Below are 44,998 nucleotides of genomic sequence, written 5' to 3'. Positions count from 1 at the left end.
GTCGCTAGCGAAGTTCAACATCGTCCTGGGTAACAGTTCACTCATTCAACTGGAGGAATTGCACAACAAAATCACCATTCAACTCTAGGAAGTTGGGGAGCCGTTGATCACTTCTTTAGAGAACTGTTCAGGCGGCTCCCTTATTGTAGTTTGGCGATCGAGCCTCGATCGACCAAAATCTGTTGCGTCAGCAAATCGCGAATTGTTGCAGTGAGCACTCGCCGATCGGTGACCTCAAACTGAACTGAAATACGATCGACACCTACTTGCCCCGGCGGATTGAGGTGAGCGACACACACTTGCTCATGCTGACGTTCTAGCGATCGGTAAGTCTCTTGTTGACGCATCGGTAGACTCGTCATTCTGCCCTGCTCGTCATAGTTCACCTCTGATTGAGCAACCACTGCAACCTCTCCAATGTCGAGGCGAAGATCAGTTTGTCCCTCGATCGCGGCTTGCAAAATCAGCGGTTCAGCCCGTTGACAGGGATAGCGATCGCCCTGCTCAAAGAGCGAAAAATAGGAATACGATCGGGCGTAAGGTTCCCAGAGGCGAATCGCGTAACTGTGGCGTAGAGAATCCTCGATCGTCAGTTGACCAAGCGCCAATGCGCCATGACAAACCGCCTCAAACGGTTTATCGAGTTTGACTCGCTGCCGCCCAAAATAAGATCCGATAAGTTGCTGCACAGATGGAATTAAACAACTGCCGCCGACGAGCAACACTTGCTCAATATCCGACTTGGAAATGCCTTTTGAAAGCGCGATCGTCAGCACTTCATCGAGCGATTGTCGGACTTGTTCTAATAGCTGTCGCGTTTCGAGAATGTCTTCTAACTGCGATCGGGTTAAACGCAACTCGTAAGCCATAAAGGTAGATTCGTCGAGCCAGCTTTCTTTTGCCTCCTCAGCGATCGATAACCTGACTTTGAGACGCTCGGCAACCTCTAGTAAGGTTTGATATCCGATCGCGCCCACCGCAGCCCGCGAGGAGCCAATTTGATACAAATAATCTTCGACAATCCACAGATCAATATCTTCACCGCCAAGATATGCGTCGGCTTTTGCCAGCACTTCTGCTCGCTGCGCGTCAGAGGTTTTGCCAACTGTCCGTACTAAACTCAGATCGAGGGTGCCGCCGCCAAAATCAACGACAAGAACGAGAGCACCGGGACGCTGCACCGCATAACCCAACGCTGCCGCCGTAGACTCATCAACGAGCCGCACATCAGAGATATCAAGCCGCGCCGCCACCTCACGAAACCATCCCAAATAACGCTCAAACGCTCCGATCGGAACGGTAAAAACGACTTGAGAAGGATAAATTTGCTGTTGCTGGAGTTGTTGCCAGATTGCTTGAATAAATTGTTCAGATACCCATTCAACACTATAGGATTGTCCATCAATTTGGCGATCGGGCGGTTGAAAGTCAGCCGCTAAATCTCGCTTAAATGCTTTGAACAAGCGATCGGGCTGAGATATTCCTAAGCGCTGCGATCGCACCTGTTCACCCAGGACAATTTGCTCCGCACTTTTTACAAATATCAGCGTCGGAGTCACCGGAATCTCGTCGTATAATAACCGTGAAATGGCAGGAAAGCGAATCGTTTTAGGCGTTTGAGTATCGGGTTCGAGAATGCTAACAACCGTGTTGGTAGTGCCAAAGTCGATCGCAACAGAAGTCATAGACAGATCACTCAGGATTTATAGCGGGAAGAGTGCGACTCACTTTTGCGGGGCAGAGAATCTGATGCGAAACCGTTTCTCCAATGTGTCGATAGCCGACAAACCGGATGTAAACGCTCTCTCCAATCGCAATATCATCTACATCGGGTTGATGGAGTTGCGGATCGTAGGAGACAGACTGCCAGGGAGATCCGATCGCTTCAATACTCCAACTTTGCAGCAAATTTTCCAAAGGCGTAAAGAGAGCAACCAAATTTCGGGCAGGAAGAGTGGGCATTGTCTGTGCCATTTTACAAGCACTAGGATAGGTTACAAATAGCGTTTGTAATTGCTCGAAGGTAGCGTTGCTGAAATCTGAGGTGAGTTGTAATTTTTGTGATGTTAATTCCTCTCGCAGTCGTTGACATTGTTGCTGTAGCTCAGTTACTTTTTCTTCAGATGGATTACTGCGATCGGAGTCTTCACCCATCCAGCCTAAGATAACAGCGATGCACCCAACCGCAAGAACAATCCCGAATCCAATCAGGTTAGAGTCGGTCATCAGATTCCACCCTGTTGAAGCGTTTGAGTGTCTTCTACTGTTATAAATTCATCACCTTCGTAATACTCTGGTAACAATGTTTGTGATTCGATAGTTCCGATCGAGTGTTCGATTTCTGAAGTCAAATCAGTGCAGGTTGCGCCCAGTCCGTTAAGCACCGTTTCGACGATTTTGCCGTCTTTGCCGATGCGATACTCAATCTTTTGATAGTCTGTCATGCGATTCTCCCAGTAATCTACTCTCATCCTACTCGTAGGGCGATGACTAGACCTCCTGCACGAATACTGTGCCCTCACCCTAGCCCTCTCCCTGTCGATGCTGAGATCCGAGGAAGATCAGTAGTCTATTCAAACTGTTTCATAGCAAGCGTTTGAGTAAGTTAAGTTAGAAGCTAGAACCTGTTTGCCAGCCAGGAATCCAGTTTGTTCCGGCAAGAGGGAGACGCGCCATTGCAGCCGCCTCGATCGTCAGCGCAACCAGATCTTCGCGCTCTAAATGATGGACGTTTTGCTTTCCACAGGCACGGGCGATCGTCGTTAATTCCATATTTAGGGTCTGTAAATAATTTTTGACTCGACGTGCTCCGACGTGTGGTTCTAGGCGTTTTTCTAGCATTGCATCTTGAGTTGTCACTCCGACTGGGCATTGACCCGTATGACAATGATGACAGTATCCCGGCGCGGTTCCTAATGCGTTGTAGTCTGCGATCGCTGAGTGATGCGTCCCGTTTTGAATATAGGTTTCACTATTGCAGCCTAGAGCCATTAGGATAGCTTGTCCGATCGAGACCGCATCTGCCCCCATCGCCAGTGCTTTAGCCACATCTGCGCCTGTGCGAATGCCGCCCGACACAATCAACTGCACTTTCCCTTTCATGTCTAATTCTTCGAGTGCCTCCACTGCTAAGCGCACGGCTGCCAACGTTGGAATGCCAACATGCTCGATAAAGACGCTCTGAGTCGCGGCGGTACCGCCCTGCATTCCATCGACGACGATCACATCTGCCCCCGCGTGAACAGCGAGTTTGACATCATTAAACGTTCGAGATGCGCCGATTTTAACGTAGATGGGTTTTTCCCAATCGGTGAGTTCTCGCAGTTCTTGGATTTTGATGGTCAGATCATCGGGTCCTGTCCAATCGGGATGGCGACACGCCGATCGTTGATCAATTCCTTCCGGCAACGTTCGCATTTCTGCAACTCTGGGATTTACTTTTTGTCCCAATAGCATTCCACCACCACCCGGTTTTGCACCCTGACCAATCACTATCTCGATCGCGTCTGCCTTCCTGACATCATCGGGATTGAACCCATAGCGAGACGGTAAACATTGATAAATGAGTGTTTTAGACGAGAGCCGTTCTTCCGAAGTCATGCCCCCATCGCCTGTTGTCGTCGATGTTCCCGCTTCGGTGGCGGCAAGTCCAATCGCTTCTTTAACGTTGGCAGAAAGTGACCCAAAACTCATGCCTGCGATCGTGATTGGCATCTCTAGCTCGATCGGTTTTTTGGCATAGCGCGTGCCCAAAATTGTCTTTGTAGTGCATTTTTCGCGATAGCCTTCGAGGGGATAGCGACTCAACGATGAGCCGAGGAAGACCAAATCATCAAAGTGAGGTAATCGACGTTTTGCACCCAGTCCGCGAATTTCATAGAGTCCATGAGCGGCAGCATTTTGAATGTAGTTGAGAATGCGACGATCGTAGCCTGCCGATTCTTCGAGAGAGAGTGATTGACTTGATTCGGAGTGATTCATGGTTAATAGTCCTGATTAGCGTCGGCGTTCCAGTGATAAAGTCGCTTGGCAGAAGCGATGCGCTTGAAGTCTTTGGAGTCATGAGAAAATCCGGCTTTTGCAAGTAGCTCACCCACTGTTTGATAATCCGAGTCTGACATCGGCTCAAATTGGGCATCTGCTCCCAGCGATTTTGCGGTGCCACGAATGTAGATCACAGCTTCATAGAGAGAATCTCCGATCGCGTCGCCCGCATCTCCACAAATCACGATTCGTCCCGCTTGCGCCATAAACGCCGAGAAGCTGCCTACACTGCCTCCCACCACAATATCGCCCCCCTTGAGCGAAATGCCACAGCGCAGACTCGCGTTGCCGTCAATCACAAGCAATCCTCCTTGAGCAGAGGCACCTGCTGAAACGGATGCAAAGCCTTTGACGTGAACCCGTCCAGACATCATATTCTCAGCAACGCCCGTGCCTGCATTGCCATCGATCGTCACGTTTGCTAACTGATTCATTCCCGCAGCATAATAGCCAACGTGACCTGCAATCTCAACGGTGATGGGCGAGTGAAGCCCTACGGCGATATTGTGGGCACCATCTGGATTAATGATTTTGATCGGGTTCCCATTCGCACCGTGATGGAGAAACTGATTCACTTCGCGCAGTGAAGTTTGCGACAAATCAAAGATTACACTGTCCATACATACAGTTCCTCTGGGGCGGGTTCGTAGAGTTGAGCGTGATTGATATCGGGCAAATGAGCTAGAGAGCGAAACTCAGAGGCGATCGCAACATAGTCATCGGTTTCGGCGACGATCGCGGGTTTGCAGGCAAACGAATCTCGCACCAGGGCAAGTTTATCGACGGTTCCCATTAGAAACGTGTAGAAGCCGTCTAACTCCTCAAAGCCTCTCTGAAGCGCGTTCTCAAGGTCGTCACCTTCCCGCATTCGCCACTCTAAAAAGCGACAGGCGGCTTCGGTGTCGTTATCGGTTTCAAACTGAATGCCGCGCGGCTCAAGTTTGCGGCGAATCTCATGGGGGTTGGAAAGAGAGCCGTTGTGGACGAGACAGAAATCTTCCCCCGCCGTAAAAGGATGGGCGTGGGCGGCGGTAACTGCCGATTCGGTCGCCATGCGGGTGTGACCGACTAAGTGAGAGCCTTTGAGCGATTTAAAGTGATAGCGATCGCTGACTTGTTGAGGCGTTCCGGTGTCTTTATAAAGGTCGATCGCTCGTCCGGTAGACAACAGATAAAGGTGTGGATAGTGATGTTTGAGCCACTGTTTTACTGAGTTTGGATCGGCATTAGAAATCACGATCGCGTGATTGCCTTGACTATCAATTTCGGTGTCTCCTTCAAAGTGGGATTGAAATTCATAGAGCAATTCCGACCAATTAAACTCTTTGTCGCCAGAGTAGAGACTATATTTGCGATGGCTTTCATCCAATAGGCCTGTAAAGATGGCAAGTCCGGCTGAGTCAGAGCCTCGATCGCTCATCCCAATCAACATTGGCACCATCAGTTCGCCGAGTGATTTTCGTAGTTCAGGTTTTTTGACCAGCAGTCCAACGATTCCGCACATAATATATTTTTTGAGTTGTTAAAAGAATTCTAGATAGCGTTGGACTTCCCATTCAGAGACGTGACGCATATATTCGACCCACTCCATTTGTTTGAGATCGATAAATTCATCGGCTAAAACTCCTAATGCGTTTTTGATCACATCATCAGCAGCCAGCGCGTCGATCGCTTCCTTTAAGCTCTGCGGCAAGGTGTGAATTCCTTTTTCATTCAATTCTGCATTCGAGAAGTCATATAGATTCACATTCCACGGTTCACCCGGATCGAGTTGTTTTTCAACCCCATCTAACCCAGCCGCGATCGCGGCGGCTGTTGCCAAATAAGGGTTACAAGAACCATCCGCGAGACGCAACTCTAACCGACCTCCAGGGACGCGCACCATACTCGATCGATTGTTATCGCCATAAGTAATGTAGGCGGGTGCCCAGGTTGCGCCACTCAGCGATCGACCCACCACCAACCGTTTATAAGAATTCACCGTCGGCGCACAAATGGCAGTTAACGCGGGAGCGTGGGCAAGTAACCCTGCCATGAAATGATATGCCAGTTTTGACAGTCCTAAGTTCCGCGTGTCGGTGTCGTCTGCAAAGATATTTTTGTCACCTTCCCACATGGACATGTGCATGTGCATTCCGGTGCCCGTGCGGTTGGCAAACGGCTTGGGCATAAAGGAGCAAATTAGCCCCAGTTCTTTGGCGATTTCTGACGCTGCCATTTTGAAAAAGATAAAGCGATCGGCAGTCGTTAAACAATCGGTGTAGGTGTAATTGATTTCAAATTGACCGTTTGCATCTTCGTGATCAATCTGATAGACATCAAAATCAGCCGCTTGCAGACTCGTCACGAGCTTCTCAATGAACGTCAAGCTGCGAGACAGTCCTTTGTAGTCGTAGCAAGGCTTGTCGAGCGTATCGGTCGGGTCACACGGCTGAATTTTGCCCTGATTATCTTTGCGGAGCAGCACGAATTCTGGCTCAACTCCGGTGTTGAGCAGCCAACCTTTTTGGGTCAAGCGTTCGATTTGCTGTTGCAAAATAAATCGGGCATCGTAGGCGTAGGGCTTGCCGAGAACATGTCCGACGCAAACAATACGAGCAAATCCGGGCATCCAGGGCACGATCGACAGCGTTGACAAATCGCCTACAGCCATAAAATCGGGACTATTAGGCTGCATTCCCAAACCCCACACGGCAAACCCCGCAAACCCAGCCCCCGGACACAAAATATCTTCAAAATGCGAGGCGGGAACGGCTTTTGTTTTAGCAGTTCCGTGCATATCGACAAACTGCGCCAGAACAAACTTAATCTGATGAGTTTCTAGAAACTGCTTGGCTTCTGCTAGTGTCATGATCCTGTCCTCCTTTAAAGATTAGCCCGACTTAGATTAACCGATCGGCACCGACGACTCCTCCACCTAACTCTTGCACAATCGTCGCCAACGTCTCCCATAAATAAGCTCCAAAGGTGCCATCACACCAGATTCGATATCGATCAGGCGCGATCGGAATAATAGTAACGCTAACGCCAACTATTAACGTCAAAATTACAGGATGATCATTCAACGAGAATGATTGAAAGTGAACGCTACAAGTTTGCTGTAATAGATCGGGAATCGCTGTACCGCACAACACGATCGCGGCATCTTGTCGCAACACCGGATACACACGATCGGGAACGTGCTGACACGCCTCAGCTAATCGCAGCGCAAAACTGCTGTGAAGACTATCTTCGATCAAAAATTCAGTCAAGCCGAGACGGGCAATAATGCCACCATCGGGGAGAGAACGCCAGGTATTGGGACGATCGGGCACTTCCAAATCTCGGCTCTCAAGCCAAGCAGCGGCTCCGGCTCCTTTAACCCCAAAGCGGGTGAGAAATGACAAATCAGCAATGCCCAAATGCGCCGCAGTCTGCTCATCTCCAGGAATTGACATGAGGGACGGCATTCCGTTAATGTCTCGCCAGGTGCCGCTGAGAGACTGAAGCCGATCGTGATTGGGGCTAATGCGACGCATCATACCGTCACCTCCTCTCGCTGGGTCACGTCTTCTCGCTGACGTAACTGATCGGGGTCGTAGAATGGAGTTGAGGTGATGATTGCAGATACGATCGTGCCGTCGGATAATCGGATTGAGATAGGGTCTCCGATCTCCGCCAGTTCTGGTCGCATGTAGGCAAGTCCAATATGACGGCTGAGACTGGGGCTAAACGCAACACTCGTGACGCGCCCTACAATCTGATCGCGAGCGATCATTAAGTGACATTCCTGCGGCGGAGTTCCTTGGAAATTCGGGTCAAGCATGAATCCGATCAGGGTTTGTTTGATGGGTCGTTTTGCCAAAACTTGTAAACTGCGCTGACCGATGAAAAAAGGCTTGTCCATCTTCACTGCCCATTTAAGCCCCGCCTCTAATGGAGTCGTTAGCCCGTCAGTGTCTTGACCGATAATCAAGTGCCCTTTTTCGAGTCGCAAAAGACGCTGCGCCTCAACCCCAAAGGGACGAATATCATACTCAAGTCCTGCTTTCAACAACAGATCCCACAACGCTGAAGCGTATTCTGCTGCAACGTGAATCTCATAGCCCCACTCACCCACAAATCCGACTCGCATTAACACGACAGAAATCCCTTGAATTCGGGCTTCACGCACGGCGAGATAAGGAAATGCAACGCTAGAGAGATCTAAATCAGTCAGCTTAGACAAGACATCACGGGCATATCGTCCTGCAAGATTGATCGCCGATCGTGCCCCTGTTAAATTCACAATTCCACAGTCTAGCTGCCACATTGTATTCAACCGAGACAACTCACGATAGATAGGAGTCGCGCCTGATGTTGTCGTTGTGAAATAGAACTGCTCTGCTCCAAGTCGGGCAATGATGCCATCGTCGATCGTGACTCCTGTTTCATCGAGCATTAGGGCATATCGTGTGGTGCCGACCTTCATGTTGCGATAGCGTCCGGCATAGACTCGCTCTAAAAACTCAGCCGCATCGGCTCCACGAATCTCAAATTTGCCCAACGTCCCGACATCAATGATCCCCACCTGATGCCTAACTGCCTGAGCTTCTAGAGCGATACACTCGTCGCGAGTTTTGCCGAGTTGAGCGTAATATTCGGGTCGTTTCCAAATTCCTGCCAGCATAAATTTAGCATTCAGCGCAGCGTGACGGCTGTGTAGTGGAGTTCGTCGCTCAGGCGTGAAGCCTCGCCCTGCTAAATGTGAAAGCGGGACTGGATGGAAGAATGGTCGCGAGGTCGTTGTGCCCACTTCACCAGGAGTCTTTCCAGTGATTCGCGCCAGAATTCTCAACGCATTCATATTCGAGTGTTTGCCCTGACTCGCTCCCATTCCCACGGTTGTATATCGTTTTAGCAATTCAATGTTGTCAAATCCTTCTTGGACAGCGTTAGGAAAATCTTTGTACTGCAAGTCTTCATCGAAGTCTACAAAATTCTTGCCCTTGGGATGTTCGACGATCGCCCACGGGTGCGAAGGAGATTCTCGTTCGGGCGAGATTGTCACTTGGATGCGTTCTCCCAATCCCAAATAGGCTGCTGCTTCTAGACCCGATCGACGACCATCAATCAGCTTTTGTTCAAACTCAAACACGCCATTCACGCGACCACAGGCAAACACGCCAGACGGCAATTGATCGGGGACAAACTGCTGCAACCCTTTATCAAACCGCATTTTAGTGCCTGCCTGATAGAGCAAGTTTGCCGCAGGTGCCCAGCCAACGCTCATCACAATGCCATCACACGCGATCGTTTGTTTAAATCCGGTTTGTGGGTTGCCGTTTGCGTCGATCGGGCAAATTACCGCCGCCGATATGCCATCGCGACCCGGATTCGCTCTCGCTTCATAAACGCAGTATCCCAGGAAGATGGGGATATTTTGTTGGTCTAGCGATCGTGCCACATCACTGTTGAGAGAATCGCGCAGATCGACTACGGCAGCGATCGTGACTCCATTGCTAATCAGATCAAGCACGGTTCGATATCCATCGGCATTCGCAACCAGAACAACCGCTCGATTCATTGGTTTGACTGCGTAGCGATAGATTAACCGTTGCACGGCGCTCGATAGAATGACACCCGGCAAATCATTATTGCGAAACACCGCAGGTTGCTCATAGGCTCCATTGGCGGCAATCACTGCTTTCGCGCGCATTTTAGTTAAGCGATCGTGATCCAATAATGGAATCCAGCCATCAGCGTAGTATCCTGACGCTTGCGTTTGTGTGTAGAGACGGATTTTCGGATGATTCTCGATCGCGTTTAATAATTCGTTTGTTTTCTCGACTCGAAAGGGTTCATTTCCTAATTGATAGTGACCCGATCCGCCCGCTTTAGCATTCTCATCGACAATCACTACGTCTGCACCCAAATCTGCTACCGAGAGCGCTGCTGAGAGTCCTGATACGCCTGCCCCAACCACTAAAAGGTCACAAAAATCATAGCGTTTGGCAGTCCGAATATGAGGAGTCGAGAAGTCTACTTGTCCCAATCCAGTCAAGTTGCGAATCAGGCGTTCCCACATGGGAAACAGACGCTTGCTGTTAAACGCTTTGTAGTAGAAACCAACCGGGAGAAACGGTGAGAAAAGCTCGATCGCGCTGGCACGATCGCCCATCACTCCCCCAAAAGTGTTAATTGCTGAAAGCGTCATTCCATCGTCTAGTGGCGTGACATCTGCTCGGACATTCAATCTCTGCCCAGACTGCATGAGAGAGTTTACGTCATGATTGGCAAGACTCAAGATCCCGCGTGGACGGTGATATTTGAAGCTGCGTCCCAAAATTTGTTGACCCGATGCCCAGAGCGCACTGGCGATCGTATCCCCCGCATATCCAGTAAAGCGAGTTCCTTCAAAGGTGAACTGAATCGGGCGGCTGCGGTCGATCCATTCTCCTGAGATGGGAGGGAGTCTGCGTTGATTCATGCGACTTCACCCCATAGATAGGTGCGTAAAATTTCGTCGGTTTGCGTGTTGCGTTCTGCGATAAACCAGGTGTCGCTCGGCGTGTGACACCACCATTCCTGTTTGATTCCTGCGGCACCGTTGCAATGAAACACAAAGGCTCCCCAAGCCAGATCATTTGTAGTGTTTGGGTCAGGTATTGGTCGCACTTCTCCCGCACACACAAACTCTGAAATCGATCGCGCCCCATTCACCGGACAAGTCATAAGTTTCATGGTTAATGCCCCACGGACGCTGCGCCTTTTTCACCAACCAATTCGTAATTCTCAAATCGGGACAGCGAGAAGTCTTCAATGAGATCATGATTGCGATCGTGCGCCACCGTATACGCCATCGTTTTGCCGCACACGGGCGTTGCTTTAAACCCCCAAGTGCCCCAACCCGAATCGAGATAAAACCCCTCGATCGAAGTCTTGCCCATAATCGGTGCAAAATCGGGGGTCATGTCTGCCATACCTGCCCATTGGCGCACCACTTTGACGTGAGACAAAAACGGAAATAGCTCTAGCATATGGGCGGCAAGTCCTTCGGCAAAATCGAGCGTCGATCGCGTGGAATGTAGTTCGTAAGGATCAAGCGAGGCACCCATGACTAATTCTCCTCGCGCTGTTTGGCTGACATAAACGTGCAGACTGCCAGAGACAATAATCGGGTCAAGCCACGGCTTCATCGGTTCGCTGACCATCGCCTGTAGAGGATGAATATAGATCGGCGATCGTAACCCGACTAGATCCAGAATTCGCGGCGTAGATCCGGCGACCGCACACAAGACGCGAGGCGTTGAAATCGTGCCGTGGGAAGTCTCGATTCCGGTGACGCGATCGGACTCGATTTGAATCCCTAATACTTCGGTTTGTTGATGAATCTCGACTCCGCGCAAATCGGCTCCGCGACCGTAGCCCCACGCCACTGCATCGTGACGGGCAATGCTGCCGGGAGCGTGATAGAGCGCCCCCAAAATTGGGGCGTGACCTCCGCAGGTCATATCCATCATCGGGCAAGCTTTTTGCACTTCAGCGGGATCGACGAGTTCACTATCAATACCAAAATGTTTGTTGACTTCTGCTCGCCAGCGCATGGTTCTAAGTGATGCGTCTGTGTGTGCCAGCGTGAAGTGTCCGCGATTGGAGTAGAACAGGTTTAGATCGAAGTCTTGGGATAAGTCTTGCCAGAGTCGCACTGATTCATCGTAGAATTTTACGCCTTCTGGGGTGAGATAGTTCGATCGGATAATCGTTGTGTTGCGTCCAGTGTTGCCGCCGCCGATGTAGCCTTTCTCTAGCACAGCGATATTTTTCATATCATGGTCGCGTGCTAAATAATAGGCGGCTGCCAATCCGTGTCCGCCACCACCAATGATCACTGCGTCATAGCTTGACTTTAAGCGATCGGGCTGGCGAAACATTCGCGGTTCGGGATGGTCTTTCGACAGAGCGAATTTTAAGAGACGAAACGGCATGACAACTCCTGTAAGTTCTCACTAGAAAACTTAAGTAAACATCATGGCTCGAAGTTTCATGAGTGTCAACAAAGTTTCTTGCTATGATTCAGATTCAGCGAGACGATCGAGAGCTATCACCATGACAGAAGCCGCAGCAAAAAGCACAGAAGTCTCTTCTAGCAGCTCTTTAGAGCGATATTTAGGCAATGCCATTCGAGAGTTGCGGCAAAAACATGGGCTGACGATCGCGGAGGTCGCGGAACAGGTGAGCATCTCTCGCGGGATGTTGTCAAAAATTGAAAACGCTCAAACGGCGACGAGCTTGGAGACGATCGGGAAGTTGGCGAGTGCGTTAGGGGTGTCGCTCTCGACGCTATTTCGCAATTACAATATGCCAGCAGGCGGCGCACAGCTTGTCAAACAAGGCGACGGGATGGAAGTTGTGAGGCGCGGCACGAAGCGCGGACACACTTACCATTTGTTGGCATACGATCAGGGTCCGACGAAGGTGTTTGAGCCGTTTTTGATCACGATGGATGATGCGTCTGAGGTCTTCCCCACGTTTGAGCATCCCGGCATCGAGTTTATCTATATGCTGCAAGGCAAGCTGGAATATCGCCACGGAATCCACACGTATTTATTGGAGCCGGGAGATTCGTTGAGCTTTCGGGGTGAGGTTCCTCACGGTCCTGAGAGGCTGATTGAGTTGCCGATTCAGTTTCTCGCGATCATTTATTATGCGGTGCCGACTGCCTGATGACGGGAGACGATCGAATTGAATCAACCCCCGATCGGGCTTCGGCTTCGCTCAACCCTCAATATTCTGCCATTAACCCGGCAACGATCGATCAGTCGTTGCAGAACTCTTTCGCCCCCTAAATCCCCCAAAATTGGGGGACTTTGAATGGGAGAAATGGCTTGAACTCTGCAATTCTGCCTCGCTCAAAGTCCCCCAGAATGGGGGATTTAGGGGGCAGAAGCTGACTGAATCGACGTGACAAAGCTGGGTGCAATCTTAATGATTGCCAAGTTAATAATAGGTTGATTAGACTCGTTCGTGAGTTGATTAGACTCGTCTATGAGTTGGTTAGACTCGTTCATGAGTTGACTAGACTCATTCATGAGTTGATTAGACTCGTTCGTGAGTTGATTAGACTCGTCCGTGAGTTGAGCGAAGTCGTTCATGGGTTCCCAAACGTTGTTCGCGAGTTCCCAAGAGTCGATCGCGAGTTCCCAAGAGTCGATCGCGAGTTCCCAAGTGTCGTTCATGAGTTTCCAAGTGTCGTTCACGAGTTGAGCACAGTCGAAGCCCAGACACCGAAGCGAGGGATTCTAGTTTTGCGCAAGTTCCTTAAGCACCTAGACCTCGCTAGAATCGGTATCACCATCAAACACGACGATAAAGGTGCCGTCGGGGATGAGTCGTCGCAAGATGTGTAAATATCCATCAGCATCGGAGCGGTTGCGACAACGAGCGACGATGATGCGCTGCATATTGGGAAGCGATCGCACGACTAACCACCTATTGAGGCGGTCTCGATAGGGCATAATGATGAGTGTCTCCATTGAGTTTGGAGCTTTAGCCAGTGCTGAACTTTCCACGGGACGCACTAGCTTTTCGCTTGCTTGAATATTATCGCGATGTGCACATCTGTGTCAATCGAAATCAGAAACACACAGATGAGCGCATATTCGGTTCGTTAGACAGGAATCGTGTAGTCAAACTATGACGAAGAGAATTACATTGCCGCCATTGGGTGAACATGATGATGACTGGCTGACCATTTTGGCATGGCTGTATGGTCGCAGCAGGGCAAGTCAAGCGGCGGCTTTAATTAGTGTCGGAGTTGCAGAGCAGAAAGCTGAAGTTGCAACGATGTTGGAGTATATGGCTCAGAAGCGGGGTATCACTGTTGATGAGTTAGTTAAAAGTATTTTGGGTGGGACGATCGACGACGATCGGGACGATTCCATTGATGAAGAGTAACCATTCTCTCATTCCTCAACCGTTAGGGCGTGGCTTAAAACTCTTTGCTGCGTTGCTCATCCGCCCGTGATTGAAAATCACGGTCTAACAGTGCGAAGTCCACTCAAGGGACTAGAAGAGGGTTTGAGGCATCCAGTTCGTTTCAACGGACTTCGCAAGGCTAGCCCCGATTTCAATCTGGGGCGGGTCAGAATCGCAGCGAGAGATCTTGCCGAACAATAAGTGAAGCAAAAGTATTTTGGGTGGGACGATCGACGACGACTCAATTGATGAAGAGTGAGAATCGCTAAAATTCAAACGGATTGTAATTGTAAAAGCAGCGTTTCCGTCGTCCAGGTGGGGCAACCACAACCGAGAAAATCACAGTCCTGCGTCCAGATTGAAGCATCTGTCTGTAGCGCCAGAGCAACCGTGTGCCAATCGTCAGAATCTCTAGGAATGCGTCTTCTCGCTTCAGATTCAACGTTGCCATAAGCAGCATAGGGAACGATTTGAATACTGCTTTCAAGCAAGTCTTGGGCAACTGCGAAAAACTGCTCTCCATGTTCCGCAGAAAATCGATTTTGTCTCACCATGACTCGAATTCGTTTTTGAAGCTCATGGTCAGCTTCTTCTGCAACTTTTTGGCTAATCAGTAGCTCTAACGTGGGATGGGCGATTAGTGCCCGACCTCTCAGCCTCAATAGCTCCCCCACCAAAATATTGGCATCAACAATCAGCTTCATAGGGAAATGGTTTTTTCAAGTCTAGGAGGTCGGCAAGTTCTTCTCTAGTCAACCCAGAATCTTCTAAAAGGGCTTCGGTCGCTTGCTCAAATCTAGTAATCAGTTTGTCAAGCTCCTCTTTGCTCTTGCGCTTCTTAGGATAGTAAACGCCAATAATCTCACCGTTTTCTTCAACTTGAATCGGTTGATTGCTTAACAGATAACGGTTGGGGTTCTGCTCAAAGTCTTTGATGCTAACGTGTCTAGTTGCTAGGTTCATAACTGCACTGGCAATATGAAATATGGTCTTATGGTAATGCCGATCGCTCATTACCTAACCTCAAGATTCTGGTGACACTCGTTATCTTTTGACGACGATCGAGACGATTCCATTGATGAAGAGTAACCATTCCCTCATTCCTCAACCGTTAGGGCATGGCTTAAAACTCTTCGCTGCGCTGCTCATCCGCCCGTGATTGAAAATCACGGTCTAACAGTGCGAAGTCCACTCAAGGGACTAGAAGAGGGTTTGAGGTATCCAGTCCGTTTCAACGGACTTCGCAAGGCTAGCCCGGAATTCCATTCACGGGCGGGACAGAATCGCAGCGAGAGATCTCGCCAGACCGTTTAGTCTCTCACCGTCACCATGCGGTCTTCAATGCCTGCCCAGGTTGTGGGCGACACTCGCACGGCGGCTTGTCTGCACTGCACCATCAGCCAGTTTGCATAGAAATAGTTCTCTAAAGCTTTAGCTTCTGCTTCAGATAAATCAACTAATTCTGAATTTAGATTGAGGGCGTTGTACCAGGTTTGCAGAACTTTATCGCGAAAGGCACGGCGGACTTCGACAGATTGGCTGTTGCCGGGAATCTGAGCTTTCAGGGCTTCTAGGCGAACGATTAACACAACAAAGTTTACAGATTTAAAGACTTTTGTTTTTTCAAAAGCGCGGGCGAGGGCGCGGGCGCGGTCGAGAGCGAGGGCGCGGTCGAGGTCGAGGTCGAGGTCGCGGGCAAGGGCGAGGGCGAGGTCACGGGCGAGGGCGAGGTCACGGGCGAGGGCGAGGGCGAGAGCGAGGGCGAAGGCGAGGTCACGGGCGAGGGCGAGGGCGAGGGCGAGGGCGAGAAAGACCGCTGCCGTTCGTTTAGCCGCAGGCTTAGAGTCTCCTGTTGAACCTGTCGTTGCTTGGTCTGCCCACGTTATTAAAGCTTTTAATTTGGGTGTGTTGAGGTAGGTCTGAGCTTCTTTCTCCATCGTCAACAGCAGTTCATCGGCTCCGCCGCGCATTAGCCCCGCAACCAAGATAAAAACTTCCTTCCAACGGCGCTCAGTTAGGTGTTCTGTTACCAATTTCTCAATCTGTCGCTGGTCGTCAATATGCTGCGCGGTCAAATATTCTTGCAGAGTCAAATGCGAGAACGAGTAAATTCCGTCTGCCCGTTCTACCAAGATACCGTGCTGCACTTCAATACTTCGCAGCACCTTCAACCCATCTACGCCCTTTTCATCGGGCAATATTTCTTTTAACAGTTGCTCAATTTGGTCGGCAACTTCGCGACGAGTGGAGAACAATCGATTTTGCTGAAAGCTATCATAGGCAATTTCTGCCAGCATCATCTCTTTGCGCTTGGTGTCTAGCCCTTTATAGAGGTCGTCTTGCGGAATGCCCTTCTCGGCTGCCCATTCTTCGAGCAACACTCGCAGCGCCCGTTCATAAAGCGTTGATCGATTCGTGGGAAACTTGCGCGATCGTTCATACAACAAACAAACCAACGTCAGCAGCAACGGCGTTTGAGTCAGTTCTTTAGCGGCGGTGTGATCGTCGCTGTTTAATTTTTGCCAACAATCTTGGGCGATGTCGGGTTCTCGACGAAACCAGTTGTCAATAAACTGTTTGATCTGAACATCGTCAAAATCTGCCATCGCCACATCGGTAAATAACCGAAAGTTATGACGATAAGCTGCCACCCGACACGATGCAATGTAGCGGTTTTGCTTGTGAGCATCGACAAAGTTTTGAATCTGGCTGATCGCTTCATTCATCCGATCGGTTGCCACTTCATCTAAGCCATCGAGCAAGACTAACAGCTTGCCCTGCTGCAAAAGTTTTTGCGTCGATTCTTCGGGCGACGGGAAGCCACAGATGCGAAACTCTTCGGCGATGGTCTTCTCAATGTTGATTTCCCCTTTGTTAAACACTTTCAGGTCAACAAACACCGGGATGTAGCCCGGTTTATAGGCTCCTTTGTTTCCTTTCAGCGCTTCTAAGCCCATGCGCCGCAAAAAGGTCGATTTCCCGGCTCCAGGTCCGCCCAACACCATCAAATATTGCTTTTCGTTCGCGACCTTTAACCCTTCTTGCTTGGGGCAATCCTTGCCCTGAAAACTGCGACCTGCCGCGAGTCGATAGGTTTCTTCGAGCGCTTGCACCGACTCAAACTGTTGTAAGGCTCGATCGTCTAAAAACTGCACGGCTGCATACACACTCTCTAGTGACACAGGTTCTCGCATCCCCAACACTTTGAGAATGCCGTGACGCTTCTCATAATTCTCGACATATTTCTGAGAGGCTTGAAATACTAGATTTTGGGTCGCTTTGTCTACTGTCCTGCCAAGCATTCCCGCGACTTTGCCGCCCCCTTCCCACACCGTCTTAAGAACAATTTTGCCGATTTCTAGAGCAATTCCGGTAGAAATGGGGTCGAGAGTCATCGCAGTATCCAAAAGCAGCTAGAGAAGCACCACTAGCCTACTCTAGGAGGAAGAAAATCGACCAAATTGACTCGCACTTCGCGTTTGAAGCTCGATCGTTTGAGTTCCAAGCTCCAAGTTTTGAGGTTAAAGCTCGATCGTTTGAGTTCCAATCTCCAAGTTTCGAGGTTAAAGCTCGACCGTTTGAGTTCCAATCTCCAAGTTTTGAGATTAAAGCTCGACCGTTTGAGTTCCAATCTCCAAGTTTTGAGATTAAAGCTCGATCGTTTGAGTTCCAATCTCCAAGTTTTGAGATTAAAGCTCGATCGTTTGAATCCCACACTCAACAGACTTCCTGCATAAATACTCCGCCCTCACCCTAGCCCTCTCCCCAAGGAGAGGGAACAAGAGAGTTTTGGCTCCCTTCTCCCTGGGGAGAAGGGTTGGCGAGGGCTTCGCCCCACTTCGTGAGGAGGGCTGTCCGGATTCATGCAAGAATCCCAACAATTCACACTTACATCAGCAATGCTCACTCGAAGTCTGTCAAAAGGATGAAGCCTGACGATTCGTGCCCGTAGTAATCTGTTCACTACGATATAACCAATATGTATTTTATTTATTCAGATAACCAATTTAGCAATGTAAAACATCATTTTGCCTGATCGCTCCCTGGCTTAACTCTTCATTTAACAGGTTGGAGATTCATGAGTGGCGAAGACATCAATCGAAATTCAGTTAGTCGGTCTACGATCGTAGACTCAATCCCTCCACAAGACTCCAATCAGCTTTCAGACAAACCGCGTCCTCCTCGCTGGCGGCGATATTTGATCCCGGCACTAATTGCCCTGGCACTGTTGGGCGGAGTCGGCTGGCTTGTGTTTAGTCGAGTCATCTTGCCGATGATGATGGCAGGTCAGATGAAGACACCCCCAACTCCCGTCCCGCTGTCTAACCTCAAAACCGCGACGATCGCCGATAGCTCTGACTATGCGGCTAGTTTAGATTCACGTCAGTCAGTCACCCTGCAACCGCGAGTGTCTGGGCAAGTCTCGGCAATCTACGTCAAAGCGGGCGATCGCGTCACCGCAGGTCAGCCATTGCTGCAAATCGATGCTGCCAGTCAGCGTGCCCAGGTTGCTAGCCGCGTTGCCGCCGCCCAAACTGCCAATGCCGACATTCAATCGGCTCAAGCTGATGTCACTACCGCAGGCGACACCCTGCGATCGCTCGAAGCGCAACGTGCCGCTGCCGCCGCCAACGTTCAGTTAAGTCAACAAGAATATGCTCGTTATCAAGACCTGACCGATCAAGGAGCCTCCAGCCGACAAATTCTAGATCAACGACTCAACGCTTTGCGAACGGCACAAGCCGACCTGCGAAAAGCCGAAGCCGATGTGCAGGCACAGCGATCGGTGATTAACCGCACCCGATCGGGTGTCACCAAAAACGAACGGGCGCTAGAAGAGGCACAGGCAAACATCTCTGAAGGGCAAGCTCAACTGCGAGACTACACCGTCACGGCTCCATTTACGGGGACGATCGGCGATATCCCAATCAAAGTGGGTGACGGCGTGAGTCCGACTTCTCAATTGATGAATGTGGCTCAAAATCAGCGGTTAGAAATCCAGCTTCAGATCCCGCTAGAGCGAGCAGCGGATCTCAGAATAGGGCTACCCGTCAAGCTGTTAGATGACCAAAATCGAGAAGCGCAGACAGGGCGAATTTCGTTTATTGCGCCCAACGTCGATGCGGCTTCTCAGTCGGTGCAGGCGAAAGCTACGTTCGACAATCCGGGTAACTTGCGCTCCTCGCAGTTTGTGCGCGCCAGAGTCATTTGGTCAAGCAGTCCCGGCATATTGGTGCCGACCTCAGCCATTTCTCGACTCGGAGGCAGAGATTTTCTGTTCGTCGCCGCTCCTTTTAAAGCATCAGGATGTCAGGCACCTGCGGCTGCACCCGGAGGCAAAGCCGCAACGGTCGAGCCAGACCAATTAGTGGCGGCTCAAAAGCCGATCAAGTTAGGCAAAATTGTCGGCAACGATCAAGAAGTCTTAGAAGGAGTGAGCGCTAGCGATCGCATCGTGACATCGGGCATTCTGCAACTGCAAAACTGCGCCCCGATCGCAGAAGCCCCCAATAAAGTCTGAACTATAGGTTGGCTAAGGCGTATCTGTAAACCGTAGGAGATCCCCCCAACCCCCTTAAAAAGGGGGAGAAATCCATCCAAAGTTCCCCTTTTTAAGGGGGTTGAGAGGGGTATCTCAACCGCTCTCAACACAGCCAATTGAATTTGCAGATAGATCCTAGAATCTCTCACCCTTCACCCCCTACGAGTCTGTATGATTCTGTCGATTTCTAATTTCTTTATTCAACGTCCTGTGTTTGCGACCGTGTGCTCGATCGCGATCACACTCTTAGGAATCGCCTGCATTCCGACCTTGGCGATCTCTCAATATCCCGATCTTGCGCCGCCCCAGGTGAATGTCACTTCAAACTATGTGGGCGCAAACGCTGAAGTGGTGGAATCGACTGTCACCGATCTTCTAGAGCGGGAATTGAACGGCATTAATGGGGTGAAATACATTAAATCCACCAGTGCCAGCACCGGAACGAGCAATATTGCTTTGACGTTCGATTTGGGACGCGATCAAGATTTAGCAGCAGTCGATGTGCAAAATCGCGTCTCAACTGTGCAGTCACGCTTACCAGGACCTGTGACTCAGACAGGCGTGCAGGTGACAAAAGCCAACAACAATTTCTTGCTGGCGATCGGGCTATATTCCGATCACGATGAAAAAGCCGGAAAAGATCTCTACGACGATATCTATCTCAGCAACTACGCCGATCTCTACATTTCCGATGCGATTAAGCGAGTCAAAGGCGTAGGCGGCGTACAGATTTTTGGAGAACGCAAATACGCAATGCGACTCTGGCTCGACCCCGAACGATTGGCGAGTCGATCGCTCACGCCTCAAGATGTCGTCACTGCCCTTCAGCAGCAAAACATTCAAGTCGGAGCCGGACAAATCGGTCAGCCCCCCGCCCAGCCCGGACAGCAATATCAATATGCGGTCACGGCTCAAGGGCGACTCAAAGATGCCGAAGAGTTTAGCAATGTCGTCATCAAAACCACGTCTACCGGAACGCTAATCAAACTGAGTGATGTCGGTCGGGCTGAGTTAGGAGCCGAGAATTACGGATCGGTGTTGCGATTCACTCCGGACGATCGAGTCACTCACCGGGGCGTTGGCATTGGCATTAACCAGCAGTTTGGCAGCAATGCTCTCGACGTTGCGAAAGCTATTAAAGAAGAGATTCGCCTACTTGCTGGGAGTTTTCCGCCAGGGATGCGCTACGCGATCGCCTTCGACACCACCACGTTTATCGAAGCGGGCACCAGAGAAGTAATCACCTCGCTGATTCTGGCGATCGTGCTCGTGATCGGGGTAATCTTCCTGTTTTTGCAAAACTGGCGATCGGCACTGATTGCCGCGATCGCAATTCCAGTCGCGCTAATCGGCACCTTTATTTTCGTCAAACTGCTCGGCTTCTCAATTAACACACTGACCCTGTTTGGATTAACTCTAGCAACGGGTCTCGTCGTCGATGATGCGATCGTCATTGTTGAAGATATCACCCGTCGCATTCAAGACGAGGGATTGCGACCAGTCGAGGCAGCGATCGCCTCAATGAATACGCTAATTAGTCCAGTTATTGCCACATCGGTTGTGTTAATCACGGTGTTTGTTCCCGTGGCATTCTTTCCGGGCACAACGGGACAGCTTTATCGACAGTTCGCGTTGACGATCGCGTTCTCCATCACAGTCTCATTATTTAACGCGATCACGTTCACGCCCATGTTATCGGCTCTGTTGCTGAGACGCGGACAAGCCCCCAACAACTGGTTCTTTAATCGCATTAACTGGGCGATCGACCACACTCGCGAAAGCTATAGTCGATCGGTTGGCAGCGTGATTCGGCGCAAAGGACTGGTGATAACAGTCTTCTCACTCGCGTTAGTGTTAACTTACTTTGTCTACAACTTTGTTCCTAAAGCATTCATTCCCGATGAAGATCAGGGCGTGTTTATCACCGTCGTTCAGGCACCCGAAGGAGTCTCACTCGACTACACCGAGCGCGTATTAGAAAAAGCCGAGGCGATTCTCAAACAGCAGCCAGAAATCTCAAATATCTTTGCGATCGGCGGCTTTAGCTTTAGCGGAGCGACTCCTAACAATGGTCTAATTTTTGCCACCCTCAAACCGTGGGACGAACGAACGGGAGCCGACCAATCCTTGAAAGCGATCATCGGCGGATTCTTCCCCAAACCGTTTGGCTTATTTCCCAAACTGGCATCGATTCAAGAGGCGGTTGTCTTGCCGCTTAACTTACCTGCCATTCCGGGCATCGGCAGCGTTGGCGGATTTGAGTTTCACCTACAAGATCGCACCGGACTGGGCTTTGCAGCACTAGGTGAAACCCTCGGCAAATTTCTCGGTCGAGCCACGACCTATCCATCGCCTCAAAGTCCCGCTCTAACTGGACTCCGACCGAACTTTAACGCTAATACACCTCAAATTTCGGTCGAAGTTGATCGAGTTCGAGCAAACCAACTTCAAGTCTCTCTGCAAGACATCTTCAGCACACTGCAAATCTTTTTAGGATCGACTTACGTTAATGACTTTAACCAGTTCGATCGCGCCTATCGCGTCTATGTCCAAGCCGACAGTCAGTTTCGGTCAAATCCTGATGACATTAAGCGGCTCTATGTTCGCAGCGCTGCCAACGGGACACAGCCTGGGAAAATGATTCCGTTAAGCAACCTGGTGAAAATCACTCAGGTGAACGGTCCTTCAATCATTACGCACTACAACCTGTTCCGATCGGTCGAAATCAACGGATCTGCTGCCCCTGGCTCAAGTTCGGGGCAGGCAATCGCCGCGATGCAAAAGGTCGCCCAAGAAACGCTGCCCAGAGGCTTTGGCTATGAGTGGTCAGGACTCTCGCTCGAAGAACTTCAGTCAGGCGGTGCCGCGGTTTTCATCTTCGCGCTAGGGATCATCTTCGTCTTTCTGACGCTATCAGCCCAGTATGAAAGCTTCATTGACCCGCTGATCATCATGCTCACCGTGCCTCTGGCAATTTTGGGAGCGCTGGCAGCCGTCCTTTTACGCGGTACGGCAAACGATGTCTATACCCAAATCGGATTTGTGATGTTGATTGGGATGGCAAGTAAAAACGCCATTCTAATTGTGGAATTTGCTAACCAGCAGCGAGAACATGGTCAAACGATCGCCCAATCGGTCACAGAAGCCTGTCGAGAACGACTGCGCCCCATCGTCATGACCGCGATCGCAACCGTCGCTGGCGCAATGCCCCTCGTGTTAGCCACCGGTCCCGGAGCCGCAGCCCGACAATCATTAGGAACGGCGATCGTCGGAGGAATGTGTGTCGCAACTGTTCTCAGCTTATTTATCGTCCCAGTTCTCTATGTCGTCATCAAGTCGGCAGCAAGTCGCGGGCGCAAGTCACCGCCGACTCCTGCTGTTGCGACTGTAGATGGTTCGCTAGATGGGCACGATGACAGCTATCGATCGAGAGAACCTGTTGCCCGATCGTCCTCCGACAAAACCCCATCGGGTCATTAAATACCAGGTGATGCTGGCTCAAAGTGTAGTACGCTGACTGGCTCTGAACGCGACTCTAAATACCCGTCAGTAGGTTTGTCGCGTGTGAATCATAGTAGGATGCTTAAGTAATGTTTCACGTTGAAGGCGTGTTTGACCCGATGACAGCACCTGCATCGATTTACGACGTTTCCGCGACAGGCATTGATGGAAATCTGCTGTCATTAAGCACCTACAAAGATAAAGTTTTGCTGATTGTAAATACGGCTAGCCAGTGTGGCTTCACCCCTCAATATCAAGGATTACAGGCTTTATACGATCAATATGCCGATCGAGGATTGGTCGTTTTAGGATTTCCCTGCAACCAATTTGGAGGGCAGGAGCCAGGAGACTCAGACCAAATTCAGTCCTTTTGTGAAACTAACTTCGGGGTTTCTTTCCCCCTCTTTCAGAAGATCGAGGTAAATGGGAGCAGTATTCATCCGCTATATCAGTATTTGACTAAAGCCGTACCTGGCATTTTTGGTACTGAGGGGATTAAGTGGAACTTCACCAAATTTCTGGTCGATCGCAGTGGAAAGGTTGTTAAACGCTATCCTTCAACCGCGAAGCCGGAAGATTTGGCGAAAGATATTCAGGCATTGCTATGAGCGCTGACTAGCAAGATATGACTAATACTTGAAGCGTTACGGATTGATCGAGTCACTGCTTCAATTTCAGGCAACTCTCTATCGGCACACGATCGAGAGTCACAATGAGCAAGCGTCTCCTGATATACTGCATAAGGTGGAAACTTTTCCCTTAGCCTTAAGTGGCGCTTACTGATGTCTGTTAGACAATTGACTCGATGCATAAGACCCAAGACCTGCACGTTGTTGAGACCAGAACGTTAATGGCTCCAACAGCCCTCAAAGAAGAAATTCCACTCACCGAAACTGCCGCTGCAATCGTTGCCACAACCCGCGATTGGATTCGCAAAATCTTAAATCGACAGGACGATCGCTTACTCGTCATCGTTGGACCTTGCTCTATTCACGATGTCAACGCTGCCTATGAATACGGGCAAAAGCTGATGCGCCTGCGGACTGAATTGTCCGATCGTTTAGAGATTGTGATGCGCGTCTATTTTGAGAAGCCGCGCACCACCACAGGCTGGAAAGGACTGATCAACGACCCCCACTTGGATGAGAGCTATGACATCAACACAGGACTGCGAACAGCGCGCAAACTGTTGATCGATCTCGCCCATTTAGGAATGCCCAGCGCGACCGAATTGCTCGATCCAATCATTCCCCAATACATTGCCGATGTGATTGCGTGGAGCGCGATCGGTGCCCGCACAACCGAGAGCCAAACCCACCGCGAAATGGCATCAGGTCTATCGATGCCTGTGGGCTTCAAGAATAGTACCGATGGCAATCTGTTAACCGCCATTCATGCGATTCTCGCCGCCAATCATCCCCACCATTTTTTGGGCATCAACGCCCAAGGGTTAGCCAGCATTGTCGGTACGACGGGCAATCCCGATTGTCACATCATTTTGCGAGGTGGCAAAGGCGGAACCAACTACGGGGCGGTTGACTTAGAAGAAGCGGTGAGTCAACTCCTCAAGCAGGGCATTGCGACCCCGCTAATGGTCGATTGCAGTCACGGCAACAGCAGCAAAGATCATAATCGACAGACGATCGTGCTTCAGTCGATCGCCGAGCAAGTCGCAAATGGCTCCCGTCACTGCATGGGCGTAATGATCGAGAGTCACCTCGTCGCCGGAAGTCAGTCGATTCCAGCCGATTTAAGTCAACTCACCTATGGACAAAGCGTGACGGATGCCTGTGTTGATTTTGGGACTACGGTCGCGATGCTGCGAGATTTGGCTCGATCGGTCAAGTCTCAACCCCAAGCGATCCCTGTTTAGGATCGTGGATTAAATAACCTGTAAGACTTGTGAGCTTCTTCTGCCCTCCTCACGAAGTGGGGCAAGCCCTCCCCAACCCTTCTCCCCAAGGAGAAGGGGGTTAGAGTCTTGTTCCCTCTCCTTGGGGAGAGGGTGAGGGTGAGGGTGAGAAGTTGCACCTTAATAAATCCACGTTCCTTAACGAGTCTCAAAAAGCCCTTTAGCCAGGTTGTTGAAACTGCGTCATTAACCAAGCGCCGACTTGAGATTGGTCTGTTTCGCGACTTTGCCGAAGGGCTGCTTCGAGAGTGGCGATCGCGAGTCCGGGTAACACTTGCGATTCATCAATGCGTTTGCTGCCCCGATCAATCATCTGAAACGCCAAAATTTCCGCTTTTTCAACATCCACAACCCAGTATTCAGACACGCCTAACTCCTCGTATAAGGTGCGTTTGTTGCCGCGATCGTCGAGCAGCGTTGTTTTAGAAACTTCGATCACGAGGTCAGGTACAGGATACAAATCGAGATTCACAATATTGGTTCCTCTTGGAATCACTTTGGCACGATTCCCAATGTAGTAAGACACATCAGGCTGAAATTCTTGAACATTTGCTTTGCGAAAAGAGCAGTTATCAAGTCCGCGCAGTGAAATTCCTCTGAGTGTGGCAAAGAAGCCGATCGCTAAAATGATCACTGTATGATCGTCTGCATGGTCACATCCAACTGCTGCCATCTCAATCCTCATGTGCCCTTGATAGTAGTAGCCTTTTGCTTTTTCGTAGGTGGGATCAGCGATCGTCTGAAGATAGTCCTCCCACGATGCAGGCACCCAGGCATCCGTCACTAGCTTGGCTTTGAGTTCTACCATTGCTTCATTCGCCTTATTCAACCGAAAGTTCAGCCATCACACCATTATGATCGCTCATTTCGATCGAGCCTGTAAAATTCTCCCAAGCTGAAACTTGATAGCTTTTCGCGAAGTTTTGACTGATGCAGAGGTGATCGATGTTTTGGCGTTTGGCTAATCCAAAATTCTTTTCAGTGACACAGATCAAATGACTTCGATCGAGTTGCTCTGTCAACAACTTCTCGACTTTTTTTGTGCTGTACCAACCTGTTTCATCTCTCGATTGATTAAAGTCACCTGCCACACATAGAGCATGATTCGGGTATTTTTGAATTAGACTTGCCCAGTCGTTTCCCTGGTGAGCGATCGCTGCTTGATGTTTTTCCCAAATGGCAACATAAACTTGATCCAGTGCAAGCTTTTCGCGTTTGATCACTCCATCGTTTCTATAAGGAATGATGGTTCCATAAACAATTAGAGGACGATGAGAATCTAACTCTATTGAGACGCAAGCAGTTTCATAAGTCTGGGATTCTAGAGAGATTTTCTGGTGCGGAAACCGAGAGCAAATCATTACATCAGCAAATCCGGAATTATATTCTTGAGAAGTCGTCACTTGATAGTTGGGTAGAAAATCAGCAGCGAGTTGGTTGCCGTGTTTGATTTCTGTAAATACCCAAATATCGGCATTAATCTCTTGAATCTTTTGTTTGATTGAGTCTTTTCTTTTCCAACTACGAGGAGTTAATTTCTCAAGATTCCAGGTAGCGATCGTCAACATAAAATTCACAAAAAAAGGGACATGATTGCTCACATCCCTAGCTATCCCTTGACGTTAGAGAAACTAACTACTCAATGCCTTCGATCTTGTCTTCGACTTCTTGATACAACTCGCGAAGTTTATCGAGATTCTCTTCGCTCGTCTCCCAATAGCCGCGACCGTTTGCCTCTAGCAATGTCGTCACCATTTTACGAAACGAGTTTGGATTGAGATCTAGCAATCGCTTTTGCATTTCAGCATCTTTGATGAACGTGTCATTTGCGTCTTCATAGATCCAATTGTCAACCGCTCCCGCCGTTGCTGACCAACCCATTGTGTTGACCAATCGCTTCGACAGTTCTCGCACACCCTCATAGCCGTGACTCAACATTCCCTCATACCATTTGGGGTTGAGGAGCTTTGTCCGCGCATCCAGCCGAACCGTCTCTGAAAGGGTTCGTACTTGGGCATTTGCGGTCGTCGTATCGGCGATGAACGACACAGGTTTTTTGCCATCATCACGCAGTCGAGACACAATTTTGGTCGGGTCAGAATCGTAGTAGTGCGACACATCGGTCAGCGAAATCTCAGACGAATCGAGGTTTTGAAACGTGACATCCGCCGTTTTAAGAGCCGCCTCAAAAATCTTGCGGTCTTGCCCCATCTCACCCGGATTGTCTGACGAAAACGCAAACGACTTGCGAGCCAAATACATATCCTGAAGTTCCGATTCGTTTTCCCAGGTGCTGTTCTCAACTGCCAAATTAATGTTCGACGAGTAAGAACCAGACGCATTTGAGAAGATGCGAGTCGCCGCCTGACGTAGATTAATGCCCATGTCTTCAGACTGCTTAATCGCGTGTTTGCGAATGAAGTTCATCTCCAAAGGTTCATCGGCTTCGGCTGCCATTTTGACAGCTCGATCGAGCAAGTTCATCTGGTTGATAAACAGGTCACGAAACACCCCCGAACAGTTGACCACGACATCAATGCGAGGGCGACCCAACTCTTCAAGAGGAATCAGTTCGACTTTGTTAATGCGTCCCAACGCGTCAGGCATCGGACGCACACCCACCATCCAGAGAATCTGCGCGAGAGATTCACCGTAGGTTTTGATGTTGTCAGTGCCCCAGAGAACACACGCGATCGTTTCAGGATATTGACCGTCGTTTTCAGAACATTGACGAGCCAAGAGCCGATCGACAACCACTTTCGCAGACTTCACCGCCGCCGCCGTAGGAATCGATTGTGGATCGAGGGCGTGAATGTTCTTACCCGTCGGCAACACGTCAGGATTACGAATCGGATCGCCACCGGGACCGGGAAGAATATATTCCCCTTCCAGTGCGGTGAGCAATGCACCCAATTCGTTATCAGCGATGACTTGCTTCAGGCAAAATTCCAGGTACTCAAACAACGGCTTGATTTGCTCGGCATTAACTTTGGGGTAGCCTGCGTTGTGCAAGGTTTCGATCCAAGGCTCCTTCTTACCCATGTTGAAGAAATTGAGCTTCGTCACCTTCGAGACGCGACCATCGGCATCGGTTTGAGCCTTGACCATTGCGGCAACGGCTTCACGAGTTGCCAACGTGATATCTTGCAGCAGTTGAACGTCAGCGAGAACGCCACGATCGCTGCCATAATACACATCGTCCATGTCGCGACCAACGCTGTTAGCAATGATTCGAGGTAAACTCACGACATCATCTTCAGGACGATCTAAGCTCGCAATGTTAACCAACGTTGCAATGGCTTCTTCAGCACTCGGAGGCTTACCAATCACGTGTAACCCACACGGCAACAGACGCGATTCAATCTCCATCAGTTTGATGTAGACCTTGCCAATCACCGTATCGCGTTCTTCCGCCGTCAACTCCTTGGCGCTGACTTCCGGCAAAGTGATGTCTTTGTCCAGATTCACAATGCGACACTGATCGACGATCGTGTCCACAATTTGAGCACCGCGCCCCGTATCTTTCAGCGTTTGGTAAGACGCAACCAAGTCGCCCAATTCCTTCAAACCCTTATACAGTCCAGCATTCTCAGCCGGAGGCGTTAAGTAGCTGATGGTTTCAGCATAAGAGCGACGCTTGGCGATCGTGGCTTCAGACGGATTGTTCGCGGCGTAGTAGTAGAGGTTTGGAATCGTGCCGATCAAACTATCCGGGAAACAGTCGCCCGACATCCCAATCTGCTTACCCGGCATAAACTCTAGCGATCCGTGAGTGCCAAAGTGCAGGACAGCATCGGCTTTCCAGATTCGCTCTAGATAGGTGTAATAAGCGGCAAACCCGTGATGAGGACTCGCCGATCGAGAGAACAACAGCCGCATCGGGTCGCCTTCATAGCCAAAGGTTGGCTGTACGCCGATAAAGACGTTGCCAAACTCTTTGCCGTAGATCAGAAGATTCTGACCATCGGTGTTGAGATGCCCCGGAGCCGCACCCCAAGACGGAATTAGCTTCTCGTGGTAAGGCGTGAGTTCTTCATATTCGGGCACCGACATCTTGTAGGCGATGTTGAGTTCGGGACTGTTGTATTGCGCTCTGGCATCGTGCAGCACTTCCAACATCAGCGCTTCCGCCGATTCGGGTAACTCTGGCAGATCGTAACCGTTTTGCTTCAGCGATTCCATCACTTTATAAATGGAGCCGAACACATCCAGATAAGCAGCAGTTCCAACATTCCCTTTATCAGGTGGGAAACTGAACACCGTGATCGCCACCCGCTTATTGAGCTTGGGTTTACGACGCAGATTTGCCCACTTCATCGCCCGTTGCGAGATTGCTTCAACTCGATCCTGCAAGGCGATCGCTTTGCCCGTATTGCCATCTCGACCCGACAGAATAATTGGCTCGATCGCACCATCTAACTCTGGTAGCGCAATTTGCAACGCGACTTGAATCGGGTGCAGCCCCAAGTCACTATCCTGCCACTCTTCCGTCGTTTGAAAGACGAGCGGCAATGCCACCATATAAGGACAGTTCAACCGAGTCAGGGCTTCGATCGCTTTGGGGTGATCCTGTCTCGCCGGACCGCCAACCAACGCAAATCCCGTCAGCGAAATCACGACATCGACGATCGACGCATCGCCTCTGATCGGATCGTAGAAAAACGCCTCAACAGGTTTCGAGAAGTCCAGCCCTCCCGCAAACACTGGAATTACCCGTGCGCCCATCGACTCTAATTCCTGCACCATCGAGACATAGTGTGCGTCATCTCCGGTCACTAAGTGTGTCCGTTGCAGCACCAAGCCAATGCACGGGGCAAGCGGATCTTTTAAGTCAGAAGAAATATCTTTGCGCGAGTTAAACCAGTTGAGATATTCTTTGACATCTTCATACATCGTGGGCGCAAGCGGATGCCAGATGCCCATATCGGGGTAAGTGACGGGATCTTGATACGCCAAATCACCTGTGGTTTTGATGCCTTTAAACACATAGCGATCGGTGAGCATCAGCAGGAAGTTCTCTAGGTTTTCCTGAGAGCCGCCGAGCCAATATTGAAAGCTCAACATGAAATTGCGCGCATCTTGCGCCTTATCCATCGGCAGATATTTCAGCACTTTGGGCAAGGTTTGCAGCAGTTTCAGCATTCCATCCTGGAAGCCAGCGCCAGCTTTCTCCTTGCGCTTTTTCATAAACTGCGCGATCACGCTTTTTGACTGCCCCAACTGCGCCATTGAGAAGCTGCCCATCTTATTAAGGCGCATCACCTGCGGCATTGAGGGGAAGACCACCGCAACATCTAAATGATCGCGATGAGGCTCAACGGCAGCGACTACCTTATCGGCAAGATCTTCCAAAAAGATCAGCGAGGCAATAAAGATATTTGCTTCCGAAACATCTTTCTGGAAATTCTCGTAATTGGTGGGGTCACGAAGTTCTTCAATCAGATAGCCACTGATTTCGATCGCCACATTGGGATGAGCTTTATTAATCGATCGAACGGCGGCGGAAAGAGCACTTTGATATTGAGGCTCTAGCACGACGTAAACCACCTTCACGAGTGACCGACCCTGAAGATTGTCGGGCGAGATGTGTCGAATGGTGGGCTTGACGTGAGTGAACATGCGGTCAGACTCCTTGAAGGGCGTGTTCTCTATGGATAAATCGGGATGAAGCAAAAGACTCAAACAAGCAACTCTCGTTGCCCCAGATTTGAGACTCAGGCTGACGACAAATTGAAGGCGGCTGTCAAACTGAGTAAAGGCTTTGTGAAGAAATATGAAGCCGATTTTTGACTCAGCGATCGCAGGCAGCAACCTATCTACATATATCTTTTTACCAGAAAAAGACCACTAGAAGCGCATTCTAGGAAATAACCGACACAATTTGATAAAAAACCTGTTCTATTTGTTTACACAGCTTTACAGGAAAGTGAGTAAGTACTCTCAGAATTATTTCATTACTTGAATTTTTGTTAAGAAACCAGGTGCAGGGCAATTTTTGATCCTGATTCCGGCTCTCTATTCAGAATCGCCCAACTTCACGATTTGCTCTAATTTGTCCTGAAGTGGAAAACGCTGATGACTGACTTCGTTCAGCGCAGCCATCGTAAACCCAAAGAAAAGCAAACTGCCCAACAGTGCCAATAACGAAGAATGTTTTGAGATGCCAGAGTCGCGCAAAATTCTAGCGATCGGGCGACTCTGACGACGCAGCATTTGGCTCGTCACTCTCTGTCTAAACGCGAAGGGGTCACGCACATAGTGTCCACTGACGCTCACCACCAGTCGCTGACGACAGTAGGGACAGGTCAACAGCCCATCAACTATTGTGAGCGATCGCAGACCGCCCACTTGGTGACAAACCGGGCAAGGAGAAGAGGGACGATCGAAGATATCGGCGTTCATCAGGCACTTCTGCTGTCGAAAACAAACTGACAATTTTTTGAAAGAGGCTAACTCTGGAAAGAAGAGGACTTTGCAACCAAGAGCCTCGACTATTTTGACCCAGTTTTTAGGGCACTGTCCAACATTCGAGATACGGATTATCTTCCGCTACGATTACCGATGCTCATTCACTTAGTCTACCCACGTTTGTCAGCGATTGCCTTTCCAATCCTCAGAGATTCCCCATTTGCTTGTCTTCACTAGAACAGATGCCTCACAATGAGAATACAGAAACAAAATTTAACGCTATCTGATAGTTAGTCCCGGATGTCTCCTGCCCCTCTACCAAAAGTCCTGTTGCCCGACCCGCCATCATCCTCTGCTGCTCCTCCCTTTTTAGGCACCTTAAACCGTCTACAATCCTCGCCAGAAACGATCGTCCTGATTTTAGCCGTGCTGATCGGCGGCGGGGCGGGAATCGGGGTGGTGACGTTCCGCTATTTGATTGAGATCCTGCATCGTTTGATGTTGGAAGATCTGATGGGCGCAATCGCTCATTTAAGTGCATGGACGTTGGCGTGCGTCCCCACGTTAGGCGGCATTATTATTGGGCTGATGCGCTGGTATTGGAAAGATTTTGGTCCTGGCATTTCGTCTCTGATTGCAGCCGTTCAAGCCGGACAGGAAGTTTCCGCCATTCGCCCCGTCACCAAAATGGTTGCTGCCGCTGTGGCTCTAGGGTCAGGGGCATCGCTTGGACCCGAAGGTCCGAGCGTCGAAATCGGGGCAAATTTAGGCATTCTTTTGGGACAGGCTCTGCGCGTTTCTCAAGAACGCCAGCGATTATTGTTAGGCGCTGGGGCAGCAGCAGGACTGGCAGCGGGATTTAACGCCCCGATCGCGGGTGTCTTTTTCGCCCTAGAAGTCGTGTTGGGCACCACGTTTGCCACCTCTGCGGCAAGTGTTGTTCTGCTTGCTGCCGTGGTGTCTGCTTTAATTGCCCAAATTGGCTTAGGGTCGCAGCCTGCGTTTGATCTCCCCGCTTATGAAGTTCGCAGCCCGTTAGAGTTGCCGCTTTATTTGGGGTTAGGACTGTTTGCGAGTTTGGTGTCGATCGCTTACACGCGATCGCTCAAATGGGCACAAGACTGCTTTAAAGGACACATTCCAGGATTCGTCTGGTTTAGCAAACTGCCGCGAGAAATTCACCCGATAATCGGCGGTCTCTGCATCGGACTGGTCGCGCTGAAACTGCCCCAAGTTTTAGGAGTCGGCTATGAAACCGTCGAAGCGATGCTGCGAGATGCCGAGTTCTCACTCGGACTGCTGCTCGCACTGCTGGTCGTCAAACTGTTAGTGACGGCAGTGAGCTTAGGAAGCGGTTTTGTCGGTGGCATCTTTGCGCCAGCGATGTTTTTGGGGGCAACTCTGGGAGCCGCTTACGGGAAGATTTTGCCCTTTGCGCTGCCCTGGTTTGCGTCTAGCATTGCGGCTCCTCCGGCTTATGCAATGGTCGGAATGGCGGCGGTGTTAGCAGCCAGTGTGAATGCCCCTCTGACCTCGATTTTGCTGCTGTTTGAAATGACTCGCGACTATCGCATTGTGCTGCCCCTGATGGCAGCCGTCGGACTGAGTGCTTGGTTAGCAGAGCGGCTCAATCACCGCCCAGAGCGAGGAGCCACCCTAGAGCAAATTGAGTCTGACCCTGAGAAAAACCGCGTTCAAGACGTGCTTAAAACGATGCTGGTTGTCGAGGCAATGCAGCAAGATTTTGTGATGCTGCCTCAGTCACTGCCGCTACTTCAAGCCGGACTATCCTTGACAGAGCAGCATCTTCACGGGGCTTTGGTTGTCGATTCTGATCGGCAACTCGTCGGAGTTTTAACGCTGCAAGATATCAACCGCACGATCGCCCGATTTGAGCAAACTCAAATCAAAGTCTGTCTGTTAGATCATTCGTTAATGACTCAAACGATCGCAGAGATTTGCACAACTGAGATTCTTTATGCCCACCCTGATGAATTCGTGAACGAAGCGCTCGATCGCATGTCGGCACGAGGCATTCATCAACTGCCCGTCATTGATCGAGAAACGCCTCATCAAATTTTGGGTGTGTTGACGCAAGAAGACGTAATGTTGGCGTGTGAGTTGGCATTAACTCGCACGTCACTGACACCCTATTTGACCCAAGTAGAGCGAGCAACTCTAAACCTACCAAACTCCGATTTAGATTCGTTGGCGACCCCTGTGCGCGAAGTTCAACCGTCTTAGAAAATAAAAAGCCCTATTTATTACGGGCTGTCCAGATACCTGTAAACATCATCAACATGCCGCCCAGAAAGATGGCGATCGCGAGTCCGGCGGGCACGACAGTAAACCAATCGATCGTTTCCATATTGAATTGCAATGAGGTAAGAGGTCAATACTCTGTGAAGCTAAGAGCCACCCTCTTACCTTAATACGATTAGAAGAAATCAATGAGAGAATCTTGCTCAACGGGTCTAGACAACGCGGTTTGCATCAAGAAGCTTCTTCTTGACGATCAACCTGACGCAGATGAATATGCTTTCGTCCTAGAGAAATTTCAAACTCGTCTCCGGGGTGCAGCTCCATTTGCTTGGTGTAGGCAGCCCCAATCAGCAAATTCCCATTCGACTGAACGCTGATGCGGTAGCTGGCGCTACGTCCGCCGCGCCCGTTTGTGTTCTGTTTCCCATCAAGCTCAATTCCTTCCGCATCAATGAGTGCATTCAGAAACTTCATCATATTGACTCGCTCAATGCCGTTTTTAGTGACCGTGTAGTAGCCACACTCGCGCGCCTTTTCCTCTTTGTTAAGATTCTCTAGCTCTTTTACTTTTTTGAGCAGAATTTCACCGATAAGAGGCTCAATCTTTTTCTTTTTAGTCATCAACTTGAGTCTGAAATAATGACAATGAGTTTGCTTGGCTTGACCCTACTAACCTGCTTTAGGAAAGGTTTCCTGACTCAATGTTAGTCTTTTGATTCATATTACACCGATCTTGTGGTTTTCTTACATCCATTTTTAGAGGCAAATCAGAACAGATTTAACACCATTTTGACCGTCGACTCTTAAACCAGAGACGGGTAGACAAATTCACTGAATGACGTAGTTTTTCCATTCTTGATGTCTTTTAGATGGCATTTCTTCAAAAACACTCTGCTAATAGATTGGCAACTCGACTTTTGCCGTTAAATGTAGCCAGATGAAGTCAAGTAACTAGATTTTACTGATGGAAACTAGGAGGTTTCTCTGAGTGGTTGCTACCTCCATAAAACAAAACCCAGCAGTCTTAATTGCTGGGTGAATCACGCTGATAGAAAGTTAAAAGATCTTATAAACTATAAAAAAGAGCGAGAAGACTGCATCTGGCATTCTTTAACCTATCTCTTGAGCACAGCGATCGCTAGCCCAATGCGAATAGGATGATTCTAGACAGTTTGCAGCAGTCCACTCACTCTTACCATTCATTCACCTGTAGTCACACTCTATCAAGCGAGTTTGTCAATCCCATGTTTGAGGCATGAACTTGAAATGACGGCTGGAATGACTCAGAAAAACGGGAGCAAAGTGAGTGGAGAGAACGTCAATGTTTTTCGACGGGTAGCCATATTCATAGCGGTGTGACGCGATCGCGACCCAATTGTCATAGAGAAAGTTTAGATTCGAGCTATGAATTCATAGTTAATGATTAGGAGAATTAAAAAATGAAGACACCACACGATTCAGCCTCCGATTCGACCGTTAAACCCCGCAGATTTTCGTGGAAGCAGCCCGTGATCTATTTGATGCTGCCGCTCGTGGGAGCCGGAACAGCCGTCATGGGCGATCGGTGGCTGTCTTCATCAAATCCGGTGCCTGTAGTGCAGCCTGCCATTGCTCAGGCGGCAGAAACACAAGTGGCTCAGAGCCGCACGGGTGCCATTTTTTCTGCGACCGATCCCAACTTTATTGTGGCGGCAGTCGAGCGAGTCGGTCCTGCCGTGGTGCGGATTAATTCGTCTCGGACGGTCAAGACGCAGGTTCCTCCCATTTTTAACGATCCCTTCTTTCGGCAGTTTTTCGGCTCCGAGTTGCCAGATGCGCCGTCTACTAGAGTCGAGCGAGGCACGGGATCAGGGTTCATTATTAATGGTGAGGGGTTAATTTTGACCAACTCACACGTTGTCAATGGTGCAGACACCGTATCGGTGAGACTTAAAGATGGTCGGGAGTTTCAGGGCAAAGTGCTGGGTCAAGACCCTGTAACCGATGTGGCGGTCGTCAAGATTCAGGCAAACAATCTGCCTGTGGTGACGATCGGAAACTCAGATCAATTGCGTCCAGGTGAGTGGGCGATCGCGATCGGCAATCCGCTCGGATTAGACAACACGGTGACTGCGGGGATCATTAGCGCGACGGGTCGCACCAGTGCTGAGGTGCGCGTTCCTGATAAGCGGGTGAGCTTTATTCAAACCGATGCCGCGATTAATCCGGGCAATTCGGGCGGTCCGCTGTTAAATCAGCGTGGTGAAGTGATTGGGATGAATACTGCGATTATTGGGGGCGGCGCTCAAGGGTTAGGATTTGCCATTCCAATCAACACGGCGCAAAAGATTTCGCAGCAGCTAATTGCAACGGGCAAGGTGAATCACCCTTATCTGGGCATTCGGATGATGACGCTGACTCCTGAACTGAAAAAGCAAATTAATAGCGATCGAGAAGCGAATCTAACGGTGCAGGACGATCGAGGCATCTTGATTTTTAGCGTCATGAAGAATTCTCCAGCGACTAGGGCTGGGCTGCGGGCTGGAGACGTGATCAAAAAAATTAATGGTCAGGCAGTAGAGACAGCCGAGCAAGTTCAGAATGCGGTGGAAGCGAGTGCGGTGGGTGGGTCGCTGCAAGTGGAAGTAAATCGCAATGGTCGATCGACGACGGTTGCGGTGCAGCCAGGAGCATTTCCGACTCAAACCGCTCAAAGTGAGTAGAAGTTGATTTAAAGATGAGTGAACTACTAGAGATTATTGAACTGGGACATCCAATTTTGCGTCAGACCGCAGATCCCATTTTGGATGTTCAAGATCCCGCGATTCAGACGCTGATTGATGATCTGTTATTGACGGTCAAACAGACGAATGGGGTAGGAATTGCTGCCCCTCAAGTCGCCCGATCGTGTCAGTTGATGATTGTGGCATCTCGTCCCAATCCTCGCTATCCGACTGCGCCAGAAATGGAGCCGACTGCGATTTTGAATCCGCGCATTTTGTCTCACTCAAGCGAGACGGTTATCGGATGGGAAGGCTGTTTAAGCATTCCGGGCATTCGGGGACAGGTGCCGAGATATCAGGCGATCGAGATTGAATACACCGATCGCCAGGGCAGACCGCAAAAGATGGAAATGACCGATTTCGTGGCTCGAATCTTCCAGCACGAATGTGATCATTTTAAGGGAGTGATGTTTCTCGATCGCGTCGAAACCACTCACGCGTTAGTGACTGAAAAAGAATATCAACGACAAATGGAAGCGTTAGCGAAAGAATAGATAGCGAAACCCGATTCCGAATAGAAAAATGCCGTAGAGTTTTTTCATCACTTCGCTGCTGATAAACGGCTGATTGGCGAAAAGCGCTCCAAACAGGTTGCCGACTACTAAGCCTGCCGCGATTAATACGGCATCTCGAATGTTGAGATTGCCATTGCGCTGGTAAACGATCGCGCCGAGGATTCCGATCGGGAGAACTTGAGCCGCGAGCGAGGTTCCGGTTGCAAATTTTTGATCCATTCCCATCAACAGCACCATTGCCGGAACCATGATTGCTCCGCCACCGATGCCAAACATACCGCCAGCAATGCCAGCCGCTAACCCAATTACCAACAGTTGAATAATCTCAGTAGACATTTGCTAGTCCCTTCAAATGCGAGAGGAAGACTTTATCCTAAAGCAACCTATCCTACTAGCGATAGAGCCAAACTCGCAGAAGCGAAAGCAATTGGTCGGTGTCAACGGGTTTTGTGATGTAGTCAGACGCACCCGCTTCGATACATTTTTCGCGATCGCCCTGCATGGCTTTTGCCGTGAGCGCAATGATCGGCAGCGATCGAAACCGAGCCTGCGATCGAATCGCACGAGTCGCTTCGTAGCCGTCCATTTCTGGCATCATTACATCCATTAAAACGATGCTGGCATCAAGATTTTCTTCTAGCGTAGTGATGCCATCTCTGCCGTTTTCAGCAAATATGACCTGCATTTGATAGCGCTCTAACAAGCTCGTAATCGCGAAAATGTTTCGCACATCGTCATCGACAATCAGAATTTTTTTGCCCGTCAAAACAGAATCTGTTTGGCGCAGATCTTCTAAAATTTGGCGTTTAGGCTGAGGCAAATTAGCGTGAACTCGATGCAAAAATAAAGCTGTTTCGTCAAGCAGTCGCTCTGGCGATCGCACATCTTTGACAATGATCGTTTCGGCTAATCGCTTTAGTTGAGTTTCTTCTTGGCGAGTCAGGTCTTTGCCTGTGTAAACGACGATCGGAGGCTTCGATTTGCTGGACTGCTGCCGGATTTGCTCCATTAGCTCAAAGCCGTTCATATCAGGCAAGCCCAGGTCTAAAATAATGCAGTCAAAGCGCGTCGATCGCAACGCCTCAAGCGCGTCTGCTCCTGTGCTAACTGCCGTACTTTCAACGTCACCATTTCCAATCAGTTCGATAATGCTTTGGGCTTGCACGGCATCATCTTCAATCACTAAAAGGCGTTTAATCGGACGATCCACAAAACTCTTAATTTCTGATAGCGCTTCGGTTAACGCCTCTGACGAAATTGGTTTCTGCAAATAATCTATCGCGCCTAGCTGGAAGCCCCGCTGCAAGCGATCGTCACTTGAAATAATGTGAATCGGAACGTGCCGAATATCGGGATCATGTTTAACGCGATCGAGCACCGTCCAGCCATCCATATCCGGGAGGTGAATATCGAGTAAAATCGCATCGGGAACAAACCGACGCGCTAGATTCAACCCCGAACCGCCGCGCAGCGCGACCAAGACGTTAAAGCCCTGCTGTCGAGACAAATCTAGCAGGATTCGAGCAAAATTAATGTCATCTTCAATGATCAGCAGAACGCGATTTTCGTCCGGCAAACTGGAGCGATCGCCCGGTTGAATCAGGTCTCGATCGTCCTTAACTTCATTCAGTGAGAGCGTAACGGAAACTGGTTCTACAGAAGACACCACAGACGCTTGACCGATCGAACGCACTGACTCCGCAAGCAAATTATCTCGGATTGAACGGGTGTCTGTTGTCAATTTTTGGTAAGTCTGAGGCAGATAGAGCGAGAACGTGCTTCCCTCTCCGGGATGGCTCACCAGAGCGATCACGCCTCCTAGAAGCTGCGCCAGTTCGCGGCTGATAGACAGCCCTAGCCCCGTGCCGCCGTATTTACGACTGGTAGTGCCATCCGCTTGCTGAAACGCTTCAAAAATCACCTGCTGCTGCTCGATCGGAATCCCAATCCCTGTATCAACAACCGAGAACGCAATCACTGGACTTTCAGATTGAGGAGTCGCTAAAGTCACTCTGTCTTCAACTTTTATTTGAAGGGTAATGCTTCCTTGCTCAGTGAATTTGAAGGCATTCGACAACAGATTTTTGAGAATTTGCTGCAACCGCTTGGGATCGGTCGAGATGATTGAAGGAAGTTGAGAATCGAGTTCGATCGTAAAGCTCAGTCCTTTATTTTGAGCAAGCTGCTGAAAAGTGCCCTCTAAAAAGAGTTTTAGATCCACAAAAGAGAGACGTTCAGGCTCGATCGACAGCGTACCCGACTCGATTTTTGCCAAATCTAAAATGTCGTTGATTAACTCTAGTAAGTCTCTACCAGCAGAATGAATCGTGCGGCTATATTCCACCTGCTTTTCGTTGAGATTGCCTCCAGAATTTTCTTTGAGCAATTGCGCCAAAATCAGCAAACTGTTTAACGGAGTTCGCAATTCATGCGACATATTTGCCAGAAATTCTGACTTATATTTTGACGACAATGCTAACTGAGCGGCTTTCTGCTCTAATGCCTGTCTCGCATCTTCAATCTCTTGATTTTTGTGTTCAACTTCCTGGTTTTGAACTTCTAGTAATTCTGCTTTTTCCTCTAATTCTCCATTTAACTGCTGCAATTCTTCGTTTGACTGCTGCAATTCTTCTTGCTGTTGCTGCAACTGCATCTCTGACACCTGAAGAACTCTTGCCTGCTCTTCTAACTGCTGATTGCTCTCTTGCAGTTCGTCTTGTTGAGCTTGCAGTTCTTCGGCAAGGGTTTGCGTCTCTTCTAATAGTTGTTGAGTTCGCATATCAGCCAAGATCGTGTTGAGCGCCACCCCGATCGTGTCACTGACCTGATTCAAAAAGTCTAAATACGCCTCGGTAAATGGCTGTAATGAAGCCAGCTCGATTACTGCGACCACCTGTTTTTCAAACATCACAGGCAACACAATCAAGCTGCGAGGACACACGCTTCCCAACGCTGAATTGATCTGAAAATAATCACTGGGGACCTCATTTAAGAGAATGGTGCGCTTTTCAAGGGCACACTGCCCGACTAATCCTTCGCCGAGTTGAATCGACTCAGACAGCGATCGAGACTGATCACGGGCATAGCTGCCCAATCGTTTTAACTGTGGCTGACCACTCGTTTCATTCAGTCCATAAAATGCGCCCTGTTGGGCATCGACGATCGTGGCAAGATTTGACAACAGCAAGTTTGAGATGTTTGCTAAGTTGCGCTGCCCTTGCAGCCGTTGACTCACGTCAGCCAAATTAGTCTTGAGCCAGGTTTGCTCCTCGTTTTTTTGAGTGCTTTCGCGCAGCCGAATAATCATTTGATTGATCGTGCGCGTCAAAACTCCGATTTCATCTTGACGATCGCTGACAGGCAGACTCACCGATAAGTCTCCTTCGCCGATTTTTTCTGCCACTTTAGAGACACCATTCAGCGGTTTAGAAATGTGTCGATTCAGCAAGATTCCCAGCACCGTCAGCAGCGCGAGTGCTGTTGGAACTCCCAATGTGATACTTGAGAGCGTGGTGTTAGCAGCAGATTCAGCCGCTTCGGTGCGGAGAAGCAGTAATTTTTGCTCGTTTTCCTCCATTTGCCCGACGATGCGACGAATCTCACCCATCAGTTGTCTGCCCCGATCTTTGCGAATGAGGGCTACTGCTGCCTCAAGCCCCTCTGCCTGTCTCAGGTTGATCACTTCCTTCAACACTGCTAGCCTGTCTCCAATCACAGGCTCTAGCCTATCAAGATTACGCTGCTGGCTAGGGTTGTCTGCCGTCAATTCTCTGATGTCTGTTGTTTTCTGTTCTATCTTTTTAATGGCGGTCTGATAGGGTTCGAGATAGCGCGGTTCCCCGGTAAGAATATAGCCTCGCTGTCCCGTTTCAGCATCTTTAGCGAGCGAAAGAATCTCATCTAAACCACTTAACACCTGGTAGGTGTGCGCTTCTGCGCGGGCAGTTTCGACTAACTGATGAGTGCCGCGATAGGCAATAAACCCAACGACCGAGAAGACTGCTAAACCGAGTGCAAACCCTGAGCCGATTTTGGTGCCGATTTTCAAACGGTTTAGCATGAAATGACTTTACCTGTAGCGCGTTACTGCTTCAAGAATAGCGAAATTTGCAGCGGGATTGGCGAGTGATCAACTGCTAGACACTAAACGCTTCTGTCGTCCCCGCGTTGGCACAACAGTTCGATCTCGACATCATAGACCTCCTGCACGAATCCTTCGTCCTCACCCTAGCCCTCTCCCCAAGGAGAGGGAACAAGAGGTTCTGCTCCCTTCTTCCTGGGGAGAAGGGTTGGGGAGGGCTTGCCCCACTTTGTGCAGAGGGCTGTCCAGTTCACGCAGGAGGTCTTTTGACAACCTGGGCAGTGCAAATCTCTCTACAGGATGAGAGGCTTGCACTGTCCGAAGTAGGATGATCTGACTAAGCGCCTGCGTCTAAAAACCGATAATAAGCTCTGATGAACTATTGGTCTCTCCAGAACAAAGCAACTCCTCGAATCCTTGTGGTTGATGATGTTGCCGATAACTCTTATCTAATGCAAGCACTTTTAGAAAGTGAAGGTTATCAGGTCGAAATCGCTGATAGCGGACGTGCGGCGATCGCTCAGATTAACCAGTCTCCTCCCGATCTCGTGTTGCTAGATGTCATGATGCCAGAAATGAACGGCTTTGAGGTGGCTCGGCAGATTCGTCAACATCACGATCGCTCAATTCTACCTATTTTTTTGGTGACAGGTCATGATCAGATTCAGCTATCAACGCTTGAGACGGTTGAAGTTAATGGGCTGATTCGCAAACCGATCGATTTTGAGGAAGTGCTAACAAAAGTAAAATCAGTGCTGCCTGTGCAAAGGTTAGTGCAGTGGGTCTAATAGGTCAGCCCAAATCTAGCTATACTTTTTGCGATTAAATCGCTTGAGATCTGTGAAAGCCTCTAAAACAACGTGATGTTCTTCAGGCGCGAGTTTGTTGAGCAAATCCTTCACCCAGTCTTCTTGCTGAATCTCTAAATAACCTTGCTGCACATCTTTTGAGAGCATCCGTGCTTCAGGTTGTGTCGTCGACATCGTGGTTGAGTGCATATCTTGGGAAGTGTCAGGATGCATAATCCACAGGTTGTAAAGAAAAAGTTAAAAACTTATCAATACTTTATCAGAAATTAACTCGATCGCGAACTACGATTGCGGCGATTTGCAGAATCTGTCACGATAGTTGCTCAACGCCCCTCGATCTCAATGGCAAAGCTCCGCGAAATTCATCTGCCCACGACTCTCAGAGACCATTTAGTGAGAGGGCATCCCTGGGTCTATCGAACTCACATTTCTAAAGATCTGCATCTGCCGTCAGGAAGCTGGGTGAAAGTGCGGTGTGCTGGCTGGACAGGCTATGGATTGTGGGATGACCAAGGCGCGATTGCGATTCGAATTTTCTCCGATCGTGATCTGCCAACCCCTCCCTGGTTTCGTCAGCAGGTTCAAGCCGCGTGGGAGTTACGATCGTCGCTCAGAGATCAAGGCTGCACCGCCTATCGGTGGCTGTTTGGTGAGGGCGATGGGCTGCCAGGGCTAACCGTTGATTTATATGGCGATTTTGCCGTCATTCAGACCTATATGCCAGGGGCAGAAGAATTATTAGATTGGCTAGTCAAGTCGCTCATTGAGATTAAATCCCTTAAGGGCATCGCGTTGAGAACGCAGCATTTGGGCGATCGTGCCGAGGGTGAAAGCAAAACTCAACTGCTGTGGGGCAAACCCTCTCCTAAAGCATTCGTCGTGCAAGAACATGGCTTGAAGTTTGAGGTGAATTTGCACACGGGACAAAAAACCGGACTGTTTCTGGATCATCGAGAAAATCGGCGGTTTGTCGAAGGGTTGAGTGGCGATCGAGACGTGCTCAACTGTTTTTCTTACACAGGAGCCTTTTCGCTCTATGCGCTGCGGGGCAATGCCCATCATGTTACCAGCGTCGATATCGGCAAAGGGTTAGCAGAGTCGGCGGCTAAAAATATTGCCCTTAACCACCTTGATCCAGAGCGACACACCTTTATTACTCAAGACTGCTTTGAGTTGCTAGACGGCTATGCTCAAGAAAAGCGATCGTTTGATTTGGTCATTCTCGACCCGCCCAGTTTTGCTAAGAGCAAGCAAAATCGCTATGCTGCCCTGCGCGGTTACACCAAGTTAAACGCGTTAGCGCTGCGATGCGTTGCCCCTAATGGACTTTTGGTGTCGGCGAGCTGCACGAGTCAAGTCAGTCCAGAAGCATTTAACGAAGTGTTAGCGGCAGCAGGTGCTTCAGCAGGGCGACGAGTTCAAATCATTCACGAAGCAGGACACGCGATCGACCATCCCGTTCCAGCACAATTTCCAGAAGGGCGATATCTCAAATTCGTGGTCGGACGGATTCGATAAACAATTTCACCGTTAACCTGCACACTATCATGAAGAAGCCGCCATCTTCTCAACGCTCATGCACGCTGCCGAAAACGACGTTTCTCAATCTCTGCAATGCCCCGAACTGCTTGCCCCGGCTGGACATTGGGACTGTGCTAAAGCGGCGATCGAGAACGGTGCTGACGCAATTTATTTTGGCTTAGAGCGATTTAACGCGCGAATGCGAGCGCAAAACTTCACCGGAGCTGATTTGCCGCAGTTGATGGAATTTCTGCATCGTCGCGGCGTGAAGGGCTATGTCACGCTCAACACGCTGGTTTTTCCGACCGAGTTGGCTGAGGCAGAACACTATCTTCGCACCATTATTGCGGCTGGAGTCGATGCGGCGATCGTTCAAGACATCGGCATCTGTCGGCTGATTCGTCACTTGTCGCCCGATTTCCCAATTCACGCCTCGACTCAAATGACCATCACCAGCGCTGCCGGGGTCGAATTTGCCAAAGCGATCGGGTGTCAGCTAGTGGTGCTGGCTCGTGAATGTTCGATGAAAGAAATTGACAAAATTCAGCGGCAGATTGCCGAGAAAAATGTCTCGCTGCCGCTAGAAGTGTTTGTGCATGGGGCGCTGTGCGTCGCCTATTCGGGGCAGTGTTTGACGAGTGAATCGCTGGGCGGTCGGTCTGCTAATCGCGGCGAGTGCGCCCAGGCGTGCCGAATGCCTTATGAATTGATTTCAGACGGTCAAGTAATCGATTTAGGTAATGCGAACGAACACGCTGGAGCGAACCGCAGATATCTGCTGAGTCCTCAAGATTTAGCAGGGCTAGACGTGCTGCCAGAACTCGTCAAAACCGGAGTCAGCAGCCTCAAGATCGAAGGGCGGCTAAAATCGCCTGAATATGTGGCAACCGTGACGCGAGTCTATCGAGAAGCGCTCGATCGTGTCATGTCCGATCTAGAATCCACCGCTCCAGGAGAAGACCGATATCGGCTTGAGATGGCTTCTCGCGAGGGCTACACACCGGGTGGTTTGAGGGTATCAACAACCAGGAATTAGTTCACGCTCGATTTGGCAAGAAGCGCGGCGTTTATCTCGGCGAAGTCACCCACATTCGCAACGAACAAATCACAGTACAATTACAAGCCCCTTTAAAGCCCGGTGATGGCGTTGTTTTCGATAGTGGACACCCTGAAGCGTCAGAAGAAGGCGGACGAATTTACACGATCGAGCATCACAAACAAGATGCAATTCTCGCGTTTGGACGTGGTGCGCTGAATTTTAAACGCATTCATCTCGGCGATCGCATCTGGAAGACGAGCGACCCAGATCTCGATCGACAAATTAGACAAACCTTCGCAGGAGACACGCCCCAGTTTCAGCGTCCCATTGATCTTGAGATTCATGGAGACGTTGGACAATCTCTGGTTGTGATTGGTCGCGATCGTATTGGTCATGTCGTGCAAGTCGAGTCTGAGATGCCGTTGGTTGAAGCGCACAACAGACCATTGACGAGCGATCGCCTACAAGAACAGTTAGGACGACTCGGCAACACTCCTTTTCGCTTAGAGAAGTTGACTAATCATCTCAATGGGTCGGCGATGCTGCCTGTGAGTGAGCTAAACCGCATTCGTCGAGAGATTGTCACTCAGCTAGAAACGTTACGGGCAGAGCCAAAGCGTTGGCAGATCAATTCGGATGCGACGCTTTCAGAGTTGCTGCCCAACG

41 protein-coding genes (1 of these 41 running past the window's edge) are annotated in these 44,998 nt (G+C 49.8%); 15 read left to right on the top strand and 26 right to left on the bottom strand.

From position 1 onward, the window contains the following. Positions 1-140 precede the first annotated feature (140 nt). From A8707_RS11180 to A8707_RS11130, 11 genes are all read right to left on the bottom strand, one after another. Positions 141-1,685, bottom strand: a complete 1,545-nt coding sequence (locus tag A8707_RS11180; protein ID WP_068816966.1) for an Hsp70 family protein — start codon at positions 1,683-1,685, stop codon at positions 141-143. A 7-nt stretch (positions 1,686-1,692) separates the two neighbouring features. Further along, a complete protein-coding gene (locus A8707_RS11175; RefSeq protein WP_082906325.1) occupies positions 1,693-2,226 on the bottom strand; it encodes a hypothetical protein in 534 nt (177 codons plus the stop codon). Further along, the gene (locus A8707_RS11170) at positions 2,226-2,444 is read right to left on the bottom strand and encodes a DUF2997 domain-containing protein (RefSeq protein WP_068816963.1); all 219 of its coding nucleotides are present in this window, start codon (positions 2,442-2,444) and stop codon (positions 2,226-2,228) included. Before A8707_RS11170 ends, A8707_RS11175 begins: the two co-directional genes overlap by 1 nt. A 166-nt stretch (positions 2,445-2,610) precedes the next feature. Further along, positions 2,611-3,981: an FMN-binding glutamate synthase family protein gene (locus A8707_RS11165; protein ID WP_068816962.1), complete on the bottom strand. Its 1,371-nt coding sequence runs from the start codon at positions 3,979-3,981 to the stop codon at positions 2,611-2,613. A gap of 2 nt (positions 3,982-3,983) precedes the next feature. Further along, entirely contained in the window at positions 3,984-4,664 is a 681-nt protein-coding gene (locus A8707_RS11160) for a GltB/FmdC/FwdC-like GXGXG domain-containing protein (RefSeq protein ID WP_068816961.1), read from the bottom strand. Further along, positions 4,652-5,548, bottom strand: a complete 897-nt coding sequence (locus A8707_RS11155; protein WP_068816960.1) for a class II glutamine amidotransferase — start codon at positions 5,546-5,548, stop codon at positions 4,652-4,654. The genes A8707_RS11160 and A8707_RS11155 overlap by 13 nt, the downstream gene beginning before the upstream one ends. Positions 5,549-5,566: 18 nt before the next feature. After that, on the bottom strand, positions 5,567-6,895 hold the full coding sequence (gene glnT / locus A8707_RS11150; RefSeq protein WP_068816959.1) for a type III glutamate--ammonia ligase: 1,329 nt from the start codon (positions 6,893-6,895) through the stop codon (positions 5,567-5,569). Between the two features lie 31 nt (positions 6,896-6,926). Continuing rightward, positions 6,927-7,565, bottom strand: coding sequence for a methylglutamate dehydrogenase (locus A8707_RS11145; protein WP_068816958.1), 639 nt, complete (start codon positions 7,563-7,565; stop codon positions 6,927-6,929). Further along, entirely contained in the window at positions 7,562-10,492 is a 2,931-nt protein-coding gene (locus A8707_RS11140; RefSeq protein ID WP_068816957.1) for a 2Fe-2S iron-sulfur cluster-binding protein, read from the bottom strand. The genes A8707_RS11145 and A8707_RS11140 overlap by 4 nt, the downstream gene beginning before the upstream one ends. After that, a complete protein-coding gene (locus A8707_RS11135; protein ID WP_068816956.1) occupies positions 10,489-10,746 on the bottom strand; it encodes a sarcosine oxidase subunit delta in 258 nt (85 codons plus the stop codon). Before A8707_RS11135 ends, A8707_RS11140 begins: the two co-directional genes overlap by 4 nt. A 2-nt stretch (positions 10,747-10,748) precedes the next feature. After that, on the bottom strand, positions 10,749-11,990 hold the full coding sequence (locus A8707_RS11130) for an FAD-dependent oxidoreductase (protein ID WP_068816955.1): 1,242 nt from the start codon (positions 11,988-11,990) through the stop codon (positions 10,749-10,751). Positions 11,991-12,111: 121 nt separating this feature from the next. Between A8707_RS11130 and A8707_RS11125 the strand changes: the two genes are divergently transcribed. Together A8707_RS11125 and A8707_RS30210 are read left to right on the top strand one after the other, a co-directional pair. After that, the gene (locus A8707_RS11125) at positions 12,112-12,729 is read left to right on the top strand and encodes a helix-turn-helix domain-containing protein (protein ID WP_068816980.1); all 618 of its coding nucleotides are present in this window, start codon (positions 12,112-12,114) and stop codon (positions 12,727-12,729) included. Beyond that, positions 12,729-12,851 (top strand): hypothetical protein, encoded by a 123-nt coding sequence (locus tag A8707_RS30210; protein WP_269452707.1) that lies wholly within the window; start codon positions 12,729-12,731, stop codon positions 12,849-12,851. The genes A8707_RS11125 and A8707_RS30210 overlap by 1 nt, the downstream gene beginning before the upstream one ends. 87 nt (positions 12,852-12,938) lie before the next feature. On the opposite strand, the gene A8707_RS11120 is transcribed toward A8707_RS30210, so the two are convergent. Next, on the bottom strand, positions 12,939-13,241 hold the full coding sequence (locus tag A8707_RS11120; protein ID WP_068816954.1) for a basic helix-loop-helix domain-containing protein: 303 nt from the start codon (positions 13,239-13,241) through the stop codon (positions 12,939-12,941). Between the two features lie 90 nt (positions 13,242-13,331). Beyond that, entirely contained in the window at positions 13,332-13,538 is a 207-nt protein-coding gene (locus A8707_RS11115) for a hypothetical protein (RefSeq protein WP_068816953.1), read from the bottom strand. Between the two features lie 160 nt (positions 13,539-13,698). Here A8707_RS11115 and A8707_RS11110 point away from each other — a divergent pair, with 160 nt between their 5' ends. Beyond that, positions 13,699-13,959: a hypothetical protein gene (locus tag A8707_RS11110; RefSeq protein ID WP_068816952.1), complete on the top strand. Its 261-nt coding sequence runs from the start codon at positions 13,699-13,701 to the stop codon at positions 13,957-13,959. A gap of 293 nt (positions 13,960-14,252) precedes the next feature. Here A8707_RS11110 and A8707_RS11105 read toward each other — a convergent pair whose 3' ends face one another. The 4 genes from A8707_RS11105 to A8707_RS11090 all read right to left on the bottom strand — a co-directional run bounded on the left by A8707_RS11105 (position 14,253) and on the right by A8707_RS11090 (position 17,695). After that, the gene (locus tag A8707_RS11105) at positions 14,253-14,684 is read right to left on the bottom strand and encodes a PIN domain-containing protein (RefSeq protein WP_068816950.1); all 432 of its coding nucleotides are present in this window, start codon (positions 14,682-14,684) and stop codon (positions 14,253-14,255) included. After that, positions 14,668-14,943, bottom strand: coding sequence for a hypothetical protein (locus A8707_RS11100; RefSeq protein ID WP_068816948.1), 276 nt, complete (start codon positions 14,941-14,943; stop codon positions 14,668-14,670). The genes A8707_RS11105 and A8707_RS11100 overlap by 17 nt, the downstream gene beginning before the upstream one ends. Before the next feature lie 347 nt (positions 14,944-15,290). Then, a complete protein-coding gene (locus A8707_RS11095) occupies positions 15,291-17,375 on the bottom strand; it encodes an NACHT domain-containing protein (protein ID WP_068816978.1) in 2,085 nt (694 codons plus the stop codon). A gap of 32 nt (positions 17,376-17,407) precedes the next feature. Continuing rightward, the gene (locus A8707_RS11090) at positions 17,408-17,695 is read right to left on the bottom strand and encodes a hypothetical protein (protein WP_068816946.1); all 288 of its coding nucleotides are present in this window, start codon (positions 17,693-17,695) and stop codon (positions 17,408-17,410) included. Between the two features lie 363 nt (positions 17,696-18,058). On the opposite strand from A8707_RS11090, the gene A8707_RS11085 reads away from it, so the two are divergent. From A8707_RS11085 to A8707_RS11070, 4 genes are all read left to right on the top strand, one after another. Next, on the top strand, positions 18,059-19,501 hold the full coding sequence (locus A8707_RS11085; protein ID WP_068816944.1) for an efflux RND transporter periplasmic adaptor subunit: 1,443 nt from the start codon (positions 18,059-18,061) through the stop codon (positions 19,499-19,501). Positions 19,502-19,693: 192 nt separating this feature from the next. Then, a complete protein-coding gene (locus tag A8707_RS11080; RefSeq protein ID WP_068816942.1) occupies positions 19,694-23,002 on the top strand; it encodes an efflux RND transporter permease subunit in 3,309 nt (1,102 codons plus the stop codon). Between the two features lie 110 nt (positions 23,003-23,112). Beyond that, entirely contained in the window at positions 23,113-23,631 is a 519-nt protein-coding gene (locus A8707_RS11075) for a glutathione peroxidase (RefSeq protein WP_462686387.1), read from the top strand. A 197-nt stretch (positions 23,632-23,828) separates the two neighbouring features. Next, positions 23,829-24,896, top strand: coding sequence for a 3-deoxy-7-phosphoheptulonate synthase (locus tag A8707_RS11070; RefSeq protein WP_068816940.1), 1,068 nt, complete (start codon positions 23,829-23,831; stop codon positions 24,894-24,896). Between the two features lie 199 nt (positions 24,897-25,095). On the opposite strand, the gene A8707_RS11065 is transcribed toward A8707_RS11070, so the two are convergent. The 3 genes from A8707_RS11065 to A8707_RS11055 form a co-directional block, all read right to left on the bottom strand. After that, a complete protein-coding gene (locus tag A8707_RS11065; RefSeq protein WP_068816938.1) occupies positions 25,096-25,743 on the bottom strand; it encodes a Uma2 family endonuclease in 648 nt (215 codons plus the stop codon). Between the two features lie 13 nt (positions 25,744-25,756). Further along, positions 25,757-26,503, bottom strand: coding sequence for an endonuclease/exonuclease/phosphatase family protein (locus tag A8707_RS11060; protein ID WP_068816937.1), 747 nt, complete (start codon positions 26,501-26,503; stop codon positions 25,757-25,759). A gap of 67 nt (positions 26,504-26,570) precedes the next feature. Continuing rightward, entirely contained in the window at positions 26,571-30,554 is a 3,984-nt protein-coding gene (locus A8707_RS11055) for a magnesium chelatase subunit H (protein ID WP_068816935.1), read from the bottom strand. 45 nt (positions 30,555-30,599) lie between these two features. On the opposite strand from A8707_RS11055, the gene A8707_RS30205 reads away from it, so the two are divergent. Then, entirely contained in the window at positions 30,600-30,725 is a 126-nt protein-coding gene (locus A8707_RS30205; RefSeq protein ID WP_269452706.1) for a hypothetical protein, read from the top strand. 225 nt (positions 30,726-30,950) lie between these two features. Here the strand turns inward: A8707_RS30205 and A8707_RS11050 are convergent, their stop codons facing one another. Next, positions 30,951-31,337 (bottom strand): hypothetical protein, encoded by a 387-nt coding sequence (locus tag A8707_RS11050; RefSeq protein WP_068816933.1) that lies wholly within the window; start codon positions 31,335-31,337, stop codon positions 30,951-30,953. A gap of 306 nt (positions 31,338-31,643) precedes the next feature. Between A8707_RS11050 and A8707_RS11045 the strand changes: the two genes are divergently transcribed. Further along, a complete protein-coding gene (locus A8707_RS11045) occupies positions 31,644-33,587 on the top strand; it encodes a chloride channel protein (RefSeq protein ID WP_068816931.1) in 1,944 nt (647 codons plus the stop codon). A gap of 249 nt (positions 33,588-33,836) precedes the next feature. Here the strand turns inward: A8707_RS11045 and A8707_RS11040 are convergent, their stop codons facing one another. Beyond that, complete coding sequence (locus A8707_RS11040) at positions 33,837-34,226, bottom strand: AbrB family transcriptional regulator (RefSeq protein WP_068816929.1); 390 nt, start codon at positions 34,224-34,226, stop codon at positions 33,837-33,839. A gap of 818 nt (positions 34,227-35,044) precedes the next feature. Between A8707_RS11040 and A8707_RS11035 the strand changes: the two genes are divergently transcribed. After that, positions 35,045-36,307, top strand: a complete 1,263-nt coding sequence (locus tag A8707_RS11035; RefSeq protein ID WP_068816927.1) for an HhoA/HhoB/HtrA family serine endopeptidase — start codon at positions 35,045-35,047, stop codon at positions 36,305-36,307. Positions 36,308-36,321: 14 nt separating this feature from the next. Further along, complete coding sequence (def, locus tag A8707_RS11030) at positions 36,322-36,861, top strand: peptide deformylase (protein WP_068816925.1); 540 nt, start codon at positions 36,322-36,324, stop codon at positions 36,859-36,861. On the opposite strand, the gene A8707_RS11025 is transcribed toward def, so the two are convergent. Beyond that, a complete protein-coding gene (locus tag A8707_RS11025; RefSeq protein WP_068816923.1) occupies positions 36,847-37,218 on the bottom strand; it encodes a sulfite exporter TauE/SafE family protein in 372 nt (123 codons plus the stop codon). The two genes, def and A8707_RS11025, sit on opposite strands and share 15 nt — an antisense overlap. A gap of 55 nt (positions 37,219-37,273) precedes the next feature. After that, on the bottom strand, positions 37,274-40,942 hold the full coding sequence (locus tag A8707_RS11020; protein WP_068816921.1) for a response regulator: 3,669 nt from the start codon (positions 40,940-40,942) through the stop codon (positions 37,274-37,276). A 395-nt stretch (positions 40,943-41,337) separates the two neighbouring features. On the opposite strand from A8707_RS11020, the gene A8707_RS11015 reads away from it, so the two are divergent. Continuing rightward, entirely contained in the window at positions 41,338-41,751 is a 414-nt protein-coding gene (locus A8707_RS11015; protein WP_068816919.1) for a response regulator, read from the top strand. Positions 41,752-41,766: 15 nt separating this feature from the next. On the opposite strand, the gene A8707_RS11010 is transcribed toward A8707_RS11015, so the two are convergent. Continuing rightward, entirely contained in the window at positions 41,767-41,946 is a 180-nt protein-coding gene (locus A8707_RS11010; protein WP_068816917.1) for a hypothetical protein, read from the bottom strand. 168 nt (positions 41,947-42,114) lie between these two features. Here A8707_RS11010 and A8707_RS11005 point away from each other — a divergent pair, with 168 nt between their 5' ends. Both A8707_RS11005 and A8707_RS29665 read left to right on the top strand, forming a co-directional pair. Then, positions 42,115-43,290 (top strand): class I SAM-dependent rRNA methyltransferase, encoded by a 1,176-nt coding sequence (locus A8707_RS11005; RefSeq protein WP_068816975.1) that lies wholly within the window; start codon positions 42,115-42,117, stop codon positions 43,288-43,290. 58 nt (positions 43,291-43,348) lie between these two features. After that, positions 43,349-44,329 (top strand): peptidase U32 family protein, encoded by a 981-nt coding sequence (locus A8707_RS29665; protein ID WP_231948019.1) that lies wholly within the window; start codon positions 43,349-43,351, stop codon positions 44,327-44,329. Between the two features lie 140 nt (positions 44,330-44,469). On the opposite strand, the gene A8707_RS29660 is transcribed toward A8707_RS29665, so the two are convergent. Next, the gene (locus A8707_RS29660; protein ID WP_231948018.1) at positions 44,470-44,727 is read right to left on the bottom strand and encodes a hypothetical protein; all 258 of its coding nucleotides are present in this window, start codon (positions 44,725-44,727) and stop codon (positions 44,470-44,472) included. Here A8707_RS29660 and A8707_RS29655 point away from each other — a divergent pair. Further along, positions 44,614-44,998, top strand: the 5' end (the start) of a protein-coding gene (locus A8707_RS29655; RefSeq protein ID WP_231948021.1) for a U32 family peptidase. 851 nt of this gene lie beyond the right edge of the window; the window shows 385 of its 1,236 coding nt (coding positions 1-385); the start codon lies at positions 44,614-44,616; its stop codon lies beyond the right edge, outside the window. The two genes, A8707_RS29660 and A8707_RS29655, sit on opposite strands and share 114 nt — an antisense overlap.

Origin of the sequence: Phormidesmis priestleyi BC1401 (assembly GCF_001650195.1) — a bacterium.
GTDB classification, from domain to species: domain Bacteria; phylum Cyanobacteriota; class Cyanobacteriia; order Leptolyngbyales; family Leptolyngbyaceae; genus Phormidesmis_A; species Phormidesmis_A priestleyi_B.
Note: the sequence above shows the minus strand (reverse complement) of the source record. Positions and strands in the feature narration are given on the sequence as shown.

Coding starts and splice junctions, on each gene's coding strand:
- A8707_RS11080 (WP_068816942.1), top strand. CDS start 19,694: ATGATTCTGTCGATTTCTAATTTCTTTATTCAACGTCCTGTGTTTGCG.
- A8707_RS11165 (WP_068816962.1), bottom strand. CDS start 3,981: ATGAATCACTCCGAATCAAGTCAATCACTCTCTCTCGAAGAATCGGCA.
- A8707_RS11110 (WP_068816952.1), top strand. CDS start 13,699: ATGACGAAGAGAATTACATTGCCGCCATTGGGTGAACATGATGATGAC.
- def (WP_068816925.1), top strand. CDS start 36,322: ATGAGTGAACTACTAGAGATTATTGAACTGGGACATCCAATTTTGCGT.
- A8707_RS11095 (WP_068816978.1), bottom strand. CDS start 17,375: ATGACTCTCGACCCCATTTCTACCGGAATTGCTCTAGAAATCGGCAAA.
- A8707_RS11105 (WP_068816950.1), bottom strand. CDS start 14,684: ATGAAGCTGATTGTTGATGCCAATATTTTGGTGGGGGAGCTATTGAGG.
- A8707_RS30205 (WP_269452706.1), top strand. CDS start 30,600: ATGAAGCAAAAGACTCAAACAAGCAACTCTCGTTGCCCCAGATTTGAG.
- A8707_RS11045 (WP_068816931.1), top strand. CDS start 31,644: ATGTCTCCTGCCCCTCTACCAAAAGTCCTGTTGCCCGACCCGCCATCA.
- A8707_RS11005 (WP_068816975.1), top strand. CDS start 42,115: ATGGCAAAGCTCCGCGAAATTCATCTGCCCACGACTCTCAGAGACCAT.
- A8707_RS11100 (WP_068816948.1), bottom strand. CDS start 14,943: ATGAACCTAGCAACTAGACACGTTAGCATCAAAGACTTTGAGCAGAAC.
- A8707_RS11055 (WP_068816935.1), bottom strand. CDS start 30,554: ATGTTCACTCACGTCAAGCCCACCATTCGACACATCTCGCCCGACAAT.
- A8707_RS11015 (WP_068816919.1), top strand. CDS start 41,338: ATGAACTATTGGTCTCTCCAGAACAAAGCAACTCCTCGAATCCTTGTG.
- A8707_RS11060 (WP_068816937.1), bottom strand. CDS start 26,503: ATGTTGACGATCGCTACCTGGAATCTTGAGAAATTAACTCCTCGTAGT.
- A8707_RS11115 (WP_068816953.1), bottom strand. CDS start 13,538: ATGGAGACACTCATCATTATGCCCTATCGAGACCGCCTCAATAGGTGG.
- A8707_RS11020 (WP_068816921.1), bottom strand. CDS start 40,942: ATGCTAAACCGTTTGAAAATCGGCACCAAAATCGGCTCAGGGTTTGCA.
- A8707_RS11175 (WP_082906325.1), bottom strand. CDS start 2,226: ATGACCGACTCTAACCTGATTGGATTCGGGATTGTTCTTGCGGTTGGG.
- A8707_RS11160 (WP_068816961.1), bottom strand. CDS start 4,664: ATGGACAGTGTAATCTTTGATTTGTCGCAAACTTCACTGCGCGAAGTG.
- A8707_RS11155 (WP_068816960.1), bottom strand. CDS start 5,548: ATGTGCGGAATCGTTGGACTGCTGGTCAAAAAACCTGAACTACGAAAA.
- A8707_RS11075 (WP_462686387.1), top strand. CDS start 23,113: ATGTTTCACGTTGAAGGCGTGTTTGACCCGATGACAGCACCTGCATCG.
- A8707_RS11135 (WP_068816956.1), bottom strand. CDS start 10,746: ATGAAACTTATGACTTGTCCGGTGAATGGGGCGCGATCGATTTCAGAG.
- A8707_RS11120 (WP_068816954.1), bottom strand. CDS start 13,241: ATGAACGACACTTGGGAACTCGCGATCGACTCTTGGGAACTCGCGATC.
- A8707_RS11025 (WP_068816923.1), bottom strand. CDS start 37,218: ATGTCTACTGAGATTATTCAACTGTTGGTAATTGGGTTAGCGGCTGGC.
- A8707_RS11040 (WP_068816929.1), bottom strand. CDS start 34,226: ATGACTAAAAAGAAAAAGATTGAGCCTCTTATCGGTGAAATTCTGCTC.
- A8707_RS11070 (WP_068816940.1), top strand. CDS start 23,829: ATGCATAAGACCCAAGACCTGCACGTTGTTGAGACCAGAACGTTAATG.
- A8707_RS11130 (WP_068816955.1), bottom strand. CDS start 11,990: ATGCCGTTTCGTCTCTTAAAATTCGCTCTGTCGAAAGACCATCCCGAA.
- A8707_RS11170 (WP_068816963.1), bottom strand. CDS start 2,444: ATGACAGACTATCAAAAGATTGAGTATCGCATCGGCAAAGACGGCAAA.
- A8707_RS11145 (WP_068816958.1), bottom strand. CDS start 7,565: ATGATGCGTCGCATTAGCCCCAATCACGATCGGCTTCAGTCTCTCAGC.
- A8707_RS30210 (WP_269452707.1), top strand. CDS start 12,729: ATGACGGGAGACGATCGAATTGAATCAACCCCCGATCGGGCTTCGGCT.
- A8707_RS11050 (WP_068816933.1), bottom strand. CDS start 31,337: ATGAACGCCGATATCTTCGATCGTCCCTCTTCTCCTTGCCCGGTTTGT.
- glnT (WP_068816959.1), bottom strand. CDS start 6,895: ATGACACTAGCAGAAGCCAAGCAGTTTCTAGAAACTCATCAGATTAAG.
- A8707_RS11180 (WP_068816966.1), bottom strand. CDS start 1,685: ATGACTTCTGTTGCGATCGACTTTGGCACTACCAACACGGTTGTTAGC.
- A8707_RS29665 (WP_231948019.1), top strand. CDS start 43,349: ATGCACGCTGCCGAAAACGACGTTTCTCAATCTCTGCAATGCCCCGAA.
- A8707_RS11140 (WP_068816957.1), bottom strand. CDS start 10,492: ATGAATCAACGCAGACTCCCTCCCATCTCAGGAGAATGGATCGACCGC.
- A8707_RS11085 (WP_068816944.1), top strand. CDS start 18,059: ATGAGTGGCGAAGACATCAATCGAAATTCAGTTAGTCGGTCTACGATC.
- A8707_RS29660 (WP_231948018.1), bottom strand. CDS start 44,727: ATGACCAATACGATCGCGACCAATCACAACCAGAGATTGTCCAACGTC.
- A8707_RS11125 (WP_068816980.1), top strand. CDS start 12,112: ATGACAGAAGCCGCAGCAAAAAGCACAGAAGTCTCTTCTAGCAGCTCT.
- A8707_RS11035 (WP_068816927.1), top strand. CDS start 35,045: ATGAAGACACCACACGATTCAGCCTCCGATTCGACCGTTAAACCCCGC.
- A8707_RS11010 (WP_068816917.1), bottom strand. CDS start 41,946: ATGTCGACGACACAACCTGAAGCACGGATGCTCTCAAAAGATGTGCAG.
- A8707_RS11065 (WP_068816938.1), bottom strand. CDS start 25,743: ATGGTAGAACTCAAAGCCAAGCTAGTGACGGATGCCTGGGTGCCTGCA.